The organism is Allorhizocola rhizosphaerae (assembly GCF_003426775.1).
GTDB classification, from domain to species: Bacteria; Actinomycetota; Actinomycetes; order Mycobacteriales; family Micromonosporaceae; genus Allorhizocola; species Allorhizocola rhizosphaerae.
On sequence record NZ_QJUG01000038.1, the window covers coordinates 1 to 49,263 of the forward strand.

The window sequence follows — 49,263 nt, forward strand, 5'->3', positions numbered from 1 at the left end:
GGAGCAGGCCAAGGCTGCGGCCGAGCAGGCCGAGCGGCACGCCGTGCAGGTGCGGGCGCGGGTGCAGCGCGAGGCCGAGCGGGTGGCCCAGCTGGCCGCGGCGGCGGTCATGGCGGCGGCCGCGCGCGGAAGCGAAACCGGCGAATACCCCCAGGTTGTGTCCTCCTCCAACGGCTCCGAGCCAACACCTGCCGAGGCGGCCTAGCGTCCGTCCAATTTGGAGCGGATCCCTTCGGCATCCGGGTGGTCCAGCTCGGTGAGGATGGCCAAGGCCGACCGAGGTGCCTCGCGGGCCTGGCCGGTATTGCCCACCGCGGGGTGGGGCGTCGGCGAGATGGTCGAGCGTGACCGTTTCGTAGTAGCGATGGCTGCGTCCGACGAAACCGGGGGTGTCGGGCGGCAGCTGACGCGGCACGGTCGCATGACCTCGACCCCGAGCCGCTCCTCGTCCAGTCTGCGGGCCTCAGTGGCGACCGGCGAGTGCTCCCTGACATCCTCACACGCCGTGCCCCGCCACAGCCCCAGTGCCTCTGCCAGTCGGCCGTGCCGGACCAGCCGGGCGAACTCCACCGAATCGAGTTCGCCGTCATGCCAATGCGGTAGCCGTTGCCCTCGTGCACGATTCGGTTTTCGTGTTCTAGCGCGACCCGCAGCCGCCGCACATAACCTGCAACGCCTTGCGGGCCCTCGGCGGCTTCTGCTCACCCCACAGCGCGGCAATCAGATCCTCCACCGGCACAACCACATTCGGCCGGCACAGCAACGCGGCCAGCAGCCGCAGCTCCATCGGCGCCCGCAGCGCCGGCGACCGATCGACGGCCTGCAGGCCCAGCACGCGGAAGAGGGTTATATCGACGCCACTATACGCAAACACCGCTGGCGCATTTCGGTGCTATTGATCACCTAGTTTGGATCGCACCTCCTCGGCGTCTGGGTGGCCAAGGTCCGAAAGGATGCCAAGCGCCCGCCGCCAGGCCTTCCGAGCCGCCTTCTCGTCGTTATTGCGGCGAAGGGTGTCTCCCAGCTGATTGAGTGCGCCAGCCTCGTGATAACGGTGGCCGATGCTGAAGTAGAGCCCGGCAGCATTCCGAAAACACTCGATGGCCTTCCGTAGCTGCCCGTTACCGCGTCGCGCGTAACCGATGCTGTGCCACACGTCGGCTTGCGCCTGGCGATCGCCAAGTTCCTGGAAGACCGACAGCGCACGTTCGGCATAGGCCAGTCCACGTTCGTAGTCGCCGGCCTGCACATGGAACCAGCCGAGCGAGTTCAGGGCAGCTGCCTGCCCGACCTTGTGGTTGGCTTGCTTGAAAAGAACGTAGGCCTCTTGTGAGTGAGTGAGCGCGTCAGGTATGCGATCTTGACGATGCTTGACCAGACAAAGCGCCATATGGGCGTTCGCCTGCCCGATGATGTCGCCGATATCGCTTCGTAGTTGGAGAGCAAGTCGCAGGTGGGTCTCAGCGTTGTCAAAGTGACCTAGACTCACATGCGCGCGGGCGAGCCCATGATGGGCATAGGCGACACCTTCTGGATCAGCCGATGCCTTTGTCACGTCTAACGAGAGCTCATGAACTTCGGTGAGATCTGTCCAATGTCCTTGCCAGTCGAGGAAGGTGGACAAGCACCAGGCCAACTTCCATGTGTGAACTGCAAATCCCGCTTTCGCCGAATACCTGATCATTGCAGTGAGGACGTGATGTTCGGCGGTCAGCCAACCCATCGCCGCACCTGCTCCGGTCAGATCCTCGGGCATTACGCCCGGCACAGGTGAATCCAAGCTGATTGGATTGCGCATCGGCTCAAGAAGGCGATTGGCCCCGTAGGCGGTGTGCAGATAATGATCGAGCAAACGCTGCAAAGCCGTGTCGACTTCGGCGGCGTGGGCGAGCTGCAACTCGCTCGCGTACGCCCGAAGCAGGTCATGGAACATGTACCTGTCGGGCGAGTGCTCCGAGAGAAGGTGGGCATCGACTAGCTCGGTGAGGAGCAGCTGTGCTGCCTCCGAGGAGAGGCCTGCGAGACTTGCCACCGCAGCCGCGCTGATATCGGGACCCGGATGTGCACCGAGGAGCTGGAACAGCCTTGCCGTTGCGGGACTCAGTTGCAACACGGACCAGGAGAACACCGCCCGAAGGTCGGTTAGCTGATCGTCCACACTGCCGAAGGCGTCGAGTGCATTGTATGCGCTGCGCAGTTGCTCCGCGAGGACTGCCAAGGGTTGCTCCGGGTTGAGGGTGGCCTGTGCCGCAGCTATCGCCAATGCGAGGGGAAGCGAGGCGCAACGAGCGATTATCTCTTCCACGGCCTCCCGCTCGACACTCACCCGATGTTTTCCGACCCGAGCCGCAAGGAACTCACGCGACTCTTCTGGGGCGAGCACGTCAAGAAACAACGGCCGCGCACCCGTCGTGACGACAAGGCCTGCCAGGCGATTCCTGCTGGTCACGAGGACCAGGCAGCTTGCGCTGCCGGGCAGCAAGGGTCGGACCTGCTCCGCGCTTTGCGCGTTATCCAGTACCAACAGGATTCGCTTGTCGGCAACGAGACTCCGATAGAGGGCCGTCTGTGCTTCTAGATCAGTTGGGATACGAGTCGGCGTAGCACCAAGGGCATCCAAAAAGCGCCGGAGGGCCTCCGACGGCGACATGGGGGTGCCCACGGCGTCGAAACCGCGAAGGTTCACATAGAGTTGTCCGTCCGGGAACCTGTCGGCGACCTTGTGCGCCCAGTGAACCGCAAGTGCGGTCTTTCCCACGCCCGCCGAGCCTGCAATAGCGGTGATAACGGTCGGAGTCAGGCTCGGCAGCGTCGCATCGAGCATCCGTAGCTGGTCGGCGCGCCCGGTGAAACCGGCGAGATCCCGGGGCAGCTGCCGTGGAATGTCCGGTGTGACTGGCTGGGCTGGGGCTTGCGCAACACCAGCTTGTAGGATCGACTCGTGCAGACGTTGGAGTTCAGGTGTCGGCTCGACCCCCAGCTCCTCCCTGAATAACCTTCGCGTCATCCGGAAGAGGTCTAGAGCGTCCGCTCGCCGACCGGATCGATAGAGGGCAACCATGAGATGACCGCGCAGATCCTCCTGATAAGGGTGTTCGTCAATAAGCTTCGTCAGGTGGGGTATCAGCTCAGCATGCCTTCCTAGCTCCAGCTGAAGGCGCGCGTGCCACGTTTGGACTCGCAGCCTCTCCTCATCGAGGCGCCGGGCCTCATTGGCGATCGGCAGGCTCTCTCGCACATCTTCGTAGGCATCGCCGCGCCATAAATCGAGAGCACGTTCCAGAAGCATGGATGCTCGCTTGGCATCGGTTGCGGTGGCCTGCGCGACCAGCCGCGCGAAGAGGGTTGCATCCAGTTCGTCCTCGCGAACCATAACGCCATATCCGCTTGGATTGCGTTGGACTCGCGAATCATCAAGCGCGCTGCGGAGCCGGCGAACATAGACCTGCAACGTCTTTCGGGCACTGGGCGGTGCATTGTCGCCCCAGAGCGCAAGAACCAACTCATCTATGGTGACATATCTGTTTGCTCGGCTGAGAAGCATGGCGAGCAGTCGTCGAATCATCGGCGCGTTTAATGCCTGGGTCGAACCGTCCCGCCCGATCGAGAGCGGTCCAAGCACGCGAAAGTACATGGTCCCCCATTTATATCGAAAGGTTCGAGTTCGCGACCTAACTCCAGAACGGCAAGGCTATCGCTTGCCGACGCGGCGTGCTGGCCACACGGCTTGCTGGATTTACCTAGCAAACCTGGTCTGCAACTAATGATGAGGGCCGGGTAATTCTGATGCTTACCCCGGTAGGCCGCAGGCAGAGGACGACTTGGCGTCGAACGTTAGGCCACTATACAGATTTCAAACGGTCTGGAATCCTCCTTGATGCATCAGTGTCTGTAAGGGGAGGAACGCTTACATGTACATGACGCGTAGACGTCGCCAAATCCTGGCGGGGTCCGTCAGCGGTCTGCTCGTGGCAGCAGCCGCCGTCGTGGCCTTATCCTTCTCAGGATCGGCGACTCCGACCGCGGCTCCGAGCGGCGGCGAGATGCCGTCCGCCCTGGGGCAACACCTCGCCAAGCTACGCCAAAGCGTGCCTGGCAGCGATGGCATGGCGCCCAATGGTCCCGCTTCCGCAGAAGAGTTTGAGTTCTTGGAGCGGGCGTATCCGGCTGACACCGTCTCTCTCGCTCAGGTCGAACGGGCCAAGAACGACGCCATCCGGGCGTTCAGCCGACCGTTCCCGGCCGGCAAGGGCAAGAAGGGCGAGTGGGTCAATGTTGGCCCGAGCAACGCCGTCTACCCGTTCGAGGACTTCCGCAACGCGTACAACTACGTGCCCAACGAGTATGTCGCGGGTGGACGGACCACGTCGATTGCCATCAGCAAGTTCTGCATCGCCATCCTCTGTCCCGCCTGGATCACCCCCGCAGGCGGCGGCGTGTGGCGCACGTGGAACATCCGGGCCAACACGCCTCAGTGGTCCTACCTTGGTGGGCCGTTTGAAATCAACGCGGCCGGCAAGGTCACGATTGACCCGAACGACCCGCTCGGTCTGACGATCTACGTCGGCACCGGCGAGGCCAACGTTTGTGCCTCGGGTTGCGTCCACGGTGTCGGCCTCTACAAGTCGACCAATGGTGGCATCAGCTGGTCCGGCCCGATCGGCAAGGCCGAGCTGGGCGGCAAGGGCATCGGCGAGATTGTCGTCAAGAAGGGCGACAAGAAGACCATTTATGTGGGTACTACGACGGCGCTCGCCGGCATGTCGGCAGTCTGCTGCTCCGGCATCACGCGGCCCGTCCCCGACGCGCAGAAGTGGGGTCTGTACAAGACCACCGACGGCGGCGCGACGTGGTCGTTCATCCACAACGGAACGGCGAACGCGGCCGACTGCACGGGAAGCCTGCCCGAGTTCCAGAACCTCGCCGCCTGCTCGCCTCGCGGCGTGCGGCACCTCGAGCTCGACCCGGCCAACCAGAACATCGTGTACGCCGGCTCCTATGCCCGTGGCATCTGGCGCTCGTCGGACTCCGGCGCGACCTGGACGCAGATCAAGCCGTCGCTCAACGCGGCCGTGATCACGACCCGTCCGGCGTTTGACGTGACCTTGCTGCCCAACGGCAAGACCCGTATGTATGTGCACGAGGGCAACACGGGCAACCCGTACTCCCGCCTTTTCCGTAGCGACGACGTGGCTTCCGGCACGCCGACGTTTGCGGACCTGACCAGCTCCAACGTGGCCGACCCCGGCTTTGGCACGTTCAACATCGCCGGCGGTCAGGGTTGGTACGACCTGTTCGTGCACACGCCCGAGGGCTACCCGGACATGGTCTACTCCGGTGGCGCCTACGTCTACGGCGAGGGCATCGCCAACAAGCGTGGCGTCGTGCTGTCGACGGACGCCGGTGTGACGAGCACCGACATGACGTTTGACGGCACGGACCAGCTGCACCCCAACGGTTTGCACCCCGACCAGCACGCCCTCGTGACGAACCCGAACAACCCGTTCCAGTTCTTCGAGGCCAACGATGGTGGCGTGATGCGTTCCAGCGGCCAGCTGGTGAACCGTTCGGCCTGGTGCGACGACCCGAACCGGGGCCCGCTCACGGGCGCCGCGCTGGACCGTTGCCGCCAGATGCTGTCGGCGATCCCGTCCAAACTGGAGAGTGTGAACAAGGGCCTGACCACGCTGCAGTTCATCCACATGTCGGTCAGCCCGCACAACTCCAAGCTGCTGACGGGCGGCACGCAGGACAACGGCACGTGGCAGAACAGCGGCACCAACAACACCGCCACGTGGAACAACACGATGATCGGTGACGGCGGCTGGGCCGGGTTCGACGCCGTGGACCCGAATTTCCGGTACCACAACTTCTTCGACGCCAACACCGAGGTCAGCTTCGCCAACGGCGACCTGGAGAGCTGGATCTACATCGCGGACCCGATCGCCGGGCACGCGGGCACCCAGTTCTACACGCCGGTGATCAGCGACCCGGTGGTGTCGAAGACGATGTTCGCCGGCACGGGCCGCACGGTGTACCGCACCAAGACCGCGGGCCTGGGCAACCGCACGCTGGAGGAGGCCAACCGGATCTGCAACACCTGGACCGGTACCTTCGAGGACGTGTGTGGTGACTGGGTCGAGCTGGGGCCGAACCGGCTGACCGCCCCGTTCTGGGGCACCCGCGCGGGTGGTGCCGTGGCCGCGATCGAGCGGACCAAGGCCAACACCACCTCGGCGTGGGCCGCGACGACGACGGGCCGCCTGTTCATCACGAACAACGTGGACGCCGCCGACGCCGCGACGGTGAACTGGACCCGGATCGACGACGATTTCGCGGGCGCGCCGAACCGGTTCGTCAGCAGCATCTACGTCGACCCGGCCAACGGCAACCGCGCCTGGGTGTCCTACAGCGGGTTCAACGTGAACACCCCCACCACGCCGGGTCACGTGTTCGAGGTCGTGTTCGACCCCAACACGGGCACGTCGTCGTGGACCGACCTGTCGGGCGACCTGGGTGATCTGCCGATCACCGATCTGGTGCGCGACGATGTCACGGGTGACCTCTACGCGGGCTCCGACTACGGTGTCCTGCGCCTCGCCTCCGGCACCAGCACCTGGACCGAGGCGGCCGCGGGCATGCCCAACGTGGAGATCACCAGCCTGGCCATCGTGCCGGGCGAGCGGCTGCTGTACGCCGCCTCGCACGGCCTGGGCGCTTGGCGGTTGACATTCAAGAACTAGCAACAAACGTGCGGGGCCGGTTCGCCGGCTCCGCACGTTCCCTTGGCGCATTGTTCGTGGTGGTTGTCTTCGCACCGCCCCTGCTGCTCCTGCTCTCCGGCTCGCTGCACCGGCCCGGTGAGCCGCCCAAGCCGACGCCCGACGTGATCCCCGATCCGCTGTCCACCGAGGGCTACGCGCTCGCGTTCGAGTGGGGCGGCCTGTTGCGGGCGACGCTGAATTCCGTTGTGGTCGCGGCGATCGCTGTCCCGCTGAGCGTCCTCGTCGCGTCGGCCGCCGGGTTCGCGCTGACCCAGATTCCGCGCCGCATCCGCAACGCCGTTGTCGGCGCATCCGTCATCGGGCTCATGGTGCCTGCGACGGCCCTGCTCGTGCCCAAGTTCGCCATGTTCCGCTGGCTGAACCTGACCGACACGCTGGCGCCCCTGATCGCCCCTGCCCTGGTCGGCGCGTCGCCGCTCTACGTTTTGGCGTTCTACCTGGCTTTCCGGGCGGTGCCGCAGGATCTGTACGACGCGTGCCTGATCGAGGACCTGTCGCCCGCGCAGACCTGGTGGCGCGTGGCGATGCCGCAGGTGCGCCCGGTCACGTCGGCCGTCGCGGCCCTGTCGTTCGTGCTGACCTGGTCGAACTTTCTTGATCCGCTGGTCTTTGTCTACGATCGGGACCTGTTCACGCTTCCGTTAGCATTGCGATCCCTGGCCACCCTCGACCCGACCAACTTCCCCGTGTTCCTCGCGGGCGCCGTGCTCGCGACGGTACCCGCCATCATCGTCTACGCCCTCGCCCAGCGGAGGTTCCTGAAGTGACTCGCAAGCTGATCGCCGCATTGGCAGTGCTCGCCCTGCTGGGCGGGTGTTCGACCGGCACGGCCGGGGCCAACGAGCCGGTCAAGCTGATGGTCTTCGGCAGCCCTGACGAACTCGCTGCCTATCGCACCCTCATGCAGGCATACAAGGACAAGACGGGCAAGAGCGTGCAGCTGGTCGAGGCAAGCGACCGCAAAGACCTCATCACTCGGCTGTCGACGTCGATCGCGGGCGGCGAGCCGCCGGACCTGTTCCTCATGAACTACCGCTTCTACGGCCAGTTCGCCGCGAAGAACGCGCTGGAGCCGCTGGCCGATCGCCTGACCGCATCGAGCGTCATCAAGGCCGGTGACTACTACCCGGTGGCGATGGAGGCGTTCCAGTGGCAGGGCAGGCAGCTGTGCCTCCCGCAAAACGTGTCGAGTCTCGTGGTCTATTACAACAAAACCCTTTTTGCCAAATATGGTGTACCGGAGCCGAAGCCCGGCTGGACGTGGACCGACTTCCTGGGCACGGCTCTGCTGCTCACCCGCGACGCCGCGGGCAATCCGGTGCGCACGTCGGGTGAGAGCGAGGGCGCGCCCGCCAAGGCGAGCGTCTACGGCGTGGGCATCGAGCCGTCCATCATCCGGCTGGCGCCGTTTGCCTGGTCCAACGGCGGCGAGATCCTCGACAGCGAGCAAAAGCCGACGCGGTTCACTTTGGACAGTCCGGCCGCGCTGGAGGCGTTGAAGAACCTCGTCGATCTGCGCCTGGCCTACGGCGTGACGCCCACCGACCAGGAGGTCGAGGCGGAGGCCGACGAGGCGCGCTTCGCCAACTGGCGCCTGGGCATGCTGCTGTCGTCCCGCCGCTCCACGACGGCGCTGCGCAAGGTGAAGGATTTCGAGTGGGACGTGGCCGCGCTGCCCGTGTATAAGAAGCCCGCCGGAATCCTGCACTCGGACGCGTACTGCATGACAAAGGGTTCTAAAAACAAGGACGCCGCCTGGAGATTCATCGAGTACGCGATGTCCGCCGAGGGGCAGAAGATGTTCACGGCGACCGGGCGGACCGTGCCCTCGCACATCGAGGCGTCCAAATCGGACGCTTTCCTGGACGGCAAGACGCCAAAGAACGCGCAGGTGTTCCTCGACGGGATCCCGACGATCCGGCGCGTGCCGACCATCTCCACCTGGCCCGAGATCGAGGACGTGACCTACGGCATCCTGGAGAACGCCATGTTCCGCGGCGACCGGCTGGACACCGTCATCGCGGACATCGACAAACAGACGCGGCCGATTTTCGCCCGCGCGCAGCAATAATGGCCGGGATCACGCTCACCGATGTGCATGCGGCACACGGTGTCAATGGGGTCAGCCTTTCGGTGGGCGAAGACGAGCTGCTCACCGTCCTCGGCCCGTCCGGCGCGGGCAAGACCACGCTGCTGCGCCTGATCGCGGGGCTCGCCCCGGTCACCCGCGGCACTATCCACATTGGAGGGCGTGACGTCACCGCGCTTCGCCCGGGGCTGCGCAACGTTTCCATGGTGTTCCAGTCGTACGCGTTGTTCCCGCACCTGAGCGTCGCCGACAACATCGCGTTCGGGCTCATCGTCAAGGATGTGCCACGCGCCGTGATCCGGGAGCGGGTCGCGGCCGCGGCCGCGTCGGTCGGGTGCGAACAACTGCTGGCGCGCAAGCCCTCGCAGCTGTCGGGCGGCGAGCGGCAGCGGGTCGCGCTGGCGCGGGCCCTCGTGCGCGAGCCGGACGTGTTCCTGCTCGACGAGCCGATGTCCAATCTGGACATCGAGCTGCGGGTCGAGACGCGCGCCGAGATCAAGGCGCTGCACCAGCGCGCCGGCGGCACGATGGTGCACGTGACGCACGACCAGACGGAGGCGCTCGTGCTGGGCGACCGGGTGGCGGTGATGCGCGACGGCGCGATCGAACAGATCGGGTCGCCCGAGGAGATCTGGCGGCAACCGGCGACCACGTTTGTTGCCAGGTTCGTCGGCTCGCCCGCGATGAATCTGCTGCCCGGCGACGGGCCGGTCCGCCCGCGCGACCTCTTCCCCGAACCGGGCTGGCTCATCGGGTTCCGTGCCGAGGCGGTCCTTTTAGGACACACCGGCGACCCGCTCGGCACGGTCACACGCGTCGATGTCGTGGGCGAGGACAGCTACGTCTACCTCAGCGTGAGCGGGAGTCCGGTGGTGGCGCGGGTGCGCACCTCCGAAAAACCCCGGATTGGCGCGGCGATCCGGGTCGGCGTGCGGCGCGAGGACGTGCACCTGTTCGACGCCGCCACGGGCCGCAGAACATGAAGCGCAGTCCTTGGCTGATGCTGGCGCCCTATGTGTTTGGATTGGTCGCGCTGGTGCTCGTGCCGTTCGCGGTCACGGTGGTGCTGGCGTTCACCGAATACGACCTCATCAACCCGCCGGTGTGGGTGGGCTGGGCCAACTTCACAGAACTGTTCGACGACCCCATCTTCCGCATGGCACTGGGCAATTCGCTGTGGTTCGCGGCCATTGCCGTGCCGCTGCGGTTGCTGATCGCCCTCGGACTGGCTCTGCTGCTGCACCGGCGATCGTGGTTTGTCGGGTCCGCGCGCACGGCAGCCGCCCTGCCCGCGGCCGTGCCCGAGATCGCATACGGTCTGCTGTGGCTGTGGCTGTTCAACCCGGTGCACGGGCCGATCAACCAGCTGCTGGCCGGGCCGTCCGCGCTGCTGGGCCGCACCCCGCCCGCGTGGCTGACGCTGCCCAACGACGCGCGGGCCGGGATCATCATCATGAGTCTGTTCACGGTCGGCGAGATGTTCGTCATCCTGGTCGCGGCGCGGCAGGCGTTGCCCCGTGACGTTTACGAACTGGCCGCGATCGAGGACGCGACCGGGTGGGACATCTTCCGTCGGATCACGTTGCCTCTGATGGCTCCCGCGCTCGGGCTGCTGCTGGTGCGCGACACCATCATGAGCTTCCAGCTGTCGTTCACGCCCGCGCTCGTCGTGACCAACGGGGGCCCGCCGCCCTACGCCACCACATATCTCTCGCTTTTCGTGTACCGCAACGCTTTCGAGTATCTGCGCTACGGCTTCGCCGCTGCGGCGACGCTCGTGATGCTGGCCCTGACCGTGGTCGCCGTGCTCCTACAGGTACGCCTGCTGCGCAGAGCGCGCCTGTAGGACAAGGGCTCAGCAGTCGTCGTCGGTGAGCACGCCGTTCTTCACGGCCTCCCGCTTGTCCGCACAGAACCCAGTCTTGGTGGACGAGAACTTGGTCGTGCCGGCCTGGTCCACCGCCACGAAGAAGATCCAGTCGCCGGCCGGCGGGGCCATCGCGGCCTCGAGCGCCGCCTTGCCCGGGTTGTTGATGGGCGTGGGCACGAGCCCGACGACATCGCGGTTGTAGGGGTTCCTCGGGTCTTTGAGCTCGGACTCCGTCATCTGGGCGGAGGTCTTGGTCGGCAGGCCGTTGAGCTCGAACCAGTAGTTGACGGTCACGTCGTATTGCAGGCACTTGCACGCGAGGTGCGGGCTGCCCTTGAACAACCGGTTGTAGGAGACCCTGGCCACCTTGCCCAGATCGACCGCGTGGCGCACCTCGGCCTGCGAGAGCGAGGCGATGATCAGCGCCTCCCAGGGCGAGACCTCTTTGCGCTCGGCCGTGACCCGCTCGACGAACTTTATCTGCGCCGCGACGTCGAGGAACCGCTTCACCATCGCCTTGAGCGCGCCCTCGGCGGTCACCTTCGCGTCGAACTCATAGGTGTCGGGGAACAGGAAGCCCTCGATGGACTTCTGCACCGGCTTCTTGTCTTTGCGGGTGAACCACGACTCGGGCACGCCCAGCTTGACCGGGTCCTGAGCCGCCTTCTTGAAGTCTTCCTCGGGGATCTTGAGCTTCTCGGCGAGGAGCTTGAAGATCGCGAAGCTGCTCAGCCCCTCCCGGATGGTGATCCCCTTGGCTATGCGGCTCTTGGGATCGAGCAGGAGAAGGACCGCAGCCGCGCCGCTCATCTGCTTGCGCAGCTTGTAGGTGCCGGGCTGGATCGACTTGGCTTCTGTGTTTTCGGAGAAGGCGGTGGTGAACGCCTTCTCGCTCTTGATGACGTCGGCCGCCACGAGCACCTCGGCCATGTCGGCGCCGTTGGCCCCGGCCGGGATGGTGACCTCGACCTCGCCGGTGCCCTCGCCCGCGTAGTCAGGGACGATGAACTTGTCGGCGAGCTTCTGGTAGGCGAAGAAGATGCCGCCGCCTAGGCAGAGCAGCATGACGAAGGTCAGCACCAGAGCGAGTCCGCTTCGGCCGCGTTTCTTCTTCTTTTTCTTCTTCTTGGCAGGCCCTGACGACGACACTCCGTGGCGCCGCCGACGCTCCTGGCGCCGGTCGTAAATTTCGCCGGAATTGTCGTAGAAGGGCAGGTCCAGGTCGTTGTTCATCGGCACCGAGCCTAACGGCAGTGGGCGGAAATGCCTAGCTGAGAGAGGCCGCGATGCCGTCCAGGATGTCGTGTTCCGACACGATGACCTCGGAAAATCCGGTCTGGCGGAGGATTTCGCGGAGCACGAGCGAGCCCGCGACGATGACGTCCACCCTGCCGGGATGGATTACCGGGATCGCGGCCCGCCCGGCATGGTCCAATGTGGACAACTGCGCCGTGACCTCCTCAACCGCGGTGGATGTCAGCACACTGTGATGCACCCGCTCCGGATCGTATTCGGGTAGGCCGAGCGCGATGGCCGCCACCGTCGTGACCGAGCCCGCAAGGCCGACCAGCCGATGCGCGTTGCCATCCACATGGGACAGTCCGCGCCGCACGCCGGCAGCTATGTCCTCGGTGGCCGCGCTCAGCTCGGCCTCGGTCGGCGGATCGCTGTGCAGGTGGCGCTCGGTCATACGGACGCAGCCGATGTCGACGCTGATCGACCGGTCGGCGTCGCGCACGAACTCGGTCGAACCGCCGCCGATGTCGACCACGAGGTAGTCGTCGGGCGGGAGCCCGGCCACCGCGCCGGAGAACGACAGCGCGGCCTCCTCCCGCCCGCTGATCACCTCGGCGGGATGGCCGAGCGTCGCGCGGACCATGTCGTGAAAGTCGCCGGCGTTGGCGGCATCGCGCGTGGCGCTGGTGGCGACCATGCGCACCTTCGTTATGGCGTGCTCGTCGATGAGCCGGGCATATTCGGACAGTGCGGCGCGGGTTCGCTCGATCGCCGCGGGATCGAGCCGCCCGGTGCGGTCCACGCCCTGCCCGAGCCGGACGATGCGCATCAGGCGCGCGATGTCGCGCTTGCCGTCCGTGATGAGCAGGCGGATGGAGTTCGTGCCACAGTCGATCGCCGCAACTGGTCCGTCGGTCACGACTCACACAGTAGTGTCTGACAGAATCTCGCCGTGAAACTGCGCATCGGCGTCGAGATCGCGTTGGTGGTGGTGGGCGTGTTGGTGGTGGGCGCCGTCGCGGCGTACCTCAAATTCGGGTTTGTCGAGGGGGAAACCGCGAAGCCCGCGGTCGGCAGCTGTGTGGGGCCCAACCCGGAGGCTGAGACAATGAAGCTTGTCGATTGCGCGGCACCCGGGGCCGCGCATAAAGTGGTCGGCGTGGTGGAGGGGAAGACCCGGGCGGAGGTCAACCAGGTGTGCCAGGAATTCGGCGCCGCAGACAGCTTCCTGTTCCTGTGGGAGGGCGCGGACACGCCCGCGACCAGGGGACAGGTGTTGTGCCTGGCGAAGATCCCAAAGTCGTAACCAACGCCACGCCGCTTTGGCTTTCCTCGGCGCGGATTGGTGTGGTTGGCTACCCGGAACGCCATCACTGTGCGACCAGCCAACGATGACTGACCGTCAGGAGGACCAGCGTGGGTGAGCTCGTGAGCTACGCCAGCAACGGCGGGACCAGCCAGGGATACCTCGCACTGCCCCGCACCGGCAGCGGGCCGGCCGTGATCGTGATCCAGGAGTGGTGGGGGCTCGTGCCCCACATCAAAGGCATCGTGGATCGCTATGCCGAGGCCGGGTTCGTCGCCCTGGCCCCCGATCTCTATCACGGCGTCGCCACCACGGAGCCGGACCAGGCCGGCAAGCTCATGATGGGCCTGGCCATGGATCAGGCGGCCAAGGACATCGCCGGTGCCGCCGACTATCTCGCCGCCCGCGAGGAGACCAGCGGCAAGATCGGAGTGGTTGGCTTCTGCATGGGCGGCAGCCTCGCCCTGTGGTCCGCCACGCTGAGCCCGCGCATCGTCGCGGCCGTCGGGTTCTACCCGGCCGTGCCCTGGGAGCGGATGTCGCCCGAGTGGGGGAACTACGACGGCAAGATCGGCGTGATCCACTGCTGCGAGGAAGACGGTCTGGCGGGCGTTCACCCGGGAGTGCAGCAGGCGTCGCGGGGCATCGCCGACGCCGGCGGCAAGGTCGTCACCTACGACTATCCCGGCACCAAGCACGCGTTCTTCAACGACGACCGGCCCGAGGTCTACGACGCCGACGCTAGTGTCAAGGCGTGGGCACGCACGCTGGAAGTCTTCCGCACTCATCTGTGACCGAGCTTGCGGATCTCGACGCCGAGATCTCGGAGTGCCGGGCCTGCCCGAGGCTCGTGGCCTGGCGGGAACAGGTGGCGCGGGAAAAGCGGGCCGCCTTTCGCGACCAGGAATACTGGGGCCGGCCCGTGCCCGGGTTCGGCGACGAAAAGGCGCGCATCCTAATCCTCGGGCTCGCGCCGGCCGCGCACGGCGGCAACCGCACCGGGCGCATCTTCACCGGCGACCGCAGCGGCGACGTGCTTTTCGCCTCGCTGCACCGGGTCGGCCTGGCCAACCAGGCGCTGAGCGTGTCCATTGACGACGGTCTGCGGGTGACGGGCGTGCGGCTCGCGGCGTCGGTGCGGTGCGCGCCGCCCGACAACAAGCCGACCCCGCAGGAGCGCGAGACCTGCTCGTTCTGGCTGGAGCAGGAGGTGGCCCTGTTGCGGCCCACCGTGCGGGTGGTCGTGGCGCTGGGCGCGTTCGCGTGGGCGGCGTGGTGGCCGGTCGCGGCCCGGGTCTATGGCGTCGCCCCGCCCCGCCCGCGGCCCGCCTTCGGGCACGGTGCCCTGTGGACCGGGACCGACCTGCCCGCGCTGCTCGGCTCGTACCACGTCTCCCAGCAGAACACCTTCACCGGCCGGCTCACCCCGGACATGCTCGATGCGATCTTCATGGAGGCCAAGCGGTTGGCGCGGTAGACACGGGGTATCAGCGCCTGGCCGCGGGCGTCTCGCCTCGGCCTCCCGCCGGCCGTGGCCTGCCGCCGGGGCCGCGCGGACTCCTCTCGCGCCCGCCAGGCCTCCTGCGACCCTTATGCTTTGCGTGTGTTGCGTCGCTGGTGGCCATTTCTGGCCGTGGCCGCGCTCCTGGCCGCCGCAGGAGCCACCACGTCGATGGCGCAGCTTCCCCTGTTCGAGGCCAAGCTGGGCATCGGTGAGCCCGGCAAGCCGCCTGAGAGCGGAGGGCGGGCGAGCCTGCAGCCCAGGCCCGACAGCGGATCCGATCTGGAGGTCCCGGGGTGGTTGGTGTTCGCCGTGCTCGGGTTGATCCTGGCCGCGGTCGTGGTGATCGTCGCCGTGGCGATCGCGTCCAACCTGAAGCTCGGGTCGCGCTTCCGGCGGCGGGCGATCCGCAAGCCGCCCGTGCAGGCGCCCCCGTCCTCAGTGGACGCCGAGGTCGTCGCGGCCCTCGACGCCGGCCTGCTCGAACTCGATGAGGCCGATTCCGACCCGCGCCGGGCGGTCATCGCCTGCTGGGTCCGGCTTGAGCGCGCCGCGGCGGCTGCGGGCACGCCCCGGCTGCCCGGCGACACCGCGACCGACCTGGTGTTGCGGCTGCTCACCGGCCATCGGCTCAGCGGCACCGTGCTCACTGGATTTGCCGACGTCTATCGTGTGGCCCGGTACGCGACGCGCCATCGGGTCGATGAGGGCATGCGCGAGCAGGCTCGCACCGCGCTGTGGCGGTTGCGCAGCGAGCTGACGGAGATGGAGGTTGTGCATGAGTGAGCGCACATCCATCGATGATCTGTTCAACAGCGATCCCGACCCCGATGCCCCGCGTGGCCCAGGGCCGGGGCGGCCGCGTTACATCCGCTGGCTGAGCCTGCTCGCGACCTCCTCGGTGCTGGCCGTGCTGGCCTTCGTCGGGCTGCGGATGGCCGAGTTGACCGCGCCGCTGCCGTTCCTGTTCGCCGCGTCCATGGCCGTGATCGCGGTGTGGCGCATGGGCGCCGCCCTGCGGCCACCGCTTGCCTCCCGCCAGGCCGGGCGTTACCACGCGGACAAGACGAGCGCCCCCGACGGCGTGGCTCAGGCCATCGCCCGCTGGGACACGATGATGGATTGGAGCCACACCGATGCCGCGCGCTTCAACCGCAAGGTGCTGCCGCGCATCGCCGAGGTCGTCGACGAGCGCCTGCGTCAGCGCCACGGCATCACCCGGGCCGGCGATCCGCAGCGCGCCCGCGCCATCCTCGGCGATCCACTGTGGACCTTCGTGACGACGCCGAGCCGTCGGCCGCCCCAACCCCGCGAGTTAGATCAGATCGTCACCGCGCTGGAGAAGCTATGACCAAGAAGATTATGCCGATGGCCGCCGATGAGATCGGCAAGCTGTCGCAACAGGTGCTCGATCGCGTGGGGACAGTCGTGGTGGGCAAGCGGGAGTCGCTGGAGCTGGTGCTCGCGGGCATACTCGCCGGCGGGCACGTGCTGCTCGAAGACCTGCCGGGACTGGGCAAGACACTGACCGCGCGTTCCTTCGCGCAGGCGCTCGGCCTGGACTTCCGGCGCCTGCAGTTCACCCCCGACCTGCTTCCGGCCGACGTCACCGGATCGTTCCTCTATGACCAGCGCACCCACGACTTCACCTTCCGGGCCGGGCCCATCTTCACCAATCTGCTGCTGGCCGACGAGATCAACCGCACGCCGCCCAAGACCCAGTCGGCGCTGCTTGAGGCCATGCAGGAGAAGCAGGTTTCGGTCGAGGGCGTCACCTACCGGCTGGAGCCGCCGTTCCATGTGCTGGCCACGGCCAACCCGATCGAATACGAGGGCACCTATCCGCTGCCCGAGGCCCAGCTCGACCGGTTCCTGCTGCGTGTTTCGTTCGGCTATCCGGAGCTCGACGAGGAGCTCGTGGTGTTGCGGCGGCGCATGGCGCGCAAGCGCGAGGAGAGCGAGCTGGAGCCGGTCGTCGATCCGAAGACGCTGCTACGCATGCAGACTGGGCTGGAGGAGATCGAGGTCGAGGAAAGCATCAGCCGGTACCTGGTCACGCTCACGGCCGCCACCCGAGACCACCATGCCGTGCTCGTCGGCGCCTCGCCGCGCGGGTCGCTCGCGCTGCTCCTGCTGTCGCGGGCGCGCGCCGTCATGGCCGGGCGCGATTACGTCATCCCTGAGGATGTGAAGGCCGTGGCGCTGCCCGCGCTGGCGCACCGGATCACGCTGCGGCCGGAGATGTGGCTCAAGCGCGTCGATCCGGCGACCGTCGTCAACGACGTGCTGGCCGCGACGCCCACCCCGGCCAGCGGCTCGCTGCCCGGCCGCCCGCGCCCCGCCGACGACCGCGCCGAAGAGCTGACGTGGCGCTGACACCCGCCGTCGGTCCGATGCGCCGGGGGCCGGTGTGGGATTGAGGCCTGCCGTGCCGCCGGCCGACGCCGTGCAGGCGGTGGAGGAGGAGCAGTGGGTGCCGACCCGCGCTTTCGGGCGGGCCGTGCTCATCTGCGGGCTGGTGTTGCTGATCGCGGTCCTGCTCGGCCGGGCCGACCTCGTGGTGCTGGCGGCCCCGCTCGCGCTGAGTGTCGCGTTTGGACTGGGGCGGCGCCCTTCGGGGACACCGGGTCTGCGACTGTCGACCGTCGAGACCCTGCCCGTGGAGGGCGGCGACATGGGCGCGACGGTCGAGGTCGAAAACCGCGATCGGGTGGGTTATGACCTGACTGTCTTGCAGGTACAACATTCTCCCTGGCTGAAACTGGCCGACGGCGACCGTCCACATGCGACATCGGTGGCGCGCGGGATGGCCACCGCGGTGGAGCTGAGCGGGCCGGCGATCCGGTGGGGCAGGCAGACGCTCGGCCCGGCATCGGCCTATGCGGTGGCGGCCGACGGCCTGCTGCGCAGCAAAGCGGTCGTGACCGGGGCACTCGGCGTGCGGGTCTACCCGATGACCGACCCGTTCGAGGCCGACGAGGCGATGCCGCGCGCGGCCGGGCTCGTTGGCCAGCACCGCTCCCGGCGGCCCGGTCAAGGAGGCGAGCTCGCGGGCGTGCGCCAGTTCGCGCCCGGCGACCGGCTGCGCCGCATCGATTGGCGCGTGTCGCTGCGGACGGAGCGGTTGCACGTGGCGGCCACACTGTCCGATCGCGACGCCGAGGTGGTGATCCTGATCGATTTGCTGGCGGACGCCGGGCGGTCGGAGGGGATCACGGGCGCGGCGTCGGTGCTCGACCGGGCGGTGCGGGCGAGCGCGGCGATCGCGGAGCATTACCTGCATTTGGGCGACCGGGTTTCGCTGATCGAGTACGGAGCCTTTGCGCGCAAACTGCGCCCGGCCAGCGGCCGGCGGCAATACCTGACCGTGCTGGAGTGGCTGCTCGACGTGGACCCGTCGCCGGTGGCGCGCGAGCGGGCCGGGGCGCAACTGGCCGCCGGCATCTCGGCCGACGCGCTGGTGGTCGTGCTCACGCCGTTGCTTGACGCGCGATCGGCGGGCATGCTCGCCGGGCTGGCCCGGGCGGGCCGGTTTGTCGTTGCGGTGGATACGCTTCCGCCCGAAGTCGAGCCGCCCAAGGCATCGAGCAACTTTGGTGATGTCGCGTTTAGACTGTGGCGTTTGGAGCGCGAGAACACGATCGGCCAGCTGCGGGAGCACGGCGTGCCGGTGGTCGCGTGGGCGGGTGCGGGCAGCCTCGACGCGGTCCTGCGCGATGTGGCCCGCATGGCGACGGCGCCGAAGGTGGGTGCACGGCGATGACGGCATGGGTCAACCGGCTTGCCCGCGTGACGGCGGTGCCGTTGGTGCTGCGCGGGATCGTGTTCGCGGCCGCGTGGCTGGGCCTGTGGCTGGCCGTGCCCTCGCCGGTGGCCTCCCTGCGTGTGGCGCTCTTGCTTGTCGTTGTCGCGCTCGTGCCCGCGCTCATCCCCGGCACCCGCGTGGTCGATGGGGTCATGCTCGCGATCGTCGCGCTGTGGGTGGTGTCCACGCTCATGGTCGGGCAGGCCGCCGAACCGGTGCACACGTTCATGACCGGCGCCGCGCTGTATCTGACCCATTCGGCGGCCGCTTTCGCCGCCGTGCTGCCCTACGACTCAGTCGTTGATGCGCAGGTCGTGGTGAGATGGGCGGCCCGGTCGGTGTTCGTGCTGGCTGCGGCTGGTGTGGTGACGGCGGTCGTGGTGCTGTTCGCCCCGATGGCCGGGCAGACGACGTCGGTGGTGGCGCTGTTCGCCGGGCTGGGGATCGTGGTCGCATTAATCGCACTGCTCGCCCGGCGCAGGGGATAGGCCCTGCTCAGCGCCGGGAAGTGATGCCGATCGCTGATACGGATCACAGGGGTCGTTCAAGCTTGACCCGGGCCGTCGGGGGTACGTTGAGGGCGTGACCACTCAACGGACACAGCCCCGGATTCTCATCGTGGGAGCCGGGCACGTTGGTCTATATGTTGCGGTGCGCCTGATGCGCAAGCTGCGCTCCGGCGAGGCCGAGGTGACGGTCGTCGACCCGCAGCCGCACATGACCTATCAGCCGTTCCTTCCCGAGGCGGCGGCCGGCAACATCTCGCCCCGGCACACCGTCGTGCCGTTGCGCCGCGAGCTGCGCGGCTGCAAAGTGATCAATGGCGCGGTGACGCGGATCGAGCACGAGCGCCGCATCGCGCACGTGCAGCCGATGGTCGGGCCGGCCCGCGAGGTACCATATGATCATATTGTTGTCGCTCCCGGCAGCATCTCTCGCACGCTGCCCATCCCGGGTCTCGCCGAGCACGCCGTCGGCTTCAAGACCATCGGTGAAGCGATCTTCCTGCGCAACCAGGTGCTGGAGCGGCTCGACATCGCGGCAACGACGACGGACCCCGAGACCCGCAAGCGGGCGTTGACGTTCGTCGTTGTCGGCGCCGGCTTCGCGGGCGTCGAGGCGCTGGGCGAGATGGAAGACATGGCCCGCGACGCGATGAAGTATTACCCCGAGCTCCAGCCCGACGACATGCGCTGGGTGCTGGTCGAGGCGACGCAGCGCATCCTGCCGGAGGTCGGCCCCGAGATGGGCGCCTACACGGTGGAGCAGCTCGTCAAGCGCAACATCGATGTGCGCCTGGGCACGCTGCTGCAGTCGTGTGTGGACGGTTGGGTCAAGCTTTCCGACGGTGAGCAGTTCGGCGCCGACACAATCGTGTGGACGGCGGGCGTCAAGCCGCACCCGCTGACGCTCGCGACCGACCTGCCGACCAACGCCCGGGGCGGGATCGTCTGCGACGCGGCGCTGCGCGTGGTCCGCGACGGCAACGTGCCGATCCCGGGCGCGTGGAGTGCGGGCGACTGCGCGGCCGTGCCCGATCTGACGGCGGCGGCGGGGGAGATGTGCGCGCCCAACGCCCAGCATGCGGTGCGGCAGGCGAGACTGTTGGCCGACAACATCGTCGCGACCCTGCGGGGCAAGGGCATCCGGGCATACCGGCACAAATACGTGGGCTCGGTGGCCAGCCTCGGGCTGCACCAGGGCGTCGCGCACATCTACGGGTTCAAGGTCAAAGGCTGGCTGGCCTGGTTTCTGCACCGCAGCTACCACATGAGCCGCATCCCGTCGCTCAACCGCAAGGTCCGGGTCATCGCCGACTGGACGCTGGCGTTGTTCCTCAAGCGCGAAGTCGTGGCGCTGGGCGAGCTGCACGAGCCGTTCGAGCCCATCAAGGAGGCGAGCACGCCCAAGGCAAGGGCCGTCGAGGCGCTGAGCGCGCCCGGTGAGAAGGCCATCGCGGAGGCGCACGCGCCGAAGCGGGATTGACCATGAAGTTGGCGTCGCGACACACCGTCGAGCATGGACTTATGTTCATGATCGACGGGGTTCTAGGGGGTTAGGCCGGATTGGTAGGCGAAGACGACGAGTTGGGCGCGGTCGCGGGCGCCTAGTTTGGTCATCGATCGGCTCACATGCGTGCGCACCGTGGCCGGGCTCAACACCAGCCGTTGCGCGATCTCGTCGTTGGTGAGCCCCTCAGCCACCAGCGCGACCAGCTCCCGCTCGCGATCGGTGAGCCGCCGGATCTGCGGGTGTGGCGTGGCCTTCCGCGAGCCGGACACGAACTCGCCGATCACCCGCCGGGTCACCGACGGCGAGAGCAGCGAGTCGCCCGCGGCCACCACCCGGATCGCGTTGAGCAGGGCCTCCGGGCTGGTGTCCTTGATGAGGAACCCGCTCGCGCCCGCCCGCAGCGCCTCGAACACATACTCATCGAGCTCGAACGTCGTCAGCATGATGACCCGCGTCGCCTCCAGCGCCGGGTCACCGGCCACCGTGCGCAGCGCCTCGATGCCGTCCATCACCGGCATCCTGATGTCCATCAGCACCACGTCGGGCCGGGTCCGCCGGATGAGCTCGACCGCCTCCCGCCCATCGGCCGCCTCGCCCGAGAGCATCAGATCGTCTTCGGTTTCGACCAGCACCCGCAGGCCGATCCGCACCAGATCCTGGTCGTCGACGATCAAAACCCTTATCATCCAGTACCCCTTCGTAGCGGCAGCCGCGCGACGACCTCAAACCCGCCCTCGGGACGCGGCCCCGCCGAGAGTGTCCCGCCCAGCCCGGCGGCCCGTTCCATCATCCCCGTGATCCCGTGGCCTTTTGTCGCGCTCGCAGTTGGCTTCTTGCTCCCGTTGTCGGTGACCCGCAGCTCCAGCGTCTCGGGCTGGTAGGAGACCCGCACGTGCGCCGCGGCGCCCTGCCCCGCGTGCCGCAGCACGTTGGTCAGCGCCTCCTGCACGATGCGATAGCCCGCGAGGTCCACATTGGACGCCAGATCGGCCGGACGCTCGCCCGCCACCTCGACCCGCACGCTCAGCCCGCTGCCCGTCATCCGCGACACGAGCCGGTCCAGCTGCGCCAGCGTCGCGGACGGCCGCCGTTCGTCGCCGTCGTCGCTGTCCGGCGCCCGGAACACGGCCAGCGTGCCGCGCAGCTCGTCGAGCGCGTCCCGGCTGGACCGATGGATTGCCTCCAGCGCGAGCCGTGCCTGCTCCGGCCGCCGCTCCAGCACGTGCAACGCGACCTGCGCCTGCATGTTGATCGCGGCCAGGCCGTGCGCCATCACGTCGTGCACCTCGCGCGCGACACGCAGCCGCTCCCCGTAGATCCGCTCGCGGCGCTGCTCGGCCCGCGTGGCGCGCACGAGCGGGATCGTCACGCCCATCGCCCACGGCAGGAGCAGCCACGCCGCCCAGGGCAGCGTCCAAACCAGACTGTCGAGCCCCTGGTCGAACACCAGCCGGTAGGCGTGGCCGAACAACACGACCAGAGCCACCCCGCACGCGATGAGCGACTGGCGCATGGGCAGCCTTGAGGCCACCGCATACATCGCCACGGCGGCCGGGAACAGCGCGGGGCCGAACGGATAACCCATAAGCAAATAGAGGGAAACGGCGAGCGTGACGATGGCGAGCACAACGACCGGCCGTCTTCGCCGGGCGACCAATGCGCCCGCGGCCACCACGATCAGTGCCCCGCCCAACGCGTCGAGCGGCAACCGGTCGGACTGGCCACGGACCGCAAAGTAGGACCCGATCAGGCCGATCACCATGAGGAGGAGCGCGAGCAGCACGTCGAAGAGCAGCGACCGCGTGGACTTCCTCATGCCAATGAGGCTAGGCGGCATCGCGCTCCGGCGCGTCCGGCGAGAAGAGTACAGCTCATACGGCAATGAGCGTATGCGAGGTGCCGACCCCGGTAGGACGACCGTTGCAGGCCCGCGCCGCGACCCTCATGGCATGAGCAGAATCAGACTGGCGGCCCCGGTTTACAAGGGCACCCTGGCGGTGCACATCATCGCCACCGGCGCATGGATAGGCATCGACGTCGTCATGGGCGTGCTCGTGTTCACCGCCATGTCCACAGTGGACAGCGCCGTGCGCATGCTGTGCCTGCAGGTGCTGCAACTGGTCACGGTGTGGCCCATGTTGGCGTCCGGCGCGGTGAGCTTGCTCAGCGGGCTGCTGCTCGGACTCGGTACCAAATATGGAATCGTCCGCTACTGGTGGGTGCTGATCAAGCTCATCCTCAACCTTGTCCTGATGGTGCTGGTCTTCTTCTCGCTGCGTCCCGGCGTGGCCGAGGTGGCCAAGACCGGCATCGTGGGCGACATGGTCTTCCCGCCGATCGTGTCCACCTCGACGCTGCTGTTCGCCGCGTTCATCAGTGTCTACAAGCCCTGGGGCCGCATCAGGCGCAGGCGGCTATAGATGTGCTGCGATGGCACGGATGTGCCGCACGTCCGTGCCGCAACACCCGCCGAGCACCGACAGCCGGCCGAAGTCCGCCCGCAGCTGGCCATGCAACTCGCCGAACTCCGTCGGGTCACCCGCGTCGAGGAACGGCGAGTTGTCCAGCTCCGCGTGGCTCATCCGGGACGCGTTGGCGCGCAAGCCCCGGATCCGCTCGGCCCATCCCGCATCCGGGTCGAGCGTCTTGCGGAAGTGGCTCGGGTGGGCACAATTGATCATGTAGTACGCGGGATAGCCGTCCGTGAGCTCGTCGACCGCGCTGATCGCGTCGCCCAGGGCGGTGTGCACGGGCAGCCGTCCATCGGTCTCCACGGTGAACGCCACCACGACCGGCATGCCCGCGTCGCGCGCGGCGAGCGCCACGCCCGCCGCCTCCTCCACGTAGCCCATCGTCATGGCGGTGACGAGGTCGGCCTCGGTCTCGGCGAACGTGCTGATTTGCGCGCTGTGATAATCCCGCGCAGCATCGAGAGACATCAGTTGCTCTGGTGCGTATCCGTCCCCGCGCGGCCCGACGCATCCGCTGACGACAATGGGCGCCACGTGGGCCTCGAACTCCGCCCTGAGGGCCGTCAGCATTTCGATCGCCTGCCGGTTGGCGTGGGCGAGCGCATCGGCGTCGTAACCCAGCCGGGTCGCCCAGTCGAGGCTGGCCCGCCACGTCGCCGATTCGAGCACAAACCCGGTCCCCGCCCGCTGCGCGACGGCGATGTACTCGCGATAATACGCGTCGAGCAGCCGCCTGCCCTTGTCTGTGGACAGCAACGGGAACGCGGCGAATTCGGGGAGCTTGGCCCCGCGGTTGAAAATGAGATCCGTCTCAACGCCGCCGTCGGTGAGAAAGACTCCCGATCCGAGCTGAGGCAGCTCGTGACCGTAGCGAGTCATTGTGTTCCTCCTGGAACTTATGTTTCCCTTATTTAACCGCCCCACTGTGCTGGGACGCCCAGCAATTACCGACTTCTGTCGATGATCCGACCCCGGCTCCAGCGCCACCGTGTGACAGGTCTCGATGAGTGCGAGTATGCGTTCGCGCAGCCCGTGCTTTTCGAGCGAGGGAATTCCTCCCGGAACGCGCGCAGGGATGCCGGCCGGCTGTTGGGCTTGAGCGGTACGTGCGATCTTCAAAATCATGGGCTCAGGCTGGCGCCCACTTGGTTACCCGCGAGTAAGGTGGGGCTTATGACTGAAGCTGTGATCGTCGCGACCGCGAGGTCGCCCATTGGTCGGGCCGGGAAGGGCTCGCTGAAGGATCTCCGCGCGGACGACCTGGCCGCGGCCATCGTGCGAGCCGCGCTCGACAAGGTGCCCCAGCTGGACCCGCGGCTGATCGACGACCTGTACCTTGGCTGCGGCCTGCCAGGCGGCGAGCAGGGCTTCAACATGGGCCGGGTGGTGGCCACGCTGCTGGGCTACGACCACCTGCCGGCCGCCACGCTGACCCGCTACTGCGCCTCCTCGCTGCAGACCACACGCATGGCCTTCCACGCCATCAAGGCGGGCGAGGGCGATGTGTTCATCAGCGCCGGGGTCGAGATGGTGTCCCGCTATGCCCGTGGCAACTCCGACCACCTGCCCGAAGAGGCGGCCGAGAAGGTGGGCGGCAGCTGGCACAACCCGCGCTTCGCCGGCGCCCGCACGCGCAGTGCCAAGCGGGCCGAGGGCGGGGCGCCCGACTGGACCGACCCGCGCGAGGCGGGCGACCTGCCCGACATCTACCTGGCGATGGGCCAGACCGCCGAAAACCTCGCCCAGATCCGCGACATTTCGAGGTTGGAGATGGACGAGTTCGGTGTGCGGTCGCAGAATCTGGCGGAGAAGGCCATCGCCGACGGCTTCTGGGCTCGCGAGATCACGCCCGTCACGCTGCCCGACGGCACCGTGGTGTCCAAAGACGACGGACCGCGGGCGGGCGTCACGCTGGAGGGCACGGCCGCGCTCAAGCCCGTCTTCCGCCCCGACGGCCGGATCACGGCCGGCAACTGCTGTCCGCTCAACGACGGCGCGGCGGCGGTCGTGATCATGAGCGATGGCAAGGCGCGCGAGCTGGGCATCAAGCCGCTGGCCCGGATCGTGTCGACCGGGGTGACCGCGATCAGCCCCGAGATCATGGGGATCGGGCCGGTCGGGGCGACGCGGGACGCGCTGAAGAAGGCCGGCATGACCATCGAGGACATGGACCTGGTCGAGATCAACGAGGCGTTCGCCGCCCAGGTGATCCCGTCCTATCAGGAGCTCGGCATCCCGCTGGAGAAGCTGAACGTCAACGGTGGCGCGATCGCGGTCGGGCATCCGTTCGGCATGACCGGTGCGCGCATCACCGGTACCCTCATCAACAGCCTTGAATGGCACGACAAGCGGTTCGGCCTCGAAACCATGTGCGTCGGCGGCGGCCAGGGCATGGCCATGATCATTGAGCGGCTGTGAGCCGGCCCCGCAGGGCCGCCAAATCCGCCACGGCCTTGGTGACGGCGTCGTCGTCGCCGGTCTCGATCAGGTCGTCGACCACCACGCGCAGCTGATCGGCGAGCGCGGCCGGGCCGAGCCGCGGCACCGCACGAGACGGGCCGGCGATGCGCTGTATGACCTCATACAGCGCATCGCCGCGATTGCCCCATCGCGCGGGTGTCCAGTGGGACACCTGGTTCACGATCAGGCCGGTGAGCTGTCGCAGCTCGCGGCAGGCCACCGGCGGCGTCATCCTGACGATCTCTGACTGACGAAGTCGTCAAGATCGGGCTTGGATGGCGCCGCCTTCCGGGGTGGCCAGCCCGCGAGTCGCGTTAGCGCTGGCAACGCTGGCTCAGCCATCAATCCTCTTGGAAGTACGACAGCAGGCGCAGGAACTCCAGGTACATCCAGATCAGTTCGACCAGGATCCCGAACGCGCCCAGCCAGCCGTATTTGCGCGGCAGACCGGCCGCCACGCCGTCCTCGATCTGCTTGAAGCTCACCACGAACATGAGCGCGGCGACCACGATGCAGATGAGGCTGAACCCGATCGCGAGCGGACCGCCGTCGCGCAGCGGGCCGACCGACCCCGAGAACATGTAGATCACGAAGTTGACCAGCATCACGATGGCCAGGCCGGCCGCCGCGCCGATGACGATCTTCATGAACTTGGGCGTCGCCCGGATGATCCGTGACTTGTAGAGGAACGCCATCACGCCGAACACGCTCAGCGTGGCGATCACCGCCGAGGCCACGATGCCGGGCCAGCGGGTGTTGAACACCTCGCTGACCGCGCCGAGGAACAGGCCCTCGACCACGGCATAGGTGCCGATCACGATCGGGTTGGTGACCTGGGCGAACGAGATGATCAGGCCGAGCACCAGCCCGACGATCATCGCGCCCATCCAGGTGACGGGGATGAGGCTGTCCGGAAGGACGACCCAGGAGATGGCCGCGGACAACGCGACCAGGCCGACCAGCGTGATCGTCTTGACCACGACGTCGTCGACCGTCATCACGTCGCGGGCGGTTGCCGCCTGGACCGGGCTCGGGAAGGCACTTGGTTGGGTGGAATAGCCCTGCCCGGCGGGTCCGCCGGGTACTGAGTAAGTTGGCTGCTGTGCAGCCGCGCTAAAGCGGCCCAGCACCGGGTTGGAACTCTTCACGCCAACAAGGATACGGCGCTTTGTCACATCGTGGGAACGATGGCGCCGATGGTGAGGCGATCGTCCACATGCGAGCGTGCTTCAGCGCAGCGGCCAGATGACCGCGTCCGACACCACCCTGCCCGGCCCGAGGAGCTGTTCGACCGTCGTTTGCAGCGCGGCGCGGTGCTTGTGCTCGGTGAGCACCACGCAGGTTGCCCCCCATTTGGCCAGGTCAAGGCGCGCCTGCGCGCGATTCTGGTCCGTGACCTCCGCCAGCTCGCCGGTCTTGGCCACCTCGGCGAGCAGGGCCGACGTCGGCCGCTTCCACGTGCCGATGGTCGCCCGGCCGCCCCGCCCGTAAGGTCCGATGAAGAAACCCTCCGGCATGCCGAATGCCGCGTTTTGGTCGGCCGCGAAGCGCATCGGCTGCGGCTCGGGCGGGGTCGGCAGCGGTACCGGAACGATGACATCTCCTTCATCGGCGCACTGCCGCCAATGGCCCTCGGCGTAGAACCGCGGGACCGGGGCCCGGTCGGCGGTGGGCAGCGGCACCGGAAGGATGGGCAGCAGAGCGAGCCCGATCGATGCGGGCACCGACCAGCGCACCCACGGATTGCCCGACCGCCACGCCTCATCGATGGCGAAGACCAGCAGGATCGCGATCAGCGGGATCGCCACCAGCGCGAAACGCAGCGGCAACGCCCCGTCGATCACCGGAATTCCTTTGAGCAACTGGTACGGCCCGGCGAGCCCGGTCGGCCGGCGGTCCATCACGATCATGGGCCCGAGCGAGAGCCAGCACATGATCAGACCGGTCAGGAACATCGGGATCACGATCGGCCGTTGGTAGAGCCACACCACCAGGACCATGATCAAGATTAGGAGGGGCCAGCCCAGGAATGTGTTGTACTCCGCCGGGCCGGTGCTCAGGCGGGCCGTCTCGGCCGAGCCGAACAGGGACAGGGGCGAATACGCGACGAAGCTGGCCAGGTCGGCGACGAAGTAGTCCGGGCTGAACACGCCGTTGGGCACCGACTGCGGCCCGCGGAACTGCATCCACAACGGGTAGGCCAGCAGCGGCACGGCCACCCCGACCGCGATGGCCAGGCCCAGCGCGAACCGGCCGATCCGGCGCGCGGGCGGCCGCTGGATGGCCAGGAAGAACAGCGAGACGAGGACCAGGGTGAACGCGGTCAGGTACAGGGTCTCCTCGCCGATGAACACCTGCACGGTGACCAATAGGCCGAACCCGACTGAGACGATGATCACACGCTTGGCCCGAAGCTGGGACTCGCCGGCGGCGCGCCAGAGCGCGATCACGCACCAGATCATGGCCGGCACGAGCCACTGCGCGGTCATGTGCAGGTGGCTGTTGGCCTGCGAGACCATGCCGGGCGCGAACCCGCAGAAGAACCCGCCGACGATCGCGGCCAGCGGCGTGGCCCCCAGCGTGCGGGAGAAGAGCAGGTACCAGCCCATCGCCGTGCCGGCAAGGTTGACCACCATGATCACGGCGAACGTGGTCGCCGCGCCGAACAGCCACGTGACCGGCGCGAAAATCACCCCCAGCCCGACGGTCGCCGCGTTGGTCAGCATGTTGATCCCGTCGGGGGCGTTCAGCCGGTCGCTCAACAGGCTGAAATCGCCCACCCAGAAGCGGCCGCCGTAGGACAGGAACCATTCGACGAGCACCTGGTCGGCCGGGTTCAGCGCCAGCGTGCGGGTGTCCGGATCGGACCACAGGCCCAGCGTCAGCCACAGCGCGAGCAGCAGGAAACCGAGCCCGATGATCGGGTCCCGCAGCCTGCGCGCGGGAACCCCCCGCAACCTGCGCAACAGCGCCCCCGGCGCCGAAGACCGGACACCGGGCGAGTCCGCCAAGTCCGGTCTTTCCGTTGTGCTCATCACCCGCATGACCTTAAACCCTGCGCCACTAACCCGATGGAGGCAAGGTGGCCGGACAGGCTAACGTTGACCTCCGAGTCGGCCTGTTATCGCAGGTCGGCGGCCCGTCCGGGTGGTGGAATGGCAGACACCGCCGACTTAAAATCGGCTGGCCGAAAGGCCGTGCGGGTTCGAATCCCGCCCCGGGCACGCAGAGCCTCCGCACGCATTTCCGGGGCCAATTGAAGATCGTTCTAGTTGCTGGGTGTCTCCGGTGGCTGCCTCCACGCTTGATCGAAGTCGTCGTCGCCGGATGGCGGCACTCAAGAGGCTACCCAGCTGAGCCTCGAAATGTTGGGGCGGACGCGGGCCGGACGCTCCGCCGCCCGGCGTATCGAAGCGAACGTTTTGACACTTCTCCTCACCTAGGTCAAACTTTGTGGCAAATACCTATTGGCGGCGTGGGTGACGATCGGCTCTCGCCGCCTCACAGTCAGCGAGCCGCCGCCAGTTCGACTGCGTTCGCCGCAACGTTCCACTCACGTACAGCCAACCGAGGCGCCATGCGTTTGTAGCCGGGTGGCCGGCGGTCCCGCTTCCGTCTCACCGCGCCGGCCAACCCCGCGAATGGACGGTTGAAAGGCAAGACGATGTACGCGTTCGGCGACAGCATCGTGTACGGCCATACATACCCCCGCGGATTCGTGAACTTTACGGCCGAACGCGAACTCATGAACCTGACCAAGTACGCCAGGAACGGTGCGACGATCGGCCCCGCCGGCTTCTCGGGCGGTCAGATCCTCACCCAGGTGAAAGGCGCCGCCTCGCCGTCGCCCGATTTCGTGGTGTTCGACGGCGGCACAAACGACGCCGAGGCTATCCACGACTACAATCGATACAGGATCGGCGCGATGGCTCACGGCTTCGACCCCGCCACATTCGACAATGGCACCTACGCGGGCTCGCTCGAAACCATCATCTCCACCATGCGGACCAGATGGCCGACCACGCGGATCGTGTACGTCGCCGTCCACAAGCTCGGCTCCCGCGACTGGAACACCCAACTCGCACTCCGCGCGGTCACGCTGCAGATCTGCCATAAGTGGGGCGTCGCGGTCGCGGACGTCTTCAACGACACCACCCTGGACACCCGCATTTCCAGCCACCGGTCGGCATACACCTTCAACGACCTGGTCAACGGCTATCCCGGAACCGGCGGCACGGGCACACATCCGAACATCGCCGGGATCACCACCTTCTACGTCCCGGTGCTCACCGCGGCGTTGAACTAACCATGACGGCACAACGTCACGCTGACCAACCGTCCATATTGGACAAGGGGCGGCCTCAGCGCTGAGGCCGCCCGCAATTTGAGTCCGTACGGCTCAGGTCGCGCACACCGCTGTTGCTGTGGCGGCCCAGATGTCGGGGTTTCCAGCCTGGTCTTCATAGCCGGTCACGGTGACTGAATTCGATGCCGGATTGATCCGGAAGTCATCGATCACGGTGTGGTTGCGGAAGCGGAAAAGTCCGCCGCCCACGCCAATCACGGCGGTGTTCGCCGGGCAGGTGGCCGTGACGGACTTGCCGTCGCTCGAGTTCTGCGCCGTCTCGACCGTCACCTCGGTCATGCCAGGCAAACCGGCATCGGCACAGACCGCGACCGCCGTTCCGGTAACCGGGATGACCGCGCCGACCACGCGACTGGGCTCAGCGCTTATATAAGCGCGGTTACTGGTACCGGCATGCGCACCAGCAGCTTTGACCGCTCCCGTGTTCGAAACCGAATAGCCACTCCCGATGAGGCGCTTGGCCCCACACGACGCGGTCGCCCACACCAGAGCCGGGTCGGTCATCGACCCGCTGACGAAGGACAGCCCGGCCGGATGCGGAATACAAACCGCAGTCGCATCCAGCCGCCAGGAACCCGCGAAGCCATCCGGATCCTCCTGTGCCGTCACGATGAGCCTTACGGCACCGGCCACCATCGATGGCCGTATCTCCCTGATCGTCACGTCACCCGTTGCTCCGGTCACGTACGCTCCGCCACTGATCGCGACCTTTCCGGTCGCGCAACTGAGCGTCAAAGTCTTCACCGCGCTGCTGTCCAGCGCGCTGGTGGCGTTGACGTAAGCCAAGCCGGCAACCGCCTGGGCCGGCGTCGCTGCCGACACCGTACCGGCGATTGCCATCAGGGCAGCTGCCGTCAACACCCGCATGAACCTCAATTGAAATCCTTTCCCCAGCTGGAGGCTGATCGTCGGTTGGGAATGTACCGCTGTCGCTGCACTGATGGTGATAGCGCATTGCCCTTTCTGCCTTCGTCGCGCAAGTTCAGCAGGCCCTACCTCTGTATGCCGCCGGCATGGCCGACGCAACGGAGGCAGCGAAGGCGCTGAAGACCAGCACGGCGTGTCCTCACCGACCACGACCGCGTTCTGGGTGCGGGTCTGGTCCTTCAAGGCATCGCACCCCTGCGTGAACCGCGCTCAGAATGTGGCGATCGGGTTGACCGGGCTGCCGGACGTACCGGCGAAGCGGACCGGCGCGACTGCGAGGTGGAAGTCCCACTGGCCGAGCTCGGCAGCCGTCGTCGCGCACGCCTCCAGGTCGCAGTTGTCGAGCATCCACAGACCCATCGCGACGAGGCTCACGGCGTGAACCGGCATCAGGACGTCTTCGTACCCCGACGGCTGAACGTCCTGGGGGGTGTCGGCGCCGATCAGCGCGACCTCCCGTTCGTGCAGCCACGGCAGGCAGGACGCGTGCCAGCCGGCCTGCGTGAAACCGCCGGCGTCACCGGCCTCGTGCCGGGCGCGGCCATAGCCGGTCCGCAGGAGTACCGCATCGCCGGATCGCACCCGCACACCCTGGCGACGCTCGGCCTCCTCGAGGTCCTCGGGAAACACACCCTGCCCCGGTTCCAACCACGGCACGTCGCGGACCCTCGCGATGTCCAGCAGGACACCACGCGTGATGATGCCGTTCGCCGCAGCCGTGACGGCCGCCCACGCCGATCCCGTTGCGGCGTCGACCAATGAGTGCGACCGCCCGTTGTACATCGTGCCGTCCCAGAAGATGTGGCACGGCGAGTCGATGTGGGTGAGTGTGTTGCCGTGGAACGTGATGCCGAGCCGCTCGGACGAAAAGCCCCAGCGCCGGTCGGCGTGGAATGCGGGCACCGGCATGTTCTCGGCACCCGGCATGTCGGCGGCGCACGGGCACGTCGTCGTCGACCGCTCCATGTCTTCCGGCATGGCAACCTCCCATGCGCACGACACGCTCCTGCCGTGGCGCACGGCCCGCGCCGCCGCCAGCCGGACGTCGTCGGTGATGTGGTTCAGAGTCCCGAGCTCGTCGTCGTCGCCCCACCGTCCCCAGTTCGACAGCGTGTTGAAGTACCCGAGCACGTCGTCCTGCGTGGGCATCGGCCGCTCTGCCGTCATCCCAGCATCAACTCCTCCGGTCACGCGGTTCGAGGCACCGCAGGTAGGGTATCCGGCCCTCTGCTTTTGACATGCCACGGCCGACTCGCTTGGCATGACACTAGATCAGCGGGTGGGCTGACGACAGTGCGCGCGATCTGATCAGGAACGTTATACGGCGCGCGTTTACGCCGCGTAATGGACAGCGACTACGGCACGGCCGCAAACGCCGACCGCTGGGATATGGCAGGCTTTGTCCATGCGGTTGGAGATCCGCCTCCTCGGGCCGCTGGAGGTGGCGGTAGACGGGGAGCCGGTCCGGTTCACGGGCCGGCCCGCCGTCTTGCTTCTCGTGCTGGCGATATCGGCGGGCCGGATCGTCTCGCTGGACCGGCTGGCCACCGCCCTGTGGGGCGAGGCGTTGCCCGACAATCCCAGAGCGAGCGTCCAGACCGTGGTCAACCGGTTGCGCCGGCTGGTCGGAGCCGATCGGATCGAAACCCATCCAACCGGCTATCTACTGCGGGCTGAACCGGACGAAGTAGATGCTCAGCACTTTCTCAACCTGCTGCATCTCGCATCGTCCACATCGGACACTCTGGAGGAGCACAGCCTGCTGACCGAGGCGCTAACCCTGTGGCGTGGCACCCCGTTCGAGGGCATGCGCTCGGCATGGCTCGCGGACTCGGAAGCGCGGCAGCTGGTGGAGCGATATCTGACCGCCGTCGAGCGGCGCAGCGACCTCGACCTTGCGGCGGAGCGCCACGACGGTCTGGTGGTACAGCTTCAAAGTCTGATCTCCCGGTATCCGTTGCGCGAGTCGTTGTGGGTACGGCTGCTCTCTGTCCTTGACGCGACCGGTCGCCGAGCGGAGGCGCTGGAGCACTATGAGACGGTCCGGCGTCGGCTCGCCGATGAGCTCGGTGCAGACCCCGGTCCGCAGTTGCGGGCGATGCACACCCGACTCCTGGCGGAGGAAGCGCCCATGACTCCGGTCCAGCCGGATGCCGGGCGGGAACGTTTGCTGCCGCGTCAGTTGCCTATCGAGGTCGCCGAGTTCGTCGGCCGGGAGAAGCTTCTGGCCACAATGGACGGTGTACTGGGCGACGCGACCTCTCCGTTGGTGATCACCGCGATCGGCGGCGCGGCAGGCATCGGCAAGACCGCGCTGGCCGTGCATTGGGCGCATCGGGTGGTCCACTGGTTCCCCGATGGGCAGCTCTATGCCAACCTGCGCGGGTTCGATCCTTCCGGCTCGCCTCGCCCGCCCGAGGAGGTGTTGCGCGGATTCCTTGACGCGCTTGGGGTGCGGCCACAACAGATACCCGCGGGATTGGAGGCCCAGGCCGGCCTGTATCGCAGCCTGCTCGCCACCCGGCGAATGTTGGTCGTGCTGGACAACGCCCGTGACGCCGAGCAGGTCCGGCCGTTGCTGCCGGGGTCGCCGGGCAGCCAGGTCCTTGTGACCAGCCGGGATCGGCTGACCAGCCTCGTCGCCGTGGAAGGCGCCCGGCCGCTGGTGCTCGACACACTGTCCACAGAGGAGGCTTGGCAACTGCTTGAGCGCCGGTTGGGTATCCAGCGGGTCACGGCCGATCCGCAAGCCACCGAAGGGATTATCCGGCGTTGCGCGGGGCTGCCCTTGGCGTTGGCCGTGGTCGCGGCGCGTGCCATCGAGCGGCCGGAGTCATCGCTGGCCACCTTGACCGGCGAGCTCGACGGCGCGCGGGCCGACCTGGACGCCTTCGCAGCCTTCGCCGACAGCGACCCGGTGATCGATGTGCGGTCCGTGTTCTCCTGGAGCTATCGCACTCTGAGCGCTGCCACGGCACGACTTTTCCGGCTACTGAGTGTCCATCCCGGACCGGACGTGTCGCCGCCGGCCGCGGCCGCCATAGCCGGACTGCCCTTGGCCGAAACCCGGACTGCGTTGCGTGAGCTGATCGCGGCACATCTGATCAATGAGCCGGTGGCGGGTCGGTACACCGTCCACGATCTGCTGCGCGCCTACAGTGCCGAACTGGCCGAGCAGCTTGACGCAGATATCGAACGTCGTGACGCGCTGCTCCGGATGCTCGACCACTATGTCCACAGTGGATACTCTGCGGCGATGCTGCTGTACCCGCAACGGCAGCCGATAACGTTGAGCCCGCCTGGGCCGGGCGTGTATCCGGAGGAGTTCGCCGACCATCACCACGCGATGAGCTGGTGTGTCGCGGAGCATCCAGTACTGCTCGGTGTGGTGGAAAGGGCGGCCGCCGAGGGTCTGGACGCGCACGCGTGGCGGATGGCATGGGCGCTCACCGATGCCCTCGACCGGCACGGACACTGGCAAGACATGATCACCACCCAGCTCGTGGCGATCCAGGCGACGCGTCGATTGGGCGAACATTCGGCGCAAGCACAGGCGCACCGCGACATCGCTCGTGCCTATGGCATTCTTGGCCGGTACGACGACGCCCATACTCACCTTGCCATGGCGCTTGAGCTGTATATCGGAATCGGTGACCGCATCGGCGAGGCCAACACGCATCGCAACATCTCCAGGATCCTGGAGTTGCAAGGCCGGCTAAGCGAGGCGATCGGCCAGATGAGACAAGCCATGGACCTGTGCCACACCGCCGGAGACCGGGTTGGCCAGGCCAGGGCGCTTAATGGGCTCAGCTGGTACCACAGCATGCTGGGCGAGTACGAACAGGCGCTGGTCTACGGCGAGCATGCGCTCCGGTTGCACCGAGCGGTCGGCAACCTGTACGGGCAGGCCGCGACGTTGGACAGTCTTGGCGTCGCGCACCATCATCTTGGCCATCGCGGCGAAGCCGTCGCCTGCCTTCGCGCAGCCCTTGAACTCATGCGGGATCGCGGCGACCGCTATATCGAAGCCGAAGTGTTGACGCATCTCGGCGATGCGCACGACAAGGCCGGTGCCGCCGATGCCGCCCGCGCCGCGTGGCAGCAGGCATGGGAGCTGTTCACCGCGCTCGATCGGGCCGAGGCGACCGAGGTCCGCGCCAAACTCGACGGGATCCGAGTCGGCGGATAGAGCGCGATTCGGCCGAAGGCCGGTCTTCGTAACCGCTGCGGCGGGTGACCAACGGCTGTCAGCGGTTGGCGGGAGATCGAGTGTGAAGGGTGCCCGCCTTGGCTGCGGCGATGGCGGCCGCGGCGGCCTGTTCGGCGAGGGTTTCGTCGATGGGTTCGTGGCTGACGAGCATGCGGTAGTAGAAGGGTGCGCCGAGGGACCGGATCACCTCGATCGATCCCGTGTTCAGCAGCGGGACCTCGGTCATGGTCAGGTCGGCGAGGAGCTCGGCGAGCAGGCCCACCGGGTCGCGGCGAGTACCGCCACGTCAGACCGCCGCCCGCGTCCACATCAAACACGGTCACGTTGTGGCCCGAGAAGTCGGCGACGTACAGCTGCCTGCCGTCGCGGCGGAACGCCATGTCCACCGGATCGAGGCCAAACGGCATCTCGCCGCGCAGCGCAAGCCGGCCGTCGGGGCCGATCGTGTGAGCACGGATCACCCCGTCAGCGGCCGACGGATCTACCTGCGCCAGATCGGTGACGTAGAGCCGGCTGCCGTCGGGACTGATCGCCGCGCCCTCGGCGAAGGTGCCGGACTCGAACGGCGATCCCGGCACCGGCATGAGCTGGCCCATGGCGCCGATCCGGAACCCGTACACGTCCGGCTGCCCGGGCTCCTGCTGGTTGGTCACATACAGGAATCGGCCATCCGGCGTGATGACGACACGGTGCCCCGAGACGCCGACCTGCGCGCGGGCCACCTCGTCGCGTAGCGTGCCGTCCGCATTGATGGCAAACCCGGTGAGCACGCTGTTGCCGTGGATTCGGTGGCCGGGTCCGGACGCGGCATGGCCACCAGCAACGCGATACCTTCGGCCACCGGCGTTGTCGTGGTGTCCGCGCCGCCGACACGTTGATCCTCGGCGTCGCTTCCTGTCGGACGCCTGGGAAACCACGTGATAGGCCGTCGTGTGGTCGCAGGTGTCTGAGATGGGCGCACGCTCTCGCCCGCCTCGACCTGTCACGTCCTGACCTTCTGCGTCTCGTCGAGCGCGGCAAGCTGCATACGCACATCGTCGGCCTCCGGTCTGCCCTGTCCGGAGTAGAGCTCTATCGCCCGTTCGTAGTGGGCGCGTGCGCGGTCAGGTGTGTTCAGGCCGCACAGGGCCCGGCCGATCCCCACATGAGCGCGGGCCTGCTGGTCCAGGGCGGCTACCTCCTCGGCGATGGCCAACGCGCGCCTGTGGTGGTCCAGGGCCTCAGTGAACTGCCCGGAAATGCACGCAGCCTCACCGAGGCCGTTGAGCGAACCCCCCTCGGCGGCCGGGACGCCGATTCGGCGGAAGAGGTCCAGTGCGCGCTGGAACTTTGCCACCGCCGCCGGTGCGTCGCCTAGACGCAGGAGAAGGATCCCAAGCTTGTCCAGAGTGTGCGCCTCGACGATGGGGGTACTCAGCTCGCGGAGGATCGCCAGCGACTCGTCGAAGTGGCCGGCCGCCTGGACGAGGCGGCCGAGCCTGGTCTCGATGACGGCGAGGTTGGTCAGCGCGTTTGCCTGGAAGGGCCGTGCGCCGAGCTCCCGGAACCTGGTCAGTGCGAGCCGCTGGTGGTCGCCGGCTTCTGGATACCGGCCCAGTCGCATTTCGCAGATGCTGAGGTTGTTGAGCGCCATCGCTTCTCCCAGCGGGTCCCCGGCCCGGCGGGCGATGTCGATCGCCTTCCGGGTCTCCTCGACGGCTTCTTCGGTCCGGCCGGAGTGACTGAGCGCGACGCCCAGGCCGAGGCGGACCAAGGCCTCAGTGAGCAGGTCGCCGCCTCGCTGGGCCTGCGCCAGCGCTTCTCGCTGGTAATCGATGGCCAGCTCGAAGCGGCTCATCCGGCTGTATGCCGCGCCGAGCTGGCGCAGCGATTGCGCCAGAGCGACCGGGTCATGCGCTTGCTCGCCCGCCCGCCGGGCGTGACCGCTGAGCGCGATCGCCTCCGTGAGGTGGGCATCGATCAGATAGCGGTGCGCGGTTCGGGCCAGATCGACAACATATTCGTGGTCCCCTTCGGCCGCGGCGTGGGCGGCCACGGCGATCAGGCAGAACCGCTCGGCGTCGAGCCAGGCACGCGCGGCGTCGGGCACCGCCAGGTCCGGGATCTCCAGATCGGATGGGACCCGGGCGGGCCGGTGCCGCGCCTCGGCCGGGTGCAGGCAGTCCATCGCCTCGCCCGCCGCGGTCCGGAAGTAGTCGAGCAGCCGCCGCAGGGCGTTCTCCCGCTGCCCGCCGGCGAGTTCGCCGGTGGCCAGGCCGGTTGCATACGCACGCAGGAGGTCGTGAAGGGTGTACCGGTCGGCACCGGACCGGTGCACGAGATGGGCGGATGCCAGGGAGGCCAGATTGTGGCGTGCTTCCCGGACGCTGGTGCCGGTCAGTGCCGCCACCGCGTACGGGTCCAGATCGGGACCGGGATGCAGACCCAGGTGGCGGAACGTGTCGAGGGCATCCGACGGCAGGTGCTGAATTGACCAGGAGAACACCTCCCGAACGGCCGCATACGGGTCGCCGCCGGCATCGAGCAGTTCCAGGCGGGACTGCCGGTCGTTCAGTTCCGCGCTGAGGTCGGCCAGCGCCCTGTCCGGATGGGACACCGCCAGTTCCGCTGCGATCCGCAGAGCCAGCGGCAGCCTCGCGCATTGTTCGGCCAGGGCGGCAGTGGCCTCCGGCTCGACCCGCGTCCTGGCGCCGATCAGCCCACCCAGGAGGGTTACCGCCTCGCCTGTGGTCAGCAGTTCGAGGTCGAGGCGGTACGCGCCGTCCACAGCCACCAGTCCGGCGAGCTTGTCGCGGCTTGTCACCACCACCAGGCAGGAGGCGGAGCCGGGCAGCAGCGTCCGGACCTGGCGCACGCTCGCGGCGTTATCCAGCACGATCAGCATCCGCTTCTCGGCTACCTCGCTGCGGAAGCGCGCGGCCCGTTCCTCCAACCCGAGCGGAATGTTCTGGCCGGTTACGCCGAGAGCAGTGAGGAAGTGTGCCAGCGCGTCGGCGGGGGTCATCGGCTGGTCGGGGCTGTAGCCGCGCAGGTTCAGGTACAGCTGGCCGTCGGGAAACCGGTCGGCCACTCGATGGGCCCAATGCACGGCCAGCGCTGTCTTGCCCACGCCGGCGGTGCCGGCGATCGCAGCGATGACCACCGCCTGGGACGCCCGCCCAGAGGAGCGGTTCCCCAGGAGGAGCGCGTCGAGCTTTCGCAGCTCGGGATCACGTCCGGTGAAGCCTGACGCATCCGCCGGCAGTTGCGCCGGCCGGTGCGGTCGGGCGGCAGGGCTATGGGACGACTCAACCGCGGCATCGGTGGCGGCGGGGATCAGCTGCGGATCGTGGCGCAGGATTCGCTGGTGCAGCTCCTGCAATGCGGGTCCGGGTTCGCTGCCGACCTCCTCGACGAGCCGTTCCCGCAACTTCCGATAGTGCGCCAGTGCGTCAGCCTGGCCGCCGCCGGCGTACAGGGCGAGCATCAGCTGACCGGCCAGCCGCTCGTGCAGCGGATGCTCGTCGCAGGCGGCGGAGAGCTCGACCAGCAGTGCCGTGTGTTCACCCCGGCGCAACAGCACCTCGTTGCGGTCGAGGATCGCCGCCCACCGTTCCCGCTCGAGTCCCGCCGCGACCGTGGCCAGCCAATCGCTTTCCAGACCGTCGAAGGGAGCGCCGCGCCACAGGGCCAGAGCTTCGCGCCACAGGGCGACCGCCGCCTCGTCGTCGGCCGCGCGCGCCTCGGTCACCAGGCTGCGGAACAGATGCAGATCCACAGTGGCCGGATCGGCGGCCAGCACATAGCCACCGCCCCGCCGCACCGGAGTCGTGCCGCCGGCCCGCTCCAGCAGGGTGCGCAGCCGCGACAGGTAGGTGTGCAGGGTCTGCCGGGCCCGTTGCGGTGGGCGTTCGCCCCACACCCGGTCGACCAGCTGCTCCAGGGTGACCGGGGCTCCCTGCTCGACCAGTAAGGCCGCCAGCACGGTGCGTTGGCGGGTGGGGCCCAGATCGACCTCACCGTCCAATGTGTAGGCAGCGATCGGTCCCAAGACGCAGAACCGCAAGACGCCCCCTCTCCACCCGGGACTGCGGGCGGTGTGCGGTTTCCACCGTAGGCGACCGGTGCCGGGGACCGCACCTCAGCCCCCGACAGGGGAGGGGGCCTTGAGGTGCCGATTCAACGTTTCGCCAATTCCGATGCAATCGCGTCCGCCTAGCGTGACGCGCAGTCGTCGGCTCAGTGCTGGGCGTGCGAGTGCTCCAGGTGTGCGCGGCCCCACGCGCGGATGGCGTGAATGAGCGGACGGACGCTGTGGCCGTGTGGGGACGTCGTGTATTCCACGTGTATCGGCGTTTCGGAGACGACGGCGCGGTGGATGAGGTCTTCTCGTTCGAGGTTGCGCAGGGTCTCGGTCAGGACCTTGTGCGAGATGTCGGGCATGAGGCGCCGTAGTTCGTTGAAGCGCTTGGGGCCGGTGTCGAGCCAGTAGAGGCAGATCAGGCTCCATCGGCCGCCGATGGCGTTCATGGCTGCCGTGAGTGGGCAGGTGGTCGGGGTGTTGGCTTGGGCGAGGGGAGAGGTGACAGTCATGGTTACCCAAAGGTGCGTTCTTGCGGCTGGTCAGGGGCCGCGCCAGGATAACAGGATGATCGTGGAAATGCGCACGTACCAGGTGAAGCCTGGAATGCGGGCGCGATTTTTGGAGATATTCCAGGCGAAATCCGTGCCCGCGCATGCCGAGATAGGCATGCCGATCCTTGGGCCGTTCCTTTCCGTGGAGGATCCGGACGTCTTCTTTTTCATGCGCGGCTTTCCCGATCTCGAATCGCGAGAGGCGCTGAAGGCGAAGTTCTACGAGGGGCAGCTGTGGAAAGAGGAGCTGGAAGGCGTCCTCATGCCCATGCTGGAAAGGTACGACGTGGTCGTCGTCGACGACACGGACGAGCGCATCTGCTGGTGAGGGACACGATGTCTACTGCTGCTCAAGTGGCGACGCGCGATGGCGCCCGCGATTTCGACTGGGAATTCGGGACGTGGGCGACGCATGTGCGGGTGCTGCGCAATCCGCTCTCGCCGGGGACGGCGACGTGGGCCGAATATGAGGGGACGTCCGTCGTGCATCCGCTCTGCGGCGGGCGCGCGAATCTGGTCGAGCTTGACATCGCCGGGCCGGCGGGCCGGATTCAGGGTGTGTCGCTGCGGCTCTACGTTGTCGAGGCCCGCCAGTGGAGCCTGAATTTCGCCAGCGTGGCAAACGGTTTGCTCACCGTGCCGACGATCGGTGCGTTCATCGACGGGCGCGGTGAATTCCATGGCGTTGACACGCTGCGCGGGCGTGCCATCCTCGTGCGTTTCGTGATCCTCGATGTGACGGAGGATTCCGCGCGTTTCGAGCAGTCGTACTCTGCCGATGGCGGCAGGACGTGGGAGCTCAACTGGGTGGCTACCGACAAGCGCTTGCCGCCGGCTTAAGCCGCGTGGATCGGCTGCAATCGGCGTGGGGTGAAGCTGCGAGCCTTCGCCGGCGCGGCAGCTGCGGGACTCATCCTGGCACAGCGATCGGGCGGATCGGCAACTACTTCAATCAAGAACTTTATGCGGCGCCCACGACGTTGCCATGGGCGGTGCGCATCGACTCGGCGCACCGGCCCGCCGATAGCCCCGATATCGGCCTGTACCACCCGACGTTCTTGTACGAGGCGCCGTGGTGCGCGGGCGTGTTCTTCCTGCTGATCTGGGCGAAGAAACGATGCTCCCTCGGATCGGGGCAGCCGTTGGCCTTTCACGTGCCGGCGGTCGGCTGACCAGCCGCTGACAATGAACGCGTGGGTTTCCTTGTCGAACAGCAATTCCTGACTGAGGTACCCCTCGACGACGCGGCCACGTCCCATCGCTGTCTGGGCTATCACACCCATTCGCCGCATCGGGAATGTGTTCGCGGCCCGCGGACCGGCATCTGAACGGCCGCCGCAGCCATCAGGCAATCACTGCGGTAGCGGATTGTCCGGGGTATGCAGACATCGCAACCTATGCGATCCTTATGGACAGCAACGGGGGCTTCACACTTGCTCCATCGAGTCAGGCGACTACCCGCTGACGTAGATTCGGTCCTTCCTCGGTGGATTTTCTCGGCAGCACTACGTAAGTGCCGCGACAGGGTCACGGAAGTTACGGGTGTTTGACTGTTCCCGAGTCCCCGCCATATCGGCCGGTTCAGGGCTAAGCGTGGGTCTCGAATATCCGTACCGGGTCCTGGAAAAGGAGAACAACCCGTGGACGTGAGGAATACGAAAAGCGCAACGCCGGTCGTCGGTCGTGGTGCGAGGGTGAGCCTGCTGCTGGTTGCCATGGCGGCGACCCTGATGGCCGTCGCTGCACCTGCCACCGCGGCAACATCTGTCTCCGCAAGGGAGGTCAAGGGGCAGCTCCGGCTGAACTGCACCGCATTGCCGGCGCAGCAACGCCAGTACGCCGTCGAGCGGAACTACTGTCCGCCGGTGACGGCCGCGGAGACGGGGGGCGTCGGCGTACAGAACACCGTGTGGGGGGAATGCGGTTCCTCGTCGCTTTACATCTACGACCCCGCGGAGGCAAACGGGGTTGCACGCTTCGACATGGCTCTGCACTCGACCGTAGGCACGATGGTCGAAGTGAGCTGGAATGTCACGTGGCACAACCAACGGACTGGTCAGGTCTCCACATTCGGCGACGGAGCCTGGCCGTGGTCGTCTGACTGGTCGAACCAGGTTCCGATCTGGACCAACTGGGGCACCGTTTCCGGCGGGCTCAGCGGATCGATGGTCACGATCTGGGGCGGCTGGTGCACGATCCTCCTGCCCACCGACATCGAGTACATCCTCTGACGTTTACCAGCGTCGCTGGCCACCACCATGAGAGGTCGTCGTGTGGATGACCGTGCTGATGGTGGTGGCCATCCCCGCTGCCACCGATGTGCAGGATCGAAGGGTGGCAGGCGGTCCGCAGATCTCACCTTCGGGGTAGGCAGATTCGCTTCCCACCGTGCGTGCGAAAGTAATCAGAATTGGACGTTTGTCATTGTGTACCAGGTCGGAGCGAATACCAGCAGGGCCAGTGCGCCGAGGACCGCCAACGACCTGAACGTACGTGAGGCGGTGAGGGCCGCGGGTGCGATGGGCCGCAGGTTCCACCGTCCGACCGCGATGAACGCCGCGACGCCGCCCAGCACGAGATTTGCAGGCACCAATTCATATTCGCCGCGCGTGACATGAAAACCAGCCGCAAGGATCATCGTCAGCGCCAGGCCAACGGCGGCGAGCGGCGTCAGCTTCGGCTTTACTCGCGTCATGGCCGGCAGGATCAGGCCAACGCCGCCAAGCACCTCACAGACCCCGACGAAGACGATCAGGGGCTGCGGCACCGCTGCATACCAAGCCACGGCCCGCGGTGCCGCCGCATACAGAGCCCCGTCGTGCAACAGCACTTTGCCGAAACCGCTGCCGGCAAAGAAGAATCCACACAACACTTGGAGTGACCAAAGTGCGCCGTTGAGGGTAAACCGCGTTCCGCGCCCCTTGGACCGCTGCTCCGTGTCCTTGACGCCGAGCCGATTCGCGCTTACGTGTGTGCTCATGTCTTGTCACTACCTTTCTTGTCGGGTTGACGGGACTCATCCGACCATCGCGCCGACGAGGCGCGCACTGTCCGTGGGACACGGTGGGACACACAGGGCACGATCTAGCTGCGCAAACACGAGCCCGTACCGGAGTGGCGGGCTGGGACGGTCCCCGTTGGCGCGGGTCTCGAGCCTCCGCATGCGGCTCGGGTATCGTCTGCCGCGGCCGCGCTGATCAGGAGCGATCCAAGCCCGGCGGCTCCGGCCGTTCCTCCTGGTGGGTAACGCGGGCACGACGAGCTCCGGCACCATCGATCCGCTGGCGGACCTGGCCGACCCGGCCCGATCCGGACCGGGTCAGTCCCGCGCCGCTCAACCACTCGCCCGGGGCCTGGTGGCTGCCCGAGTCTGAAGCCCGGACAGACAAAGGAAAGGAGCGCGCAATGCGCCTCAGAATGGCTCTGCTCGCCACCGCTCTCACGCTCGGCGCGATCGTGACCCCGGTGGTCACCACCACGCCGGCCGCCGCCGGACCAGCCCTCGGGGTTCAGGCGCAGTGCCCCACGGGCAGTTACAGTGTGGCCCAGCCTCCCTATCACACCTACTGGCATATCGGCATCATGTTGAACGGCGTTCGCTACTGGCACACCGTCGATCAGAACGGCAACTATGTGGCAAGCTCAATCACCGGATGCAGCAGCACAGGAACGCAACTCTGGTCCGCAGGCCTGCCCGTCAGCGCGACCTCCGGCGATCGATGCGACCCCGCGACCAGTTCCAACCGGTATCAATACGTGGGCGAGTACCGGCATGCGGTGGTCTCGGGACCGTTCATCTATTTCGTCTACTACAGGTATTGGCACGTGCGCAGGCTACACCTGGCCAACGGTTACCTCGTCTGGCTTTACGACCACTCTGAGCTAGCCCGTTGCTGATGAGATCCCCCCGCTGCCCGCGGCGTTTCGCGCGGGCAGCGCGGCGGTGAGGTTGGCGCGGATGCTGTGCACGTTGGTCTGGATTTCCTCGGTGTGGTCGGTGCCGAGGCTTGTGAGGATGTCCAGGGCGTGTTGCCAGTGCTGACGTGCCTGATGGTGCTGCCTCATGGCCCAGTAGGCGTGGGCGAGGCCGTCGTGGGCGCGGGCTTGGTCTGCGGGCTGGGCGAGATCGGTCGCGAGTTCAAGTGCCTTGTGATGGTGGGTGAGTGCGAGGTCAGAGCGGCCGATGGCGTGTTGCAGGCGGCCCAGGCCTTGCATAGCCTCCAAATGCCAGTTGTCGTTGTGCAACTCACGGGCATGCGTGAGCAGCTGCTGAAAGAATTCGGCTGCCTGGTGGTATTCGTGCTGGGCCAAGTGGACGTGGCCGAGACCGTGCAGCGCCTGTAGTTCGCCGCCGCGCCCGCCGATGTCCTGGGTGATCTGCAGTGCCCGGCCGTAGTGGTCGGCGGCCTGCTTGTGGCGGCTGAGCATGCGGTCGACTTGGCCCAGACCGTTGAGTGCGTACATCTCGCCGATACGATCGCCGATGTCCTGGGCGATGCGCAGCGCCCGGCCGTAGTGGCCGGTGGCCTGCTCATAGTGACCCTGCAGCCGGTGGACGTGGCCGAGACCAAGCAGCGCCTGTAGCACGCCGCTAAGGTCGCCGATGTCCTGGGCGATCCGCAGCGCTCGCCCATAGTGGTCGACCGCCTGCTCGTAGCGGCCCACCATCATTTCGACGTGGCCGATCCCGAGCCATGCCTGAAGTTCTCCGCCGCGACCGCCGATATCGCGGATGTCCTGGGCGATCTGCACGACCCGCTCGTAATGGTCGACGGCCAGTTTGTAGTCGTGCATCATCCAACGCGTATGACCGAGACCGAGCAGCGCCTCCAGTTCGCCGCCACGGTCGCGAATGTCTTGCGCGATCTGCAATGCCCGCCCATAGTGCTCGATGGCCTGCTTGTGGCGGCTCGACAATCTGTGCACGTGGCCGATGCGGGTCAGCGCGTCCATCTCGGCCGGCTGATCGCGAAGGTCACCGGCGAGCTCAAAGGCGTGTTGGTGCAGGGATTGCGCGTCACGGTAGCGGCCGCGGATGAGCAGATGCCGGTCCAACAGGGCCGACAGCTGCCGGGTGTGTTCGGGCCAGCCGTGTTGCGCCGCATGGCGTGCGGTGGCCAGCAGGTTGGCCAGCTCGGTGTCCAGCCACAGGTCGGCCCGCCTCACGTCGGGCAGGTCGGGTATCAGGCTGGCGGCCGGTGGGATCGCGCCGCGGAGCCTCCGTTGATAGGGCTGGGCGATGGTCAATGCCGTGGCCGTCGTGTGCCGGTAGAAGTCCAGCAGCCGCGCGACCGCCTCCTGCCGCACATCGGCCGAATCGACGGTGGCGCTCAGGGTCTGGGCGTGGGCGCGAATGAGGTCGTGCAGCCGGTAGCGACGGTAGACGGGCTCCTCCAGCAGGTGTTCGCTGTGCAGCCGGTCCAGGTGGTGCTGTGCCTCCCGCAGCGAGACACCGGCCAGGGCGGCGGCCGCGTATGCCTCGATCTCCACGCCGGGGTGCAGGCCGAGCAGGCGGAACAACCGCTGCTGCGCGGTGGGCAGGTGCTGATAGGACAGATCGAACACCGCGGCAACGGTGCGATTTTCCGCGGTCATCGTCAGCAGGCCACCGGTCGACGCCCGCACCTCCCGCAGCAGATCCTCGATGGTCCACGACCGGTGCCGCAGATACAGGCTGGCCGTGATCGATATCGCCAGTGGCAGGAATCCGCACGCGCGCACCAGTTCGGCCACGGTCTGCGGATGGGCGGCGGCATGCGGCGCAAGCCGCACAAACATCGTGCTCGCCGCGTCCGGGGCGAGCACGTCCAGCGGCATCGGGATCGCCGCGGGCAGGTCACCCAGGCTGCGCCGCGAGGTCACCAACACCAGGCAATCGGGTGTGCCCGGCAACAGCGGCAGGACCTGTTCGGTGCAGGCGGCGTCATCGAGCACCAGCAGCAGCCGCCGTCCGGCCATCCGATCCCGCCACAGCCCGGCCCGCGCATCCACCGCCGCCGGAAGGAACTGGGCAGCCACCCCATCGGCGGCCAGCAGTGCCGCCAGCGCGTCGGTCGGATCGATGGGAAGCTGGCCGGGGGTGTGGGCGTGCAGATTGAGGAACAACTGCCGGTCGCGGAAACGCTCCTTCAACCGGTGCGCCACGTGCACGGCCAGGCTGGTCTTGCCAATGCCCGGCATGCCGTCGATGGCATGGATGGCGATCAGGCCACCGCCGCTCTGCGCGGCACTGGCGACCGCGGTGGCGATCTGCTCAAGTTCCTTGTCCCGGCCCACGAACACCGCCTGATCGGCCGGCAGCGTGCACCGCACCGGTTCCGGACCCGCCGCGACAGCCGGTCCATCGGCAGCCGGCTCTGCCAGCAGGGCGGGCGACGTGGGCACCGACGGTGTGGCGGCGATGCGCCGCCGAGCGGCCACCCAACGATCCACCTCGTTTCGGTCGCAGCCGCAGCTGCGCACGAACGTCGCGACGAGGTCCTCGCGGGGCAGCGTGTTCCGCGACAACGCCGCGGTTATCGTGCTGCGCGGCAACACCTGCCCGTCGGCGGCGGCAGCCTTTTCCAGCCGCCGAAAACCCATGCCGGACCAGTGCTTCAACCGCCGCAGCGCATCGACGAACTCGGCCGCTGTGCCCGCCGCGGCCGGGTCGGGCCGGCCACCATCGCCGACCGGGCCAGCAGTACGCACCACGCGAGCCACCCCCATCGGCCATCCAGTGTAGCCGCCATCGACAGACTTGGCTGTTACGGAAAGCCGGGCAACTCGGATTTCTGCCGGGGAAGCCGGCTCGTGGAGTCACTCAATGGCTTGCGGGAGTTGCGCTTTGGGCTTCGGGCACACCGAGATCGGTGTAGATGGCTGCGGCCTGATGGCGGTGGTGATCGGCGGCGCCGGCGTCGCGCAGGGTGCGAGCCAGGCCGTCGTGGGCGCGGGCCTGCTCGTGGCGGTCGCCGATCTCGACGGCGAGGGCGAGGGCGGCGGCGTGCCGCGTGCTCGCCTCGTCGAGCCGACGCAGGGCGTGCAGCGTCTCCCCCTTGCCGTTGAGCGCCTGGATCTCCACGCCACGATCGCCGATTTCGCGGGCTATCGCGAGTGCGTGGTCAAGATCTTCAATGCTTTCCTGGTACCTGCCGAGCAGCCCACGGATCACGCCGCGGTCGCTGAGCGTGGCCGCCTCGTCGGCCAGCTCCCCGCTTTGCCGCTGTATGGCCAGCGCTCGATCGCAGTGGTCCAGCGCCTCCTCGTGCCGGCCGAGGCTGGCCAGCACGTTGCCGAGGTTGGTCAGCGTGTGCGCCTCCCAGCTGTGGTCGCCGGCCTCGCGGTGTATGGCCAGCGCGCGTTCCAGGTGGTCCTGCGCCTCGTCGTAGCGCCCGAGACGCCACAACGCGTTGCCCGCGTTGCCCAGCGCGTGGGCCTCGCTCGGCCGGTCCCCGGCGGCCTGATAGATCGCCAAAGCCTGCTCGCACAGCGCCAGCACTTCCCTGTACCGGCCGCGGCGCTCCTGAATGACACCGATGTTGTTGAGCACGGTTGCCTCCGCCACGCGGTCGCCGGCCGAGCGATGGATGAGCACGGCCTGCCCGTAGTGGTCGATGGCGTCGTCATAGCGCCCGAGGCTGTAGCAAGTGGCACCGAGGGTCTCCAGATCGTTCGCCTCACCCTGACGATCACCGATTGCGCGGTGGATCGGCAGCGCCCGTTGCAGGTGGCCCTCCGCCTCGTCGTAGCGCCCGAGCCGCCACAACGTGTTGGCGAGGCTGTGTAGTGCGGACCCCTGCCCGGCACGGTTTCCTGCTCCCACGGCCGCGTCGAACGCGTGCTGGTGGATGGTGAGGGCGTCGAAATGGTGGGCGCTGGTGTCCAAATAGGGGCGTAAGGTGGCCGAGAGGTCGATCGCGTGTGTGGGCCAGTCATGGGCGGCGGCGTATTTCGTTGCGGCGACAAGGTTTTGCATTTCGGTGTCCAGCCAGGCCCGCGCGGCGGATACCGTGCCGAGCGACGGGATCTCAGTGGCCGGCGCGACCGGGCGCGGCCGGCGGTGCCTGGTCCGCGGGGATATCACGTCCACCGCGACCGACGCGGTGTGCAGGTAATGGGCGAGCATCCGGCCGACGGCGTCGCGCCGTTGCGCGGGCGTCTCGGTTTCGTGCGCGGCCGTATGGGCGTACTGGAAAAGCAAGTCATGGAACCGATATCGGCCGGGAGACGGCAGCTGCAGCAGATGCGCGTCGAGCAGGTCTTCGAGAAGGCGTTCGGCGCGGTCGACCGGGAGGCCCGCCGCCGCAGCCGCCAGGTAGGTGTCGAAATCGGGCCCCGGAGCGAGCCCCAGCAGCCGGAACAACCGTTGCTGCGGCTCGGTGAGCTGCGGGTAGGAAAGGGCGAGTGAGGCCGCGACGCTGCGGTCGCCGACGGCCAGCTCGGTGAGCACGCGCTGGCGATCGCGCAGCCGTTGCGCCAGGTGTTGGACGGTCCAGGCGGGGCGGGCGCGCAGCCTGGCGGCGGCGATGCGGATCGCCAGGGGCAGCCGGTCGCACAGACCCACGACCTCCGCGATGTCGTCCGGATCGGCCGTGCCGCCGCGCCGGGTGCCAAGGATCCGGCTGAACAGCGCGGCCGCGTCCGCCGGCGGCAGCGCATCAAGCGAAACGACATCCGTGCTGTCCAGGTCCACCAGCCGGCGTCGACTGGTCACTATGGTCAGGCAGCCGGCAGCCCCGGGCAGCAGCGGGCGCACCTGGGCGGCGCTGCCCGCGTTGTCCAGGACCAACAGCACCCGGCGGCCGGCCAACTCGGCGCGCCACCGTGCCGCTCGCTGCTCGGCGTCGGCCGGGATGCTTTCTCCTGGTACGCCCAACGCCCGCAGCAACAGGTCGAGCGCCGCGCCGGGATCGACCGGGTCCCGGCCCTCGCTGTGCGCGTGCAGGTCCAAGAACAGCTGACCGTCGGGGTACCGGTCGGCGAGCCGATGGGCGATGTGGACGGCCAATGTGGACTTGCCCACGCCACCCATCCCGTCGACGGCAAGCACGATCGCCGCCTGTCCCGGCGCGGTCGACAGCGCGGCGAGCATGCGCCGCAGCTCGCCCCCGCGGCCGGTGAAGTCGGCGACATCGGCGGGGAGGTCGTTGCGCGGTGTCCATGCGCGACCCGAACCCACCGCGGGCACATCGGGTACCAAAGAAGGATCGCCCGTCAGAATGCGCTGATGCATGCGGGTCAGGGCCACTCCCGGCTCCACCCCCAGCTCCTCGACGAGCAGCGCGCGTGCGGTCGTGTAGGTCCGCAGCGCCTCGGCCTGCCGGTCCGCCCGGTAGAGCGCGAGCATCAGCAACGCCCACAACCGTTCCCGGAGCGGGAAGTCCTTCACCAGCCGGGTGAGATCGGTGATCGCCTCGGCGTGCCTGCCGGCCTCCAGGTCCAGGCTGATCCGCTGCTCAACCGCTTCCAGGTGCTGCTCGGTCAGCCTGTGCCGGGCCGCCTCGATCGATTCGCCGGACAGCCCCGCCAGCGGCTCGCCGCGCCACAGCGCAAGCGCCGCCGCGACCTCACCGGCAGCCGCGACCCGCTCGCCGCGCTCGCCGTGCTGCGCGGCCGCGGCCAGGTGGCG

At 67.6% G+C, this 49,263-nt stretch carries 41 protein-coding genes, 1 tRNA gene and 3 pseudogenes; 25 read left to right on the forward strand and 20 right to left on the reverse strand.

The genetic code is table 11. The features are described from left to right. A pseudogene (locus DM816_RS42400) lies at positions 1-205 on the forward strand (hypothetical protein); the annotation flags it as partial. Here DM816_RS42400 and DM816_RS10470 read toward each other — a convergent pair. From DM816_RS10470 to DM816_RS10480, 3 genes are all read right to left on the reverse strand, one after another. Further along, on the reverse strand, positions 202-570 hold the full coding sequence (locus tag DM816_RS10470) for a BTAD domain-containing putative transcriptional regulator (RefSeq protein ID WP_162907321.1): 369 nt from the start codon (positions 568-570) through the stop codon (positions 202-204). The pseudogene DM816_RS42400 and the gene DM816_RS10470 overlap by 4 nt on opposite strands. Positions 571-637: 67 nt before the next feature. Beyond that, positions 638-874, reverse strand: coding sequence for a winged helix-turn-helix domain-containing protein (locus tag DM816_RS10475; RefSeq protein ID WP_162907322.1), 237 nt, complete (start codon positions 872-874; stop codon positions 638-640). Positions 875-892: 18 nt separating this feature from the next. Beyond that, on the reverse strand, positions 893-3,634 hold the full coding sequence (locus DM816_RS10480; RefSeq protein ID WP_117209963.1) for an AfsR/SARP family transcriptional regulator: 2,742 nt from the start codon (positions 3,632-3,634) through the stop codon (positions 893-895). 283 nt (positions 3,635-3,917) lie between these two features. Between DM816_RS10480 and DM816_RS10485 the strand changes: the two genes are divergently transcribed. Genes DM816_RS10485 through DM816_RS10505 form a run of 5 tightly spaced genes read left to right on the forward strand, consistent with a single transcriptional unit; the run spans position 3,918 to position 10,720 of the window. After that, on the forward strand, positions 3,918-6,743 hold the full coding sequence (locus DM816_RS10485; RefSeq protein ID WP_117209994.1) for a WD40/YVTN/BNR-like repeat-containing protein: 2,826 nt from the start codon (positions 3,918-3,920) through the stop codon (positions 6,741-6,743). Next, positions 6,731-7,552: a carbohydrate ABC transporter permease gene (locus DM816_RS10490; protein ID WP_117209995.1), complete on the forward strand. Its 822-nt coding sequence runs from the start codon at positions 6,731-6,733 to the stop codon at positions 7,550-7,552. The genes DM816_RS10485 and DM816_RS10490 overlap by 13 nt, the downstream gene beginning before the upstream one ends. Continuing rightward, positions 7,549-8,856 carry an ABC transporter substrate-binding protein gene (locus DM816_RS10495; protein WP_246001826.1) on the forward strand — a complete coding sequence of 436 codons (1,308 nt, stop codon included), beginning with the start codon at positions 7,549-7,551 and terminating at the stop codon, positions 8,854-8,856. The genes DM816_RS10490 and DM816_RS10495 overlap by 4 nt, the downstream gene beginning before the upstream one ends. After that, entirely contained in the window at positions 8,856-9,857 is a 1,002-nt protein-coding gene (locus DM816_RS10500; protein ID WP_117209964.1) for an ABC transporter ATP-binding protein, read from the forward strand. The genes DM816_RS10495 and DM816_RS10500 overlap by 1 nt, the downstream gene beginning before the upstream one ends. Positions 9,858-9,874: 17 nt before the next feature. Continuing rightward, complete coding sequence (locus tag DM816_RS10505) at positions 9,875-10,720, forward strand: carbohydrate ABC transporter permease (RefSeq protein WP_117209965.1); 846 nt, start codon at positions 9,875-9,877, stop codon at positions 10,718-10,720. A 9-nt stretch (positions 10,721-10,729) separates the two neighbouring features. Here DM816_RS10505 and mltG read toward each other — a convergent pair whose 3' ends face one another. Together mltG and DM816_RS10515 are read right to left on the reverse strand one after the other, a co-directional pair. Next, positions 10,730-11,977, reverse strand: a complete 1,248-nt coding sequence (gene mltG / locus DM816_RS10510; protein WP_117209966.1) for an endolytic transglycosylase MltG — start codon at positions 11,975-11,977, stop codon at positions 10,730-10,732. A 34-nt stretch (positions 11,978-12,011) separates the two neighbouring features. Further along, positions 12,012-12,899, reverse strand: coding sequence for a Ppx/GppA phosphatase family protein (locus DM816_RS10515; RefSeq protein ID WP_117209967.1), 888 nt, complete (start codon positions 12,897-12,899; stop codon positions 12,012-12,014). Between the two features lie 33 nt (positions 12,900-12,932). Here DM816_RS10515 and DM816_RS10520 point away from each other — a divergent pair, with 33 nt between their 5' ends. From DM816_RS10520 to DM816_RS10560, 9 genes and pseudogenes are all read left to right on the forward strand, one after another. Then, complete coding sequence (locus tag DM816_RS10520) at positions 12,933-13,286, forward strand: LppU/SCO3897 family protein (protein WP_117209968.1); 354 nt, start codon at positions 12,933-12,935, stop codon at positions 13,284-13,286. A 110-nt stretch (positions 13,287-13,396) separates the two neighbouring features. Beyond that, complete coding sequence (locus tag DM816_RS10525; protein WP_117209969.1) at positions 13,397-14,080, forward strand: dienelactone hydrolase family protein; 684 nt, start codon at positions 13,397-13,399, stop codon at positions 14,078-14,080. Continuing rightward, entirely contained in the window at positions 14,041-14,763 is a 723-nt protein-coding gene (locus DM816_RS10530; RefSeq protein ID WP_170318803.1) for a uracil-DNA glycosylase, read from the forward strand. Before DM816_RS10525 ends, DM816_RS10530 begins: the two co-directional genes overlap by 40 nt. Before the next feature lie 126 nt (positions 14,764-14,889). Then, a complete protein-coding gene (locus tag DM816_RS10535; RefSeq protein ID WP_425455232.1) occupies positions 14,890-15,573 on the forward strand; it encodes a DUF4129 domain-containing protein in 684 nt (227 codons plus the stop codon). Next, positions 15,566-16,138: a hypothetical protein gene (locus tag DM816_RS10540; RefSeq protein ID WP_117209971.1), complete on the forward strand. Its 573-nt coding sequence runs from the start codon at positions 15,566-15,568 to the stop codon at positions 16,136-16,138. The genes DM816_RS10535 and DM816_RS10540 overlap by 8 nt, the downstream gene beginning before the upstream one ends. Further along, a complete protein-coding gene (locus DM816_RS10545) occupies positions 16,135-17,163 on the forward strand; it encodes an AAA family ATPase (RefSeq protein ID WP_117209972.1) in 1,029 nt (342 codons plus the stop codon). The genes DM816_RS10540 and DM816_RS10545 overlap by 4 nt, the downstream gene beginning before the upstream one ends. A 40-nt stretch (positions 17,164-17,203) precedes the next feature. Then, positions 17,204-18,550: a DUF58 domain-containing protein gene (locus DM816_RS10550; protein ID WP_425455233.1), complete on the forward strand. Its 1,347-nt coding sequence runs from the start codon at positions 17,204-17,206 to the stop codon at positions 18,548-18,550. Further along, positions 18,547-19,080 (forward strand): hypothetical protein, encoded by a 534-nt coding sequence (locus DM816_RS10555; protein WP_117209974.1) that lies wholly within the window; start codon positions 18,547-18,549, stop codon positions 19,078-19,080. The genes DM816_RS10550 and DM816_RS10555 overlap by 4 nt, the downstream gene beginning before the upstream one ends. Positions 19,081-19,252: 172 nt before the next feature. Next, positions 19,253-20,500 (forward strand): annotated as a pseudogene (locus DM816_RS10560) (NAD(P)/FAD-dependent oxidoreductase); the annotation flags it as partial. 140 nt (positions 20,501-20,640) lie between these two features. On the opposite strand, the gene DM816_RS10565 reads toward DM816_RS10560, so the two are convergent. Both DM816_RS10565 and DM816_RS10570 read right to left on the reverse strand, forming a co-directional pair. Further along, positions 20,641-21,291 (reverse strand): response regulator, encoded by a 651-nt coding sequence (locus DM816_RS10565; protein ID WP_117209975.1) that lies wholly within the window; start codon positions 21,289-21,291, stop codon positions 20,641-20,643. After that, positions 21,288-22,421, reverse strand: a complete 1,134-nt coding sequence (locus tag DM816_RS10570) for a sensor histidine kinase (RefSeq protein ID WP_117209976.1) — start codon at positions 22,419-22,421, stop codon at positions 21,288-21,290. The genes DM816_RS10565 and DM816_RS10570 overlap by 4 nt, the downstream gene beginning before the upstream one ends. A gap of 133 nt (positions 22,422-22,554) precedes the next feature. Here DM816_RS10570 and DM816_RS10575 point away from each other — a divergent pair, with 133 nt between their 5' ends. Next, positions 22,555-23,025, forward strand: a complete 471-nt coding sequence (locus DM816_RS10575) for a hypothetical protein (protein ID WP_211588633.1) — start codon at positions 22,555-22,557, stop codon at positions 23,023-23,025. Here the strand turns inward: DM816_RS10575 and DM816_RS10580 are convergent. After that, on the reverse strand, positions 23,020-23,955 hold the full coding sequence (locus DM816_RS10580; protein ID WP_117209977.1) for a homocysteine S-methyltransferase family protein: 936 nt from the start codon (positions 23,953-23,955) through the stop codon (positions 23,020-23,022). The two genes, DM816_RS10575 and DM816_RS10580, sit on opposite strands and share 6 nt — an antisense overlap. Before the next feature lie 294 nt (positions 23,956-24,249). Between DM816_RS10580 and DM816_RS10585 the strand changes: the two genes are divergently transcribed. Beyond that, the gene (locus DM816_RS10585; protein ID WP_117209978.1) at positions 24,250-25,494 is read left to right on the forward strand and encodes an acetyl-CoA C-acetyltransferase; all 1,245 of its coding nucleotides are present in this window, start codon (positions 24,250-24,252) and stop codon (positions 25,492-25,494) included. Here DM816_RS10585 and DM816_RS10590 read toward each other — a convergent pair. The 3 genes from DM816_RS10590 to DM816_RS10600 all read right to left on the reverse strand — a co-directional run bounded on the left by DM816_RS10590 (position 25,478) and on the right by DM816_RS10600 (position 28,571). Next, complete coding sequence (locus DM816_RS10590; RefSeq protein ID WP_117209979.1) at positions 25,478-25,768, reverse strand: hypothetical protein; 291 nt, start codon at positions 25,766-25,768, stop codon at positions 25,478-25,480. The genes DM816_RS10585 and DM816_RS10590 overlap by 17 nt on opposite strands. Before the next feature lie 109 nt (positions 25,769-25,877). Next, positions 25,878-26,684: a Bax inhibitor-1/YccA family protein gene (locus DM816_RS10595; RefSeq protein WP_117209980.1), complete on the reverse strand. Its 807-nt coding sequence runs from the start codon at positions 26,682-26,684 to the stop codon at positions 25,878-25,880. A gap of 81 nt (positions 26,685-26,765) precedes the next feature. Next, a complete protein-coding gene (locus tag DM816_RS10600) occupies positions 26,766-28,571 on the reverse strand; it encodes a glycosyltransferase family protein (RefSeq protein WP_246001829.1) in 1,806 nt (601 codons plus the stop codon). Positions 28,572-28,677: 106 nt separating this feature from the next. On the opposite strand from DM816_RS10600, the gene DM816_RS10605 reads away from it, so the two are divergent. Beyond that, positions 28,678-28,760, forward strand: a tRNA-Leu gene (locus tag DM816_RS10605). 425 nt (positions 28,761-29,185) lie between these two features. After that, complete coding sequence (locus tag DM816_RS10610; protein WP_162907324.1) at positions 29,186-29,842, forward strand: SGNH/GDSL hydrolase family protein; 657 nt, start codon at positions 29,186-29,188, stop codon at positions 29,840-29,842. Between the two features lie 93 nt (positions 29,843-29,935). Here DM816_RS10610 and DM816_RS10615 read toward each other — a convergent pair whose 3' ends face one another. Continuing rightward, positions 29,936-31,012 carry a hypothetical protein gene (locus tag DM816_RS10615; RefSeq protein ID WP_162907325.1) on the reverse strand — a complete coding sequence of 359 codons (1,077 nt, stop codon included), beginning with the start codon at positions 31,010-31,012 and terminating at the stop codon, positions 29,936-29,938. Between the two features lie 27 nt (positions 31,013-31,039). Further along, positions 31,040-31,996: a cyclase family protein gene (locus DM816_RS10620; protein WP_246001831.1), complete on the reverse strand. Its 957-nt coding sequence runs from the start codon at positions 31,994-31,996 to the stop codon at positions 31,040-31,042. Positions 31,997-32,234: 238 nt separating this feature from the next. On the opposite strand from DM816_RS10620, the gene DM816_RS10625 reads away from it, so the two are divergent. Next, positions 32,235-35,018, forward strand: a complete 2,784-nt coding sequence (locus DM816_RS10625) for an AfsR/SARP family transcriptional regulator (protein ID WP_117209983.1) — start codon at positions 32,235-32,237, stop codon at positions 35,016-35,018. A 58-nt stretch (positions 35,019-35,076) separates the two neighbouring features. Here the strand turns inward: DM816_RS10625 and DM816_RS43435 are convergent, their stop codons facing one another. The 4 genes and pseudogenes from DM816_RS43435 to DM816_RS10640 form a co-directional block, all read right to left on the reverse strand. Continuing rightward, positions 35,077-35,301, reverse strand: coding sequence for a hypothetical protein (locus DM816_RS43435; RefSeq protein WP_170318801.1), 225 nt, complete (start codon positions 35,299-35,301; stop codon positions 35,077-35,079). 88 nt (positions 35,302-35,389) lie between these two features. Next, positions 35,390-35,635, reverse strand: a pseudogene (locus DM816_RS45735) (hypothetical protein); the annotation flags it as partial. A 386-nt stretch (positions 35,636-36,021) separates the two neighbouring features. Beyond that, positions 36,022-39,069 carry an AfsR/SARP family transcriptional regulator gene (locus DM816_RS10635; RefSeq protein WP_211588634.1) on the reverse strand — a complete coding sequence of 1,016 codons (3,048 nt, stop codon included), beginning with the start codon at positions 39,067-39,069 and terminating at the stop codon, positions 36,022-36,024. Between the two features lie 188 nt (positions 39,070-39,257). After that, entirely contained in the window at positions 39,258-39,611 is a 354-nt protein-coding gene (locus DM816_RS10640) for a winged helix-turn-helix transcriptional regulator (protein WP_117209985.1), read from the reverse strand. Between the two features lie 55 nt (positions 39,612-39,666). Between DM816_RS10640 and DM816_RS10645 the strand changes: the two genes are divergently transcribed. From DM816_RS10645 to DM816_RS10660, 4 genes are all read left to right on the forward strand, one after another. Further along, on the forward strand, positions 39,667-39,981 hold the full coding sequence (locus tag DM816_RS10645; protein WP_162907326.1) for an NIPSNAP family protein: 315 nt from the start codon (positions 39,667-39,669) through the stop codon (positions 39,979-39,981). Between the two features lie 26 nt (positions 39,982-40,007). Further along, entirely contained in the window at positions 40,008-40,493 is a 486-nt protein-coding gene (locus DM816_RS10650) for a hypothetical protein (protein WP_117209987.1), read from the forward strand. Positions 40,494-40,498: 5 nt separating this feature from the next. Continuing rightward, positions 40,499-40,825 (forward strand): prolipoprotein diacylglyceryl transferase family protein, encoded by a 327-nt coding sequence (locus DM816_RS10655; RefSeq protein ID WP_246001833.1) that lies wholly within the window; start codon positions 40,499-40,501, stop codon positions 40,823-40,825. Positions 40,826-41,347: 522 nt separating this feature from the next. Next, positions 41,348-41,884, forward strand: coding sequence for a hypothetical protein (locus tag DM816_RS10660; protein ID WP_117209988.1), 537 nt, complete (start codon positions 41,348-41,350; stop codon positions 41,882-41,884). Between the two features lie 173 nt (positions 41,885-42,057). On the opposite strand, the gene DM816_RS10665 is transcribed toward DM816_RS10660, so the two are convergent. Beyond that, on the reverse strand, positions 42,058-42,525 hold the full coding sequence (locus DM816_RS10665) for a DoxX family protein (RefSeq protein WP_246001834.1): 468 nt from the start codon (positions 42,523-42,525) through the stop codon (positions 42,058-42,060). 533 nt (positions 42,526-43,058) lie between these two features. On the opposite strand from DM816_RS10665, the gene DM816_RS10670 reads away from it, so the two are divergent. After that, positions 43,059-43,550 carry a hypothetical protein gene (locus DM816_RS10670; protein ID WP_162907328.1) on the forward strand — a complete coding sequence of 164 codons (492 nt, stop codon included), beginning with the start codon at positions 43,059-43,061 and terminating at the stop codon, positions 43,548-43,550. Here DM816_RS10670 and DM816_RS10675 read toward each other — a convergent pair. Both DM816_RS10675 and DM816_RS10680 read right to left on the reverse strand, forming a co-directional pair. Next, positions 43,536-46,346, reverse strand: a complete 2,811-nt coding sequence (locus DM816_RS10675) for an ATP-binding protein (protein ID WP_162907329.1) — start codon at positions 46,344-46,346, stop codon at positions 43,536-43,538. The genes DM816_RS10670 and DM816_RS10675 overlap by 15 nt on opposite strands. 109 nt (positions 46,347-46,455) lie before the next feature. Then, positions 46,456-49,263 (reverse strand): ATP-binding protein (locus DM816_RS10680; protein ID WP_117209992.1); only part of this gene is annotated, 2,808 nt, incomplete at its 5' end.

Coding starts and splice junctions, on each gene's coding strand:
- DM816_RS10480 (WP_117209963.1), bottom strand. CDS start 3,634: ATGTACTTTCGCGTGCTTGGACCGCTCTCGATCGGGCGGGACGGTTCG.
- DM816_RS10485 (WP_117209994.1), top strand. CDS start 3,918: ATGACGCGTAGACGTCGCCAAATCCTGGCGGGGTCCGTCAGCGGTCTG.
- DM816_RS10500 (WP_117209964.1), top strand. CDS start 8,856: ATGGCCGGGATCACGCTCACCGATGTGCATGCGGCACACGGTGTCAAT.
- DM816_RS10505 (WP_117209965.1), top strand. CDS start 9,875: ATGCTGGCGCCCTATGTGTTTGGATTGGTCGCGCTGGTGCTCGTGCCG.
- mltG (WP_117209966.1), bottom strand. CDS start 11,977: ATGAACAACGACCTGGACCTGCCCTTCTACGACAATTCCGGCGAAATT.
- DM816_RS10540 (WP_117209971.1), top strand. CDS start 15,566: ATGAGTGAGCGCACATCCATCGATGATCTGTTCAACAGCGATCCCGAC.
- DM816_RS10545 (WP_117209972.1), top strand. CDS start 16,135: ATGACCAAGAAGATTATGCCGATGGCCGCCGATGAGATCGGCAAGCTG.
- DM816_RS10555 (WP_117209974.1), top strand. CDS start 18,547: ATGACGGCATGGGTCAACCGGCTTGCCCGCGTGACGGCGGTGCCGTTG.
- DM816_RS10565 (WP_117209975.1), bottom strand. CDS start 21,291: ATGATAAGGGTTTTGATCGTCGACGACCAGGATCTGGTGCGGATCGGC.
- DM816_RS10570 (WP_117209976.1), bottom strand. CDS start 22,421: ATGAGGAAGTCCACGCGGTCGCTGCTCTTCGACGTGCTGCTCGCGCTC.
- DM816_RS10575 (WP_211588633.1), top strand. CDS start 22,555: ATGAGCAGAATCAGACTGGCGGCCCCGGTTTACAAGGGCACCCTGGCG.
- DM816_RS10580 (WP_117209977.1), bottom strand. CDS start 23,955: ATGACTCGCTACGGTCACGAGCTGCCTCAGCTCGGATCGGGAGTCTTT.
- DM816_RS10585 (WP_117209978.1), top strand. CDS start 24,250: ATGACTGAAGCTGTGATCGTCGCGACCGCGAGGTCGCCCATTGGTCGG.
- DM816_RS10590 (WP_117209979.1), bottom strand. CDS start 25,768: ATGACGCCGCCGGTGGCCTGCCGCGAGCTGCGACAGCTCACCGGCCTG.
- DM816_RS10600 (WP_246001829.1), bottom strand. CDS start 28,571: ATGAGCACAACGGAAAGACCGGACTTGGCGGACTCGCCCGGTGTCCGG.
- DM816_RS10620 (WP_246001831.1), bottom strand. CDS start 31,996: ATGACGGCAGAGCGGCCGATGCCCACGCAGGACGACGTGCTCGGGTAC.
- DM816_RS10625 (WP_117209983.1), top strand. CDS start 32,235: ATGCGGTTGGAGATCCGCCTCCTCGGGCCGCTGGAGGTGGCGGTAGAC.
- DM816_RS10640 (WP_117209985.1), bottom strand. CDS start 39,611: ATGACTGTCACCTCTCCCCTCGCCCAAGCCAACACCCCGACCACCTGC.
- DM816_RS10645 (WP_162907326.1), top strand. CDS start 39,667: ATGATCGTGGAAATGCGCACGTACCAGGTGAAGCCTGGAATGCGGGCG.
- DM816_RS10670 (WP_162907328.1), top strand. CDS start 43,059: ATGCGCCTCAGAATGGCTCTGCTCGCCACCGCTCTCACGCTCGGCGCG.